Below are 50,569 nucleotides of genomic sequence, written 5' to 3' on the forward strand. Positions count from 1 at the left end.
GTACAGCGTGCCGCCACACGCACGGGCAGCCGCGCTCCTCTTGGCGCTCCGCTGAGCGAACTGCCGTCTACGGCAACCCCGTTGGTGGAAGGAGCGCCGGTACCGCGCCCCGCGTCAGGCACCGGATCCGCGCCCGGTCCGGCGCTTCCCGTCGTGCAGCGCCAGACGGAAGGCGGCGGCACGTCCGATGGTGGCGGGCGGGGAACGGCTCAGGAGAGCCCCGCCCCGCGCCGGACGTCCGACTCGGGTCGGTCCGGGGCGCGTGCGCGTGGTGGCCTGGGCGCGCCGCTTCCCGCGCTGCCCCCGAGCGCCGACGTGCCCGGTTCCACTTCGTCCGGCGCCCGCGCTTCCCGTCCGGCGCCCGCGCCCGGCCCGGACGTCCAGCGCGCTCCGGCCCGCCATGACGATCGCAGCTCCGCGACCGCGCCGGACCATGACCGGACGTCCGCCGAGACCGCACGACCCGCGCCCGGCCCGGACATCCAGCGCGCTCCGGCCCGCCCGGACGACCGCAGCCCCGCCACCGCCCCGGGCCGCGACGGCACGCCCACCGAGACCGCACCGCCCACCCGCGGGGAGAGCGGAACGGACGCGCCGCTGCTGGGGTCGGTCGACGTCCAGCGCCGCGTCACGAACCCCTCCGCCACCGGGGACTCCACGTCACCCGGCCACCCCACGAACGACGGCAACGGACTCGCCACGCCGCTGGTGACGCCGTCTCCGGCCACCGCAGCGGGGGGCGCCGTGGGCGCGGCAGCCCCGACAACTCCCGCCCCTCCGGCCGGGAACGCCCCACGCCCTGCTGTTCAACAGCCCTCAACTCCCGGCGCCCCGGGCCCGGTTGTGGTGGCGCGCGCCCTTGCCGAAGGCACTCCGGACGCCCGAACCCAGGCCGCCGACCGGCCCACTGCCCCGGCGGCCTCCCGGACCCCTGGCGCAGCCGACCCGCGCTCCCTCCCCGTGACCGGCTCCGCGGCACCCTCCGTCCAGGCGGCACCCGGCACCCACGGCACCGCAGGCGCCTCCCGGACCCCGGCGGCCTCGCGCGCCGCCCGGACCCCTGGCGCAGCCGACCCGCGCCCCCTCCCCGTGACCGGCTCTGCGGCGCCCCCCGCCTCCGCGGCACCCCTCACCCTCCAGCTGCTGCCCGCGCGCCCGCTCACCCTCAGCACCCGGGCCCCGGAAGGCGCCGCACAACCTGCCGCCACCCGCTCCGGCAACCGTCCCGTGGTGCCGATGCGCTGGCCGGGCGACCCGGCTGCCCCCCAGAGCCAGGCCGGCACCGGGACGCCCGCACACCCGACGCCGGGCCCGTCCTCGGCGACCCCGGCGACGCCGCACGTGCAGCGGTCAGCGACCCCGGGCCCGCAAGTCCAGCGAGCCGCAACCGGGCACCCCGGACCGGCGGCCCCACAGGTCCAGCGGGCCACTACGGCGCATCCCGGACCGGCGACACCGCAGGTCCAGCGGGCCGCGACCCCGCACCCCGGGCCACATAACTCGGGCGCACCAACGACCGGTTCCTCCGCCGCGGCCCAGCGCGTCCCCGTCGTACAGCTTGCGCCGCCCCACCGCGAGACCCCCGAAGGGCCCGCCCCGGCGCGGTCCCTGCCGGTGACGCCTCCGCAGGCGCCGCCGCTCGCGGACGGCCCGGCGCCTTCGCAAGCATCGGCATCGGCGGGGAACGTACCCGTGGTCCAACTCCGGGCCGCTGCTCCAGGCGGCGGCAACCGCGGCGCGGCACCCCCCGTCCAACGCGCCTACAGCGCGGACGACTCCGCACTTCCGGGGAGTATGGACAAGGCGCGCCCGACGCGCCCTCGGCAGCCGGCCTCCGCGGCCGGTGATCTCGCCGAACCGGCCAAGCCGCAGGCGGGGAACGGCCGTTCGCGGCCGGCTTCCGCCGGCTCCGCGAACCCCGCCACCGGCCATTCCGCCTCCGCCAAGCGCACGGCCCACCGTGCGGAGACACCGCAGGACCCCGGCATGGACCTGGACGAGCTGGCGCGCCGCCTGATCGACCCGGTGGCCCGGTTGCTGCGTACCGAGCTGCGGCGTGGACGGGAACGTACAGGCCGCCCCTACGACGGACGCCGCTGAGGGCCCCGGCACGGAACGGATGACGGACGAATGACGGACAACATCTTCGCGACGAGCGTGTTCTTCAAGCTCGTGATCGGCGGCAACGACCTGGGCGCCTTCCACACCTGCTCCGGCATGGGCGCCGAGGTCGAGATCGAGACCTACGCCGAGGGCGGCAACAACGGCTTCACCCACAATCTGCCCGGGCGGGTGACCTGGTCGAACATCACCCTCACCCGGCCGGTCACCAAGGACACGGCGAAGATCGCCCGCTGGCTCGACGAGACGCTGAAGCGGGTGGAGCCCAAGGACGGCGAGATCGTGGCGCTGAAACCGGACCTCACCCGGATCATCAGCTGGCAGGTGTTCGGAATCGTGCCGGTGCGCTGGCAGGGCCCGTCCTTCGACCCCAGCAATTCGGAGGCGGCGGTGGAGACGCTGGAGATCGCCCACGAAGGGCTGAGCCCTTCCTGACCCACCCTCATGAACAGCCCGCCGCCCGATTGATCGTCCCGGAAAGGAAGTCCCGGCATGGCCAAAGCGCCCCGCACCAGTCGGGTCAGGGCTCAGCTGACCCTGAAGGAGCCTCCTGCCTCGGTCGGCGCGAAGCCCGGCGGGACGCTCGCGCGGCTCAACCTCCAGTTCAACCCCTCCACCCTGGAGCTGAGCAAGACCACCGAGTGGCGGCGCACACCGTCCCGTATGGCGGCGGAGTCGGCGCTGCCCGAGTTCGTCGGCAGCGGCCCGCGCACGCTGAGCCTCGAGGTGTTCCTGGACGCCACCGCCAAGCACGACAACTCCGTGGAGCAGGCGGTGGAGAAGCTGATGAAGGCCTGCGTGCCGACCAAGGCCAGCCTGGGACGCAAGAAGCCGGCCAGCCCCTGGGTGCGGTTCGAGTGGGGCACCGCGCGGACGACCTCGTTCGACGGGGTGCTCTCCAGCCTGTCCGTGTCGTACACGCTGTTCGACGTGGACGGCAAGCCGCTGCGGGCCACCTGCCAGCTGTCCATCGAGGAGGCGAGCGTCGGCCCGGCGGGCCAGAACCCCACGTCCGGCGCGCGCACCGCCCGCAGCACGCACACCGTCGTGGCGGGCGACAGCCTGGCGCTGCTGGCCTGGCAGGAATACGGCGACGCGACGGCCTGGCGGGTCATCGCGGAGGCGAACGACATCGACGACCCGATGACGCTCACGCCCGGCACCGAACTCGTGGTGCCGGCACTGAGCGACGCGGGCGCTGAGGAGGAACAGTGACAGGCGGCGCACGGGACGGCCGGTCCTTCGCGGCGGACCCCATCGTGGAGGCGCCGAGTGAGCTTCCGCCGGTCTGGGCCGCCCAGTTGGTGAGCTGTGTGGTCGACGAGAACGTGGGCCTGCCGGACGCGGCGGTGCTCACCTTCCGCGACCCCGACCACGAGTTCCTGAAGAAGACCGGCATCACCATCGGCACCCCGCTCAAGGTCTCGGTGATGACCGTGACCGGACAGGCCAAGGAGCGGCTGTTCAACGGTGAGGTGACCGCGCTGGAGGTGGACCGGGACCGCACGGGCTCGTTCACGGTGGTGCGCGCCTATTCGAAGGCGCACCGACTGCAGCGGGGCCGGAAGGTGGTGGCGTACCGGAACATGACCGCTTCGGCGATCGTCCGCAAGGTGGCCGCCGGGGCGGGGCTGGCCTGCGGCACCGTGCAGGCCGCGCCGGTCATGTACAAGCAGCTCTCCCAGGCGAACGTGTCCGACTGGGACTTCCTGCAGTTCCTGGCCGCCGAGAGCGGCGCGCAGGTGCGCGTCGACGACAAGGGGCTGCTGCAGTTCACCAAGCCGACGAAGGCGTCCGGCGCGCCCGCGCCGTCGACCTCGGCCGCCAAGAACGCGATGGTGCTGGAGTACGGCCGCAACCTGCTGGCGCTACGGGCCTCCCTGTCGGCCGCCGACGGTGCGCAGCAGGTGGAGGTGCGCGGCTGGGACGTCACCACGAAGCGGCCGCTGGTGGCCAAGATGCCGTCGGTGAACAGCGACACGGTGGTGCCGGGGCTGAGCCCTGCGCTGGCCGCCCGGTTCGGCAAGTCGTCGAAGCTGACCGTCACCGACACCCCGTACCGCACCCAGGCCGAGACGAAGGCGGTCGCGGACGCGGTGGCCGACCAGGTCAGCGCGGGCTTCGGCGAGCTGGAGGTGGTGGCCGAGGGCAACCCCCTGCTGCGGGCCGGCAAGCCCGTGGCGCTCGGCAACGTCGGGCAGGCGTTCTCCGGCAAGTACACGGCGACCGCGGTGCAGCACATCCTCGAACCGGACGGCGGATACCGCACGACGGTGTGGGTCAGCGCCAGCCCCGACCGCTCCCTGACCGGCCTGGTGACCGGCGCCAACGCACCGTCCCGCGGCCCGCGCATGCCGGGACTCGCGATCGGCGTGGTGACGGACGTCCGCGAGCCGGGCGGCGCCCAGAACGGCGGGGTGAAGCTGAAGTTCCCCTGGCTGGACGACACGTACACCACCGACTGGGTGCGCACCGTGCAGTGGGGCGGCAAGGGCGGCGGAGGCGTCGTCAGCCCCGAGGTCAACGACGAGGTCCTGGTCGGCTTCGAACAGGGCCTGCTGGACAGCCCGTACGTCATCGGCGGGCTCTACAACGGCGTGGACAAGCCCTCGCCCCACAAGGACCCGCTGATCGACAAGACCACCGGCAAGGTCAACCGGCGCTCCATCGTGTCGCGTTCGGGGCACCGGCTGGAGCTGCTGGACGCGAGGGCACCGGGCCAGTCCGGGCTCAGGCTCGCATCCGGCGACGAGCGTCTCGAGATAAAGGTCGATCAACGGAAGGGATCGATCGAGCTGACGGTGTACGCCAGCAGGGGCGGCGTCCGCCCCCTCACCTCCGTCGTGCTGGACAAGAAGGGCATCACCCTGGACGCGATGCGGGGCAACGTGAGCGTGTCCGGCCGGAACGTGGACATCCAGGGCCGGGTCGGGGTGACGATCGGCGGCCGCAAGGTGGACGTCAGCGGCACGAGCGTGAACGTCACCGGCCGCACGGGGGTCACCGTCGACGGCGGCCTGCTCGGCGTCCTCAAGGCCAAGCTCATCCGGATCAACTGACCCCCGACCTTCACCTTCCCAAGGAGGACCGCATGCCACCCGCAGCCCGTACCGGTGACCCCACCAACCACGGCGGGGCGATCGCCCTGCCGACCGGCCCCGCTGCCCAGGCGGTGATGCGCGTGCTGATCGGCGGCAAACCCGCCGCCGTCGCCACCAGCCCCGTCGGCGGCGTGGGCAGCCTGGTCACCTGCCCGATACCGCCGCACGCCGCCCTGGGACCGGCCAACGTGATCAAGCCCGACCCGAGCGCCCTCGCCAAGGGCCAGGTCCTCATCGGCGGCTTGCCGGCCGCACGCATGCGGGACCAGACCACATGCGGCGCAATGATCATGATGGGCGCCCCGAACGTCCTGATCGGGGGCGTGTGATGAGCGGCGCTCCGACCCTGCCCGGCAGCCTGAACGTCGTGATCGGGGGCGTGCGATGAGCGAGCGCTTCATTCGGCGTGGCCCTCTGCTCCGGCTGCGGGGCGGGCATCCCGCGTGCGGCGGCGTGATGCTGCCCGGCGGCCCGAACTTCCCGACCGGAGGTGTGTGATGAGTGAGCGGTTCATCGGCCGTGGCTGGGGGTTTCCGCTGCGGGTCGGGCCGACCGGGGGGATCGCCATGGTCGAGCGGGAGCGGGAGATCGAGGAGGCGATCCGGCTGGTGCTCGGCACCGCGCCCGGTGAGCGGCCCATGCGCCCCGAGTTCGGGTGCGGCATCCACGACTACGTCTTCGCCCCCGGCGACGGCGCCACCGCCGGACGTATCGCGCAGCATGTGCGCGAGGCCCTGGAGCGGTGGGAGCCGCGCATCGCGGTGGAGGACGTGATCGTCGCCTTCGACGCCGTCGAGGACGGCACCCTCTACATCGACGTGCACTACACCCTGCGCTCCACCAACGACCGGCGCAACCTGGTCTTTCCCTTCTACACGATCCCCTCCGAGGAGGGGGCCGAGGAATTGGTCGCGGACTGATGGCCCTGCCCTCCCCCAACCTGGACGACCGACGGTTCCAGCAACTCGTCGACGAGGCGAAGCGGTATGTGCAGCAGCGCACGCCGGAGTGGACCGACCACAACGTCTCCGACCCGGGCGTCACCCTCATCGAGACGTTCGCCTACATGGTGGACCAGCTGCTGTACCGGCTGAACCGGGTCCCGGACAAGAACTACACCGCGTTCCTGGACCTGTTGGGCATCAGCCTGTTCCCGCCCGCCGCCGCCTCGGCCGACGTCGACTTCTGGCTGTCGGCGCCGCAGCCCGACACCGTCGCGCTGCCCGCCGGCACCGAGGTGACCACCGCGGGCGGCGAGAGCGACGAGCCCGTGGTGTTCGCGACCACGGACGAACTGCGTATCGTGCCCAGTGAGTTGACCCGCCTGGTGACCGCGCCCAGGACCGGTGAGCAGACCGACATGACCGGCACGCTCGCCGAAGGCCACGACATCCCCTGCTTCCAGGCCGCACCGGAGCCGGGCGACGCCCTGCTGTTCGGCCTGCCGACGGCGGTGCCGCGGTGCATCGTCGCGGTGCGCCTGGACAGCCGCGTGGAGGGCGTCGGCGTGGACCCGCGCCAGCCCCCGCTGGTGTGGGAGGCCTGGGACGGCGGCGGCTGGCAGCTGTGCGAGACCAGCACGGACACCACCGGCGGTCTGAACCGGCCCGGCGAGGTCATCGTGCACGTACCGGCCGGGCACACCGCGTCGGTGATCGGCGGGACCCGGGCCGGCTGGCTGCGCTGCCGGGTCACCGAGGCGGAGCCGGGCCAGCCGTTCTACTCGGAGTCCCCGACGGTGCGCGAGGCGGAGGTGTTCACCGTCGGCGGCACCATGTCCGTCGAGCACGCCGAGACCGTGACCGACGTACCGCTCGGCACCTCGGAGGGCGTCGCCGGGCAGACGTTCCGGCTCGGCCGCCCGCCGGTCCTCCTCGACGGCGAGCCCCCGGTGGTGGAGGTGTCCTCGGCCGAGGGCTGGCAACGCTGGGACGTGGTCGACCACTTCGGCCGCTCCGGCCCCGCCGACCGGCACGTCCGCGTGGACGCCACCAACGGCGAGTTCGCCTTCCCGCCGGTACTGCGCGAACCGGACGGCACGCTGCGCCAGTGCGGCGCCGTACCGCCCAAGGGCGCCCACATACGCGTCGCCCGCTACCGCACCGGCGGCGGCCCCGCGGGCAACGTCGCCCGCGGCGCGATCTCCGTGCTGCTCAGCTCCGTTCCGTACATCGCCCAGGTCACCAACCGGGAGGCGGCACGCGGCGGTGTCGCGGGCGAGACGGTGGAGAACGCCAAGCTGCGGGCGCCGGAAGTGCTGCGCATGCAGGAGCGCGCGGTGACCGCCGAGGACTACGAGATCATCAGCCGCCAGGTCGCGCCCTCGGTACGCCGGGTCCGCTGTCTGCCCGCGGCGGAGGAACCGGGCGCGGTACGGGTCCTCGTCGTCCCGGACGCCGTGGCCGACGAGGGCGACGACCGCCTCCGCTTCGAGCAGCTGATCCCCTCCGACCAGGTACTGGAGGCCATCACCGCGAGCCTCGACGAACGCCGCCTCATCGGCACCCGCCTCGTCGTCGAGCCGCCGGTCTACCAGGGCGTCACCGTGGTCGCCCGGCTCGCGACGGCCGCCGCCGACACCGACCGCGTCCGCGACGACGCCCTCGACGCCCTGTTCCGCCACCTCAACCCGCTGAGCGGCGGCCCGGACGGCACCGGCTGGCCCTTCGGCCGACCCGTCCAGTACGGCGAGATCTTCGGCATCCTCCAACGCGCCACCGGCAGCGCCCTCGTCGAGGAGATCCTCCTGTTCCCCGCCGACCCCATCACCGGCCGCCGCGGCGCCCCGGCGGACCGCATCGACGTGGCAGCGGGCGCGCTCGTCTTCTCCTACCAGCACCAGGTGGTCGTGACGGCGATGGACGAGGTACGGGGATGAGCCGTCGCGCCGCCGTACCCGGCCTGCCGAGCCGCTTCCCCATCGGTGAGCAACTGCCCGCGCTGTACGCCGACGACGACTTCGCGCAGCGCTTCACCGCCGGCCTCGACACCGTCCTCGCCCCGGTGTTCGCGACCCTCGACAACCTCACCGCCTACCTCGACCCCCGGGTCACCCCCGTCGACTTCCTGGCCTGGCTGGCGTCGTGGGTGGGCGCCGCCGACGACCCCCAGTGGCCCGTGGAACTGCGCCGCGAGGCGGTCGTCCGTGCGGTGGAGCTGCACCGGTGGCGCGGCACCAGACGCGGTCTGGCGGAGGCCCTGCAGCTCGCGCTCGGTGTGCACTGCGACGTGACCGGCGACGGCGGTTCGTGGTGGTCGAACACCGCCGGCACCGATCTGCCGCCCCCGCCCGCCGCCGAGATCCTGGTCCGGGTCTGGCCGGGCCGTGAGGCGCGGGTGGACCCGGCCAGGGTCCGCGAGATCGTCCGGGCCATGTACCCGGTGCACACGGCATTCCGGGTGGAGGTCCTCCCCGGCCCGCCCGCCGACGAAGGGAGGTGACGCCATGCGCGCATGTCCCGCGTGCGGGGCGTCCAACGGCTCGACGGACGACTTCTGCGGCAACTGTGGCGCGTACTTGGGCTGGTCGGAACCGGCTGCTCAGGCCCCGAGCACACCCTCGGCGACGCCACCGGAGTCAACCGCACCGCCGGAGCAGGCGCCGACCGCACCCCCGGAGCCTCCCGCACCCGCGCCCGCAGCACCCCCGGCGGACGAGCCCGAGTCCGCCCCACCTCCCCGCCCCTCGTCGTTCCGCGCCCGGCTGACCGGCCTCGGCCGCGGCGAGCCGAGGAGGCTGAGCACGACGCAGCCCGCGGACACCGGCTCCGGCGCCGACACGGCCCCCGCCGCCGACCCCGGCCAGGACGAGCCCACGAACTCCCCACCCCAGTCCGGGCCGGACGAGGTCCGCACCGGCGAAACGACCGGCGCCGACGAGCCCCGCCGTACCGAAGACGCTCCCCCCACCACGCCTGCCACACCCCCCGTGCCTACGGCGCCTCCCGCACCCTCAACCCCCACCACCCCACCCGTTCCTCCAACGGCACCCGCTCCACCCGCGCCATCCGCCCAGAGCATCCCCCGCCCCCGCACCCCCGCCGCCTCCGAGTCAGCGGACCCGGACGCCATCGTGCCCGTCCGGCCCGCGAAGCCGGTGGCCGCGCGTCCCGTCGTACGACCCGTGGCCGTGCCGGACGAAGGGGCGGGAGTGCCCTGTCCGGTGTGCGGGACGCCGAACCTGCCGGAGCGCCGGTTCTGCCGGCGCTGCGCGGCCGAGTTGAGGCCCACGGCGAAGGCCGCGCCGCTGCCGTGGTGGCGGACCGTGTGGCCGTTCCGGCGCCGGGTGCGGGCGAGTTCGGGCGGGATGACGCGGTTCCTGGTGATCTTGCTCGTGGTGCTGGCGCTGTGCGCGGGCGGCTTCCTGCTGATGCCGGCCGGACGCGCCCTGATCGAGGACACCCGGGACAAGCTGGGCAAGGCCAAGCCCGTGACGCCGGCGAGCACCGAGGCGAGCGCGTCGGTGCAGGGACACCCGGCGAAGAACACCACGGACGGGCTGAGCAACCGCTACTGGGGCGCGCCCGCGACGGGTGCCTCGGTGACGTACACCTTCCGCAAGCCGTTCCGGCTGGTCGACGTGATCATCACCAACGGCGCGTCCAAGGAGCCGCAGAAGTACGCCCTCCAGGCGCGCGCGCTCCAGGTGGACCTGGAGGTGACGGCGGAGGACGGCACCACGCACAAGAAGGAACTCACCCTCAGCGACAAGCCGGGCGACCAGACGATCGCCACCGGGTACAGCGATGTGCGGAAGGTACGGCTGGTGCTGCGTTCCGCCGTCGGACTCGCCCAGGGCCGTCATCTGGCCCTGGCGGAGGTGGAGTTCTTCCAGCGGAGCTGACGCGGGCAGGAGGGCCGGCGGTCCGGCGGGCGCGGGGCCCGCCGCCGGTCCGGCTACGGCCGTGTCTGCTTGGGTCCCTTCAGGGAGTCCGCGGCGTGCTTGGGTCCCCGGGACGAGAACTGGCCGACGAGTTCACGGAAACAGACCAGGGCGGTGATCGGCGGAATCCCGACGATGACCATCGCGAGCAGAGAATGCGGGGACTGGCCGATGCACAGGGCGACCGCCGTGCCGGAGGAGATCAGCATCACCACCCAGGACCGCCGGGCGGTGCGGTGCTGAACGGATGCCCGCAAGATCGATAAACCGGCCACCAGCCACGGTCCGTACACGGTGAGCGGCCACCATTGCGCCAAATTCTCGGACACCACCAGCAGTGCGATGGTGCGCAGTTGGTCATATGAATAAGAGATCGACCAGTACAGCATGGTCACCGCGCACATGGTGATTATGGCCACCAAGATCGCAACGGTGATCACCCGCGGATTTCCGGTGAAGAGCTGAATCCCCGGACGGGGCCGGCGTCGATTCACCGGGCGGCGTGGGCGCCGGTGGCTGTCCAGCGGGGGAGGGACGGGATCCACGCTGGGCGTCGTACTGAGCATCTGCGCCAGTTCTTGGTCCAGATCCCAGCCGTCCGACGGGATCCCGGGGTCGGAGAGCTGCCACAGGTGCTGGGCCTCGAGCGGCTGAGTGTCCTCAGGCTTCTGGGTCGTCACCGCATAGAGCAGGTTCTCGTCCTGAATCCTGTCCATTGATCACTCCTTCCTCCGGCTCAGGACGTTTCATCCAGAGTGTGAGCCTCGGGCTGGAGCGGGGACTGTGGTGGCGGTGTCAAGCCCGTCCAGCGTAGCCCGCAGATATTCACTTTTGATGCTGCTGATCGCTTCAAGGAAGTCCTCGAACAGGTCTGAGCAGTGCGGGTGAGCCTCTTCTGCATGCCTTTCCTCCCAAGTCACGTCCACCTAACGAGCGTCCCAGGGTGCAAGGCATCGGGCATTCGGGGGAATATTGGCCAGCGGCGATTATTTATGTATCGGACTAAGATTCAGAGTTACTGAAATTCTGAAGATCTACGCGTGGTAGTCCGAGATCATCGACGGAACCCGTCCCGCACGGCGTTGAAGACGGGGCGGTAGGTGTCCCATCGGGCGTCCGGGGCCGACACGTAGATGTCGTACTCCCGGCCGCCCGCCGAGCCGTAGCCGAGGTCGATGGCGCGGAAGGCGCGGGCGCGGCCGCGGAAGGTGAACTCCCACACCGCGGCCGGCTGGTCCCGGAACGTCGTCTTCTGCATGCGGAGCCTGCGGTACGACGTCGGGTAGTTGGCCTTGGTGTTCGCCTCGATGTCCTTGAAGTGCTCCACGGGGTGCGAGCCCGCGGGGTCGACCATGCCGATGGTGACGCCGGCCAGGCCGGTCGGGTCGACGTACGTGACCCCGTCGCCCGCTGCCTGCTTCTGCTTCCAGTCGTCCGGCACGGGGAAGGAGACGCCGAGTTGCTTGGCGTGGACCAGGCGGTAGCCGTCGGGGACCGGCGAGGGCGTGGCCGCCGGCGTGCTTGCCGCGGCACCGGTCCGCCGGGAGTCCGCCGTGCCGTCGTCGTTCGACGTGACGTAGAGGGCGCCGCCCACCGCGGCCACGGCCAGGACGGTCGCCACCGGCACGAGGACGCGCGAGGCCCGCTTGCGGTCCCGAGCGTTGCCTTCCGGCGGCGCGGGCGGCGTCGACGGGGTCGCGGACGTCGGGGATGTCGGGGACGTCCGTGCCGTGTCCGGGTCGCCGACCGGGCCCTCCTGGGCGACGGCGGTCGCCACCGTGGCCGTCGGCCCGCCGGACCAGGTGGCCCGCAGGGCTCGTTCCGTCTGTTCCGCCGTGGGCCGGTCCTCGGGGTTCCGGGACAGCAGGATCTCGATGAGCGGTTCGAGCGGACCGGCCTGCCGCATCGGCGCGAAGGGCTCGACGGCGATGGCGTACGCGGTCTCCATGGGGGTGTCGCGGCGGTACGGCGGACGCCCCTCCACCGCCTGGTACAGCGTCGCGCCCAGCGACCACAGGTCGGAGGACGGGCCGGGCTTCTGGCCGCGGATCCGCTCCGGGGCCATGAAGTCGATGGAGCCGACCATCTCCCCGGTCTGCGTGAGCGTCGACGTCCCGGCGGTCTGCGCGATGCCGAAGTCGGTCAGGACGACCCGGCCCCCGGCGCCGAGCAGGACGTTGCCGGGCTTGATGTCGCGGTGCAGGACACCGGCGGCGTGCGCGGCCCGTACGGCGGCGATCATGCCGAGGCCGATCCGCGCCGTCTCCTCGGGCGGCAGGGTCCGGCCGCCCTTGAGGATGTCGCCGAGGGTGGGCGCGGGGACGTACTCCATGACGATGCAGGGCCGGCCGTCGTCCTCGACGACGTCGTGCACGACGACCACGTTGGGATGGACGACCCGGGCGGCGCTGCGTGCCTCGCGGCGGGTGCGCTCGTACAGCGTGGCGACCTCGGCGTCGGACAGATGCGGCTGCGTGTGGAGCTGCTTGAGCGCGACCTGCCGGGCGAGCACCTCGTCCTCGGCCCGCCACACCGTGCCCATGCCGCCGCGGCCGACGCGCTCGACGAGCCGGTACCGCCCGGCGACGAGCCGCCCCTCGTCCGACACAGCCTTCTCCTCCGCCTTGCTCAGCCCCCCTCGCCACTTAGCCATGCACACTAACCGACCTTGTCAACATTCCTGCCGCCCTGGTCACCGGGGCGCGAGCGCCTCCACGCCCCGCACCGCCACACGGCGCGGCGGGCGTCGTCAGCGGTAGGCGCGGAGGAACGCGTCGACCCCGTCGGCGATGATCGCGAGGATCTCCGATTCCGCCGCCGCGCTCCCCTCGCCGTCGTCCCGCAGCGCGTCGACGGCGAGGAGGACGGTGAGGGCGGTGAAGTGCTGGACGGCGCGGTGGGGGTCGGCGGTCCGGATCGTGCCGTTCGCCGCGAGTTGCGCGAACCGCTCCTCCAGCAAACCGCTCCTCCAGCAACCGCTCCGGGCACCGGACGGCATACGGACCGTCCGCGCGCGTTACGTCGTGGCGGCGGGCGGCGGCAGGAGCGGCACCCTGGGACTCCCAGGGATCCCGCTGGTCGGCGAGACCTACGAGCGGCAGCGCTGGTATCTCGGTGATGTCACCGGACCTGACCTCGACCGCGAGCACATGCACATCTGGCCGTCCGAGCACGGCATGCTCGGCCTCACCCCGCTCCCCGGCAGCGAGCTGTGGCAGTTCCAGAGCACGATCCTGCCGGTACGGAACCGGGCATCCCGTCACTCGACTTCTGTCTGTCTCGGCCGCGTCAGACGGGGCGCCGCTGGTTCTCGATGTACTGGCGCACCACGGTCAGCGGTGCCCCTCCGCAGCTTCCGGCGAAGTACGACCGTGACCAGAACTGGCCGTGCATGATGGCCCGGTCGACCTGGCCGGTGTACTCCTGCCGCAGTCTGCGGGAGGAGACGCCCTTGAGGCTGTTGACCAGCTTGGAGAGCTGGATCTTCGGCGGGTAGTGCACCAGTAGGTGGACGTGATCCCGCTCGCCGTTGAACTCCTTCAGCTCCGCCTCGAAGTCCGCGCACACGTCGCTCATGATCCCTTCGCAGCGTTCCAGCATCTCCGGGGTGAAGACTCCGCGCCGGTACTTCGTGACGAACACCAAGTGTGCGTGAAGGTGGTAGACGACGTGCGCTGAGCGCCTGATGTCGGGTTCTGCTTCCCATCGCGGTGACATGCACCAACTGTAGTGTGATCAGGGAACCAGCCAACGGGCGGATCAGGGAGGGGAGTTGAAGCGTCAGCGCGGCCACAAGGCCCGGCTTTATCTCACCCCCGATCAGGTCGCCACGGTCGATGACCAGGGCCCAAGCGCCCGAGCCAGGTGGAATCTGCTGCACGAGCTGTGGCAGATGACCCCGAAATGCCAACGCTCGCTGTCCCGCATGGACGAGGTCATACGGCAGCCCCGCAAGGACATTCCCTGGCTCAAGGCCGTGCCCGCGCAGGCCGCGCAACAGGTGTTGAAGACGTATCACCGGGCGTGGGTGAACTGCTGGGAAGGCCGCGCCGAAGAGCCAGCGTTCAAGAAGCGCACCGCACGCCGGGCCGTCGACATCCCCCAGGGACGTGACCTTCGCATCACCCGCCTGTCCCGCCACTGGGGTCAGTGCTGGGTGCCCATGGTCGGCCTGGTCCGCTTCCGGTGGGCCAAAGACCTCCCGTACGGCAAGCGTGCCGACAAGAACAATCGGGTCACCGGGGCGCGACTGGTCAAGGAAGTGAACGGCTGGCACATCGTCTTCCGCGTCCAGACCGAGGCGGACGAGCCCAAGCCGCATGAAGGTCCGGTCGTCGGCATCGACCGGGGTATCGCCAAGCCCCTCGCCCTCTCGGACGGAACCTTCCGCGAACACGGGTCGTGGCTCACCCCTGGTGAGGCCAAGCGGCTCAAGAGGTTAGAACAGCAGCGGGAACGCCAGCGCGCCCACCACAAGCCCGGCGAGCGCACCAGCAACCGCCTGCGCCACACGTACGACCAGATTGCCCAGCTCCGCGCAAGAGCCACGCGCCGAGCGGTCGACTGGCAGCACAAGACCACCACCGAGATTTCCGACATCTTCGGCGTCATCGGGGTGGAAGACCTTGCCATTGTCAACATGGTCAAGTCCGCCAGGGGGACCGTGGAAGCCCCCGGCAAGAACGTCCGACAGAAGGCCGGACTGAACAGGTCGATCAGCGGTGAGGCATGGGGCCGGACGGTCACTTTCCTCCAATACAAGCTGGCCGACCGGGGCGGACACCTGGTCAAGGTCCCCGCCCCGAACACCTCGCGCCGCTGCTCGGCCTGCGGATTCATCACCCCTGGCAGTCGTGAAAGCCAGTCCCGTTTCGTCACCAAGCCGCACGCGGCCTGAGATGGGATTCCGCCCCGTTCACGGGGCGGAGGAGTTCAACAGAGCATGCTCCAACTGCTGCTCGCTGCTCACTGCTCAGCCTGATCGCCGACATCGCCCCCCGCCGACGGACTCGGCTACGGACTCGCCGAACAGGGCACGCTGGGCCTGCTGTTCGCCCTGCCGTCGATCGGCATCATGGCCGGCGGCACCCTGGCCGGCTGGCTGGTCAGCCGCGTCGGACCGGCCTCGACCCTGGCCGGCGGGGTGGTGATCGGCATGCTGGCCACCTTCGGGATGTACCTGTCGATCTCCCACTTCCCCGCCGCTGTCGTCTTCGCCGGCCTCCTGGGCTTCACCGCCGGAGCGATCGTGACCTCCGCCTTCAACATGGCCACCAGCACGGCACCGCCCGCATCACAGGGCGTCGTGACCGGCCTGGTCCAGGTCATGCCGGCGATCGGCTCCGTGCTGATGAACATGGTGGGCGCGGCCGTCCTCACCTCCACCACCGTGGTCGTGGACGGAGCCGAGGAGAACTCGGCCGCGGGCGTGCATGGCTACATCGCCCTCGCGGCGGGGTCGTTCGTGGTCGCCACGGTGGTGGCGATCGTCCTGGCACGCCGGCAACGCCGCAGGCCGAGGGTCGGTTCCGGTTCGCCCAGGTAGTGCCGCGCCCTGCCTCGGACTACTCCGCCCCGGTGGTGGCCAGCCGCCAGATCCGCTCCGCGGTCCGCTCGGCGGACTCGGTCGGCGGCGGATCGTTCGGGAGCTGGGCGGGGACGGTCGTGTTCTTCTTCTCGCCGGGTTGGTCGGCGAAGAGGGCGACCGTCAGGGCGAGCCGGGAGTCCAGCGCGGTGGACCATACGGTCCGGCGGGTGATCCCGCCGCCCGCTCCGGCCGTGAAGAAGACCGGCGAAATGCTCCGGGCGGCGGGATCGAAGGGTGGCATGACCCCTTGGGCCGCCTCTGCCGCTCGGGAATCCTCCTTGTTCCCGTACATCTGAGCCTTCACCATGAACGCATCCCCCTCGTTCAGCGCGGGCCGTGTGTCAGGGCGTGCGGTGTAGACGTCCCGCCCGTCCCGGGTGATCTTCGTGATCGTGTACGGGGCCGCGTACACCCCGTTCGCCGCCACGGTCGCGTACGCCGAGGCCAGCTTCAGCGGGGTGGGCGCCGGGGTCTTCGGCAGCGTGGTCAGCGGGGTGCCGAACAGGACCTTGCCGAAGGGCTCCAGCGCCGCCCCCGCCTCCACCGCGCCGCCCACCGCGTCGTTGAACGGCTGCCGGGCGTAGTCCGACCCCCCGTACAGCAGCCGCACCGCCCCGTCGCCGGGCTCGATCGCCACGACGGCGGTGTGCAGCCGGGTTCCCTTGCGGCCCTTGAGGTCCTTCACCAGCTCGGTGGTGGCGTCCTGGAGCGCCAGGTCGAAGGTGGTGTGCACGGTGTAGCCGCCGCGCGCCAACTGGTCCTCGGTGATGCCGAGCTGGTCGGCGGCCTCCTCCGCGGCCACGTCGATCATGTACTGCCGCTGCCCCTCGGTCGTACCCGGCGGATAGAAGCGGAACGCCGGGAAGGCGGCCTCGGCGCGCTGCTTCGCCGTGATGCTGCCGCTCGCCGCCATCGCGTCGAGCACCCACTCCCAGCGGTCCCTGAGCTTCGCGGTCACCTTGGGATCGGAGCCGGCCTTCTCGTAGTACGAGGGGATGTTGACGATCGATGCCAGGGCGGCGCCCTGCGAGACGGTCAGGTCCCGGGTGTCCACATCGAAGTAGTTGCGCGCGGCGGCCTGGATGCCGGCGGCGCCCCGGCCGAAGTACACCGTGTTGAGATAGCCCTCCAGGATCTCGTCCTTGGAGCGGGTGCGGTCGAGCTTGATCGCGATCAGCGCCTCGCGTGCCTTGCGCGACAGGGTCTGCTCCGGGCTCAGCAGCGCGTTCTTCACGTACTGCTGGGTGATGGTGGAGCCGCCCTGCGGCGCTCCGCCGGTCAGCGAGGACACCACCGCGCGGGCGACGGCGCGCGGCGAGACGCCGTTGTCCGTACGGAAGGAGCGGTTCTCGGCCGCGATCACCGCGTCCTGGACATAGCGCGGGATCTGCGGCAGAGGCACCTCCTGGCGGTCGACGGGACCGCGCCGGCCCAGATAGGAGCCCTTGTCGTCGATGAACACCGTGCTCTGCGTGACGGTCTCCGGGTGCGGCTCGGGAATCTCCGTCAGCTGGTACGCGACCACCGCGGCCGTGCACAGCGCCGTGGTCAGCGCCAGGAAGGCGATGCTCAGCCGGCGCAGCAGACGGCCCCGCGTGCGGCGGAGGCGGAGGCGGAGCGGGATGCGCAGACGCAGACGGTGCGAGCCCGCCGGGCGTTTCCCACGCCGGGCCCGGCCGCTGGGACGGGGCCGCAGCGGGGGCTTCACCCGTCGCCGCCGGACCGCGCGACGACCTTGCCGGCCGCGTCGTACACCGTGACCATCGGACCTCCTTCGACATAACTCGCCTTCAGCTCCGCCGTCGACAGCGGTGCGGGCGCGTACCAGACGCCCCAGCCCGGGTTGCCCGCCAGCGTGAGGACGCTGCCCGTGACTTCACTGCCGTCGACGGTCACCTCGACACGAGCCGGGTCGGCGGACAAGCCGTAGTAGAGGCCCGACAGGAAGTACGCGCCCTTCACCGGCTCCGGCTGCACCAAGACGCCCGGCTGCCGGTTCTCGGAGCCGTCCCCGGGAAGACGCTGGAACTGGTTGGGCCCCTGCGCCGTCGACCAGTGCCGGCCGTCGGTGGTCAGCCAGACCTGCACCCCCGGCATGGCCTCCACCCGCTCGCCGGGCGCGACGATCCGTATCGGACTCGACGCCATGCCGACCACGGTGGCGGCGGACCCGTCCGCGGCGCCGGAGCCCACGATCCGGTCGGTCGCGAACACGGCCGCCGGGGCGAGCAGCAGCGCGCAGACGGCCGCGACCACGCCGACGCGGCGGCGGCGCAAGGTCCGGCCCCGCTCCTCGATCGCACCGAGCTGCACGGCGAACGGGGCGAGCCCGTCGGCGACTTGGGCAGTCTCAGCGATTTCGGCGAAGACACCGCGCAGCCGCTCCGCGTCGCCCCCGATGACCGCCAGCCCGCGCCGGGCATGGCTCCTGACCGCGCCGGCCGAACAGCCCAGCGTCTGGGCGACCTCCGTCTCGCCCAGTCCCTCCCAGTGCAGCATCACCAGCACGGCCCGCTGCCGCGCGGACAGGGCCCCCAACCCCTCCTGGGCCGGGGCCTTGCGGCGGCGCGCCCGGCGCAGATGCTCCCGGACGAGGGAGCGCCGTACATAGAAGTCCACGTCGTCCCGCGGTATCCGGCGCCACCGGGCACACACCCCCACCAGCGTGTTCCGGACCAGCTCCGCCGCTTCGCGGGGATCGCCGCAGAGCAGCCGCGCGGTGGTGACCAGCCGGGGTCTGCCGGCACGCGCGTATGTGGCGAAGTCAATGTGGGGGCCGGGAGCGGGCCAGTGGATCCGGAGACTCGAGTTCATCGTCTTTCCTGTGGGGCGTGTTCCGATGTACGCGACCTACGGGACCTGTACGCACCACTGGGGCGGCCAGGTTGCACGGAATCCAAAACTCCGGTGGGGGTATGACCGAGGACGAGTTCGACGCCTTCTACGCGGCCACGTTTCCCCGGCTGGCCGGCCAGCTCAGCGCGTTCACCGGGGATCGCGAGGAGGCGCAGGAAGTGGTCCAGGAGGCGTTCGTACGGGCCTGGAGCAGACGCAAGAGCTTCCTCGCGGACGAGGCGCCCGAGGCGTGGATACGCACGGTGGCCATGCGTCTGGCGGTCAGCCGCTGGCGTCGGGCCAAGCGCTGGCTGGAACTGGTGCGCCGTACGCCGCCGCCCGAGTTCACGCCGGGACCCGGCCCCGATCGCACGGCGCTCGTCGCCGCGCTGCGCCAACTGCCCAAGGCCCAGCGGATGGCGATCGTCCTGCACCATCTGTGTGACCTGAGTGTCGAGCAGGTAGCCTCCGAGACGGGTGCGCCCGTGGGGACGGTCAAGGCCAGACTGGCCCGGGGGAGGGCGGCGCTGGCGAAGCATTTGACTGTGGACGAGGCTGCCGAACCGGTTCGGAAGGAGAGCGGCCGTGTCGGGTGAACGCTCCGAACTCTCCACCGCGCTCCACGAGTTCGCCGAGGAACACGAGACTCCTCCGGTCCTGACCGGCGCCGAGGTCCGCGGTCATGCCGTCCGCCGGGCGCGCCGCCGCATGGCGGGCACGCTGGCCGCGGGTACGGCCGCCCTCGCCCTGGTGGCCTTCGCGCTGACCCTGGGCTCCGCGGAGGAGGGGAACCACCGCCAGGTCCCGGCCGCCACGCCCGCGGTCCCGTCACCACCCCCTGCCACCTCCGGTGAGGCGACCCCTGCCCTGCCCACCTCCGGCACGGTCGACCTCGACCGGGGCACCCTGACCGTCGGGGACCGGGTCATGACGATGACGGCGGGTGTCGCCGACAGCCGCAAGCTGATGGGGCCGCTGACGGTGTACAGGAAGCTCGACAGCGAGGTTCTGCCCGTCACCAACGCGACCGACGGAACCCGCTACAACGCTGACGTCTCGCTCGCCGTCGAACTGCGCGATGCCGACAACCAGCCGTTCTACGTCGGCGCCGCCTTGTCCTACGAAGCGAAGAACATGGGCAAGTACGACACCACCAGCGGTTGGATCAGTCTGGACGTGGCCGACGCCAAGTGGTTCTACACGAGCGTGAAGACCGGCGGCGTCCTCTCGGTCACCGGCCCCGCGTCCGCGGCCGAGCCGACCGCCACGACGACACTCACGCCCGCCAGTCCCGCCCGGCCCAGTCTCGCCCGGCCCGACAGGACGTCCCCGACAGGGAGTTGAACATGGACGCATCGGACGCACCGGAGGCACAGGACTCGCAGCACACGGCCAAGCTGCTGCGGGCGATCAGCGACGAGCTGTCCGACCGTTTCTACGAGCGAGCCGATGTGGTGCGGACCCTGGTGGTGACCCTGCTGGCCGGACAGCACTCGCTGGTGCTCGGCCCGCCCGGAACGGCGAAGTCGGAGATGGCCCGGGAGCTGACCGGCAGGGTCGAGGGAGCGTCGTACTGGGAGATCCTCCTGTCGAAGTTCACCGCGCCGACCAGGATGTTCGGCCCCATCGACGTCGCCGCGCTGGCCCGGGGTGAGTACCGCCAGGTCTACGACGGCCGCGCCACGACCGCGCACATCGCGTTCATCGACGAGATCTTCAAGTGCTCCACAGCGGCGCTGAACGAGACGCTGGGCTATCTCAACGAGCGGATCTACCACCCCGAGAGCGGCGGCGAGCCGATCCGCTGCCCCCTGATCGGAGCCATCACGGCCAGCAACGAACTGCCCAGCGCGGAGGATTCCGCCGCGATCTACGACCGGCTGCTGGTCCGGATCGAGGTCGGCTACCTGGAAGACCCCTCCAACTTCGCCGCGCTGGTCCGCTCCGCCGTCAGCCGCCCGGCCGCGCCGACCCGGACCACCGTCGAACTGGCGGCGTTGCAGCACGCCGTGACCGAGGCCGTCCCCGCCGTGGACGTCCCCGACGTGATCGTGGACGCCGTATGCACGCTGCGGGCCGCCCTGCGCCGCAGGGAACTTGTCGTCTCCGACCGCCGCTGGCGGCAGGCGGTGGGCCTGCTCCAGGCGTCCGCGTACCTCGACGGGCGCCCGGCGGTCGCCGAGAACGACCTGTCGGTGCTGACCCACGTGCTGTGGGACTCCCCGGCGCAGCGCCCCACCGTCGAGCGCGAGGTGCTGCACCTGGTCAACCCCGACGCCAAGGAGGCGCTCGACCTGGCCGACGTCGTCGACGAGTTGGAGGCCCAGCTCGACGCCATGGCCGGGCAGTCCCGCGAGGCGCTGAGCGACTGGGTCATCAAGAAGGCCCACAACCAGCTCGCCACCGCGGGCAAACGGCTGGAGAAGCTGCGCGAGGAGGCGGTGACCGCCGGCCGCTCCACGACCGCCATCGACCGGGTCACCGCCCGCCAGCGCGCCGTCCGCACCCGCGTCCTCACCGAGGCCCTCGGCGTGGACGCGAGCATGGTGCAGGCCCAGCTCTGAGCACCCGGGGGTTCGGGACCATGGCCAACACACCTCGCACGGTCGACGAGTTGGCGAGCCGAGCCGGGCGGTGGCGGAGCGGCCCACCCGCCGCCGCTCCCGAGCGGCACACCGCGGCCGTGGTAGCGGACCGTTTCGACCGGTTCACCTGGCGCGACACCTACGACCAGTCGGCCGGGCTGCGCGATCTGGCCGAGGAACTGGTCCAGCGCTACGACGACACCGCCACGGACCTCCTGACCGACGTGTTCCTGGCCGCGTACAAGGTCGGGCCCCGTGTGCGCGAGCGGGCGGAGATGGACCCCTCCCGGATGGTCAACCACCAGGTCATCACCGCACTGGTGGAGTCACCGGAGTTCGCCGAGCTGCACCGGGAGACGGCCGGCGACCCCTACGCCGCCGCCATGGCCGTACTCGCCCAGGCCGCCGCGCTGCGCGGGATGCTGGAGCGCTCCCGGGACGCCCGGGAACGGGCCGAGCAGGCCAAGAAGGCCCAGCAGGCCGCCGTGGACGCGGCGACCGCCGTGGAGGAGGCGCTCCAGCAGGCCGCGGACGGGGCCGACGAGGACGGCACGGTGTCGCCCGCGGACGCCGACGCCGTACAACAGGCGATCGAGGCCGCGGAGTCCGCCGCGCGGGAAGCCGCGCAAGCTCTCGGGGCGGCGGCGGTCCCCGGCATCCGTGCCGCCGCGCGAAGCGCCGCGGCGCAGTCGGTCGAGGCCGTGCGGGGGGAGGCGACGCTGATGCGGGCGTGGGGCGTCGGCCCCGGTGAGCTGGAGCGGATGCCGTTCGAGCAGCGCGCCCGGCTCGCCGAGCGGCTGCGCACCGGCCGTCTCGCCCAGTGGGCCGAACTGATCGGCCGTTTCCGGCAGATGGCGAGCGGCGAGCGCGCCCGCAAGGTGGAGAACACCGCCGGTGAACTGATCGGCGTCACGCTCGGCAACGACCTCTCCCGCGTCATCCCCTCCGAGCTGGCGAGCCTCGGCCTCCCCGAGCTGCGTGCGGTGTTCGCCGCGCGCTACGCCGCCGGGGAGCTGATGCTCTACGACAGCCAGGGCGAGCAGACCACCGGCCAGGGCGCCGTCATCGCCTGCGTGGACACCTCGCACTCCATGTACGAGGCAGGGCCCGGCGGCATCACCCGGGAGGCGTGGGCCAAGGCGTGCGCCCTGGCCCTGCTGGACCAGGCCCGCCAGGCGGGGCGCGACTTCGTCGGCATCCTGTTCTCCGCCGCCGACAAGCTCCAGGTCTTCCGCTTCCCGGCCGACCGGCCCGCCGACATCACCCGGACCCTCGATTTCGCGGAGACCTTCCTGGGCGGCGGCACCAGCTACCAGCGCCCCCTGACAGCCGCCTCCGAACTCCTGCGGGACGAGTTCAACGACGCCACCCGCACACGCGGCGACATCGTGATCCTCACCGACGACGACTGCGGCGTCACCGAGCAGTGGACGCGCGACTGGAACGACGCCAAGCGCCTCCTGGACTTCCGCCTCTTCGGCATCGCCGTCGGCACTCCGCGCGTCGCCGCATCGGACTCCGTCCTGCACGCCCTCTGCGACAACCTCCGCTCCATCGACGACCTCACCGACGTCCACGCCGCCGCGGATCTCTTCCGCGTGATCTGACGTTCCTCAGCCGGAACTGCCGGGTGCTTCGTGCCCGGCACGGCGGCGGTACTCGGCATTGATGCGCTGCGCTTCCTCGAGCTGGTCCTCAAGGATGACGATGCGGCACGCAGCCTCGATCGGGGTGCCCTTGTCGACGAGTTCGCGGGCGCGCGCGGCGATCCGCAGTTGGTAGCGGGAGTACCGGCGGTGTCCGCCCTCCGAGCGCAGCGGAGTGATCAGACGAGCCTCGCCGATGGCTCGTAGGAATGCCGGGGTGGTGCCGAGCATCTCGGCGGCCCGCCCCATCGTGTAGGCGGGGTAGTCGTCGTCGTCCAGACGACCACTGAGAGGGGTATCTGCTGTCATGTCACCTCGTAGTGCAACGCGTCGAGGGGCCCCGATGCCGTACGGCACCAGGGCCCCGAAGGAAATTCAACACCATCTGTCGGCCCTCATGCTCTGCCGACCTTCTGTTTCCGCTACCAGCCCTGCAGAAGGGGGTGCGGGGATCGCGGCTGCGTGACCGGGGACCACCTTCCCATCCGGTGTCGTCCTTCTCCGAACAACCCCTTACAACCCGCCAGTTCGTGTCTGCCGGGCCTCACTTGACCTTGTCTACGAGAAAAAGGCTAACCGTGCCAGAGCCCAATGTCTACTCTGACGAGAGTAGATTTCGGCTGTCCGGGGGACCAGATCTCCCGGAGAACGGACGGCAAGACAGCGGTGAGGGCCCTGCCGACGCGCGTCGGCAGGGCCCTCACCGGGGATCCTGATGGCGGTTTCCCGCCCGTTCTCATCCGTCCAGGGATGCGGAGCCGAGCAGTGCCGACGCGGTCTGGACCGCGGTGGGCACACGCACGGGCGCGGCCTCCAGGCGGGCGTGGCAGGTGAAGCCGAGGCCGGTCATGGCCCGGACGACTTCGTCGGCGGTGAAGTCGCGGCGGTCCTGTCGGGTGATGACCTGGCCCACCTGCTTGACCGGGTAGCGACGGCGGCCGATGGTCACGGACTCACCCGTGATGAGCTCGGGCGTGACGCCCTTCATGGAGTCCAGCACTCCGCTCTTGGTCAGGTCGAACGGGTACCGGGCGATGACACAGCGCATGAAGCCCCACAGGGAGAAGGAGAACGGACGGATCGCGGCACTACGCCGCCGGGCCGAAGGAGGACGGCCGCGGCGTCCTGCGCCGTCCCGCTTCACCGGCGGTGCGCCCCCGGGCGGGACGGCCGCGGCGGCCTCGGGACGAGGCAGCGGCGGAAGAGGCGCCGCGGGCGGGACGTGCCGCAGGCGGTGCGGTGATGACGACCGGGACACCGGACGGGGCCTGGGCGCCGGTGATGCGGCTCAGTTCCGCTTCACCCGAACGTACCGAGGTGATCTGCGGGGTGATGGCGGCCGAAGCCATCAGCCGGCTCATGCCGCGGCGCTGGCTGGGCGTCACGAGGGTGACGACGCTGCCGGACTCGCCGGCGCGGGCGGTACGGCCGCCGCGGTGCAGGTAGTCCTTGTGGTCGCTCGGCGGATCCACGTTGACGACCAGGTCGAGGTTGTCGACGTGGATGCCGCGGGCCGCGACGTTGGTCGCCACCAGGACCGTCACATGTCCGGTCTTGAACTGGGCGAGGGTCCGGGTGCGCTGGGGCTGGGACTTGCCACCGTGCAGAGCCGCGGCGCGGACGCCGCTGTTCAGCAGGTGCTTCGTCAGCCGGTCCACGGCGTGCTTGGTGTCCAGGAACATGATCACCCGGCCGTCTCGCGCCGCGATCTCGGTGGTCGTCTGGTACTTGTCCGCTTCGTGCACGTGGAGCAGGTGGTGCTCCATCGTGGTGACCGCACCCGCCGACGGGTCGACGGAGTGGACCACCGGGTCGGCCAGGTAACGGCGGACCAGCCGGTCGACGTTGCGGTCCAGGGTGGCGGAGAAGAGCATCCGCTGCCCTTCGGGGCGCACCTGGTCGAGCAGGGCGGTGACCTGGGGCATGAAGCCCATGTCGGCCATCTGGTCCGCCTCGTCGAGGACGGTGATGGCGACGCTGTCCAGTCGGCAGTCGCCCCGGTCGATGAGGTCCTTGAGCCGCCCCGGCGTCGCCACGACGACCTCCGCCCCGGCCCGCAGCGCACCGGCCTGCCGGCCGATGGACATCCCGCCGACCACGGTCGCCAGCCGCAGCTGTACAGAGCGGGCGTACGGGGTGAGCGCGTCGGTCACCTGCTGGGCCAGCTCGCGGGTGGGGACGAGGACCAGGGCGAGTGGCTGCCGTGGCTGCGCGCGCCGGCCCGCGGTACGGGCCAGCAGGGCCAGGCCGAAGGCGAGGGTCTTGCCGGACCCGGTGCGGCCGCGGCCGAGCACATCACGTCCGGCGAGGGAGTTCGGCAGGGTCGCCCCCTGGATCGGGAACGGTATGGTCACGCCCTCGTGGCCGAGCGCGGCCAGCAGCGGCGCCGGCAGGGCGAGGTCGGCGAACGACTCGACGGCGGGCAGCGCGGGCGTGATCGTCACCGGCAGTGCGAACTCGCCCTGGAGGGCGGGCTGTCGGCGTTCGTAGCCGGTGGAACGCCGCGACGCTCCCGAGCGGGTGGCGGCGGAACCCCGGGAGCGGTCGTAGGTACGGGTCGTGCGGTTGGTGCGTGCGTGGTTCAAGCGGAACCTTCCTCGATGTGAGCACGTAGGCACGTAGCAAGGAATTTCCGCAGCAAAATGAACGGCGCAGAGAATCACGAGAACGGGCCGGAGATGATGGGCGCCGAGTCGGATCGACGGGGAATGCATCACCGTGCGGTGATGTGGTGGGGTCTTCCCGTCGCGCGCCCTGAAAAGCAGCGAGCCGGGGCCCGCACCCCAAGGTGCGGGCCCCAGCTGCGAAGTATGCGTTGCTGCGGGTGTCAGGCGGGAACGATGTTCTCGGCCGTCGGGCCCTTCTGGCCCTGCGCGATGTCGAAGGACACCTTCTGGCCTTCCTGCAGCTCGCGGAAGCCCTGGGCGGCGATGTTCGAGTAGTGGGCGAAGACGTCGGCGCCGCCGCCGTCCTGCTCGATGAAGCCGAAGCCCTTTTCCGCGTTGAACCACTTCACGGTGCCAGTAGCCATGTCAATTCTCCTTCGGAGACGATGTCCGGAATCCGCACTGTGCGAATTCCGCGTCGCCGTGCTGATTACCCCGTCGGAAAATGAACCTTCTGGCAACCACACCTGCAACTGAGATCGACATTAGCATGGTGCGACCGGCCCTGCGCTGTCGACAAATTCCGCTGTGGCCGGCGTTCGAGGAATAATCGTCGTGCGCCGCAGCTATTTCTTACTTCACGGCTACAGATATTGCTCCGCGGGGAAGCAGTGTTCCTGCCGGGTACTGCCGGCCACAGCGCTGTGACCTCGGACGATGAGCCGTGCGCCGCTGCCGTCGTCGTCAACGGCACGGACAGCGGCGAACGCGCCGGAACCCCACTATCGCAATAAAGGTCACATCGGCCGGACGCCGGTTGTTCGCGCGGCGGTCCAGGTGATGTACGGCGGCTCGACGCGTGCGCACAGGGGACCGCCCTGTGCGTCGGTCAGGCCGAGTCGTCCGACCAGCAGCCCGTCGCGTGCGGCGGCGGTGAGTACGTCGGCGGGGACGACGTCGAGCATGAGCTTGGCGCGGCGGAACATCGTAAAAGTGCCCGACTCGTCGACCGTGCCCCACGACAGGTAGATGAACCGTCGGCCCAGACGATGCTGCACGTAAGGACCCTTGACCTCGGTGCCGGTCGGCGAGGCGCTCGTGGTGCACTCCAGAGTCCAGGTCGCGGACGGCGCGTCACCGGGCTGCGGCTCCAGCAGCTCGGCCGGACGGTCGCGGCGCTGCACGGCGACGTGGATGTTGCCGTACGCGGGGGTTTTCCCGTCGACGGACGCGGGCCGGGTGAGGCCGGGCAGGTCGACAGCGTCGATGCGGACGTACATGGCGGCCATCATCCCGCCATCGTCCCCGCAGCGGTCGGCCGGCCTCGAACTGGGGTGGGTCCGGGCAGCGGTGATCGCGTCGGCCGGCGTCAGCGGATGGGACGCCGCCTGGCATGCCGGAACCCTCGCACCGAGAAGAAGGCCACATCGGCCACGAAGAGCACGATGCCGATGGCCAGCAGATAGCCCAGTCCGTCCGCTGCCGCGCCGATGATTCCCAGTACGACGGCCACGAGGACGAGCAGCAGGAAGAGCACCATCACCCGAACGCCTCCTTTTGCCGCGTGTGGGTGGTCAACGGCGCGCGAGTCGGCGTTCGCCGGTGGCACCCGGTTGGTACGTCATGTCGTAGTGCCGGAAGATCGCTTCCTCCTGTTCGGCGGGCAGTACGTCGTCCGTCCCGATCGAAGGGGCCTTGCGTACCTGCCCCTTGGCGTACGGAACCTGGACGTAGCCCGGCCCGAGGACTGCCTCGTCGACGGGGACGAAGACCAGCCGCTGGCGGCTGAGCAGCCCGGTCCGGACCGTGGCCATGGCGGGTTGGTCCGTGGCGGTGTCCACATAGATCGCTTCGAGCATGCCGATCTTGCGCCGCTTCAGGTCGACCACGTCATGGTTGCGCCACTCACGGATGTCGGCTGAACGGATCATGCTGCTCCCTGTCTCGTGAGAGCACCGGCCCACTTGCCATCGTAGGACTGCAGCGCAGATGCTCGATCCCGGTGTCGAGCGCTGCCTTGAGGTGGGACGAGTCGCCCGTGGACATCATGATGGTCACGCCTCCCTGGATGCCTGCCAGCAGCGCGGCTGCCGTCCGGTCGACATCGAGGTCCGACGACACCAGGCCGTTTGCCTGAAGGGCGCGCATCCCGCGGGCGAGCTGCTCCTGCCACTGCCGCATCAGTCCCGTCACGATCGCCCGGGGAACGGGGGGCACAGGTCGTCGCAGGGATCCGCGCATCCGGCGGCCGGGCCGATTTCCTGGCGGCGGACCTCGACGGCAGCGCGGAGAACTCCCAGGGCTTGGCCGACCGGGCCCGGAAGACCTTGGGCGGGCGGATCGACATCCTCGTGAACAACGCCGGCATCTACCCGGCTCCCGCCACCACCGCCACGGACGAGAAGACGTTCCACGAGGTCTACGGGGTGAACGTGAAGGCCCCGTTCTTCCTCACCGCTGCCGTAGCGCCGGCCATGGCGGAGTCAGGTGGCGGGGTGATCATCAACCTCGGTTCGTGGATCGCGCGCTTGGGTGTTCCTCTCGGCGCGCTCTACAGCTCCACCAAGGGAGCCATGGAGACACTCACCCGCGCATGGGCCGCGGAGTTCGGCCCGCTGGGCATCCGTGTGAACGCCGTCTCCCCGGGCGTCGTCCTGCCCCCGGCCCCGGAAGGCAGCGAGCCCCATCCGGGCGAGATCATGATGAAGGGCACCCCGGCTGGGGAGGTCGGCACGCCGGACGCCATCGCGCATGCCGTGGTCTGGCTGGCCAGTGACGAAGCGACCTTCGTGCACGGGACCGTGGTGGACGTCGACGGGGGCAGGACAGCGGTCGCCGTCATCGCCGCGTAGCGCACGGATCCCGAGCTTCGTCGTGCCGCTGCATGCTGGTCCTCCTCGCCTTGACGAAGCGAGGTCCCTCAACCCCTCAGCCCAAAGCGGGGCCGCAGGCTGTTGTGCCTGCGGCCCCGTCATGGCGCCTGGGTCAGGACGGGTCGCCGTACTGGAGGCCGCGTCCATTGGTGCCGACGTAGACGCGACCGTAGGTGTCGGGGTCGCCGGAGATGACGCCGGTGCCGCCGATGCTGCCCCACTGGTGGGCGTCGTCGTTGACGCGGAGCCAGGTGGCGCCCTTGTCGGTGGAGCGGAAGACTCCGGTGACGTCCTTGACGGTGCCGATCAGGTAGAGGGCCTGGTAGGAGGCGCCCGGCGCCGCCTTGCCGAAGCCGAGGGCGGAGGCGGACTTCACTGTTCCGAGCGTGGTGAAGGTGCGGCCGCCGTCGGTGGAGTGCAGCAGCCCCTTGCCGCCGTCGGCGATCCACAGGTCCCCGGCGATGCCGGGGACGGCCGTGAGCTTGCCGCTGGGCAGGTTGGTGGCGCGGGCGGTGAAGGTCGCGCCGCCGTCAGTGCTGGCGTAGAGCGTGCCGCCCGACAGGGAGTAGAAGGTCTTGGCCGCGGAGCGGTCGGCGACGACCACGGCGCCGTTGCCCAGGCCGCCGACCTTCGACCAGCTCGCCCCCTTGTCGGTCGAGCGGTACGGGGCCTGACCCTCCTCGGTCCAGACGATGGCGGAGCCGTCCGCCGCGAGCGCGACCTGGCCGCTGTCGGCGCTGCCCACCGGCTCAGCCTTGAAGCCGCTCCAGCTGCTGCCGCCGTCGGTGGAGTAGGCGCCGTCCTGATCGCCGCCACGGCCGACGCGGACCATCAACGACGGGTTGGACTGGGCGAAGTCGATGTCCGTGCTGGTGATCATCATCGGGTTCTTCAGCCGGCCGGCGGGCACCCTGGTCAGGGAGCTGGGGGAGCCGTAGTGGAAACCGCCGAGGTCACCCATGGAGGAGATGACGGTGGCACCGCCGGGCGGGGCGGCCACGTCCAGTACCGCGGTCTCCTCCAGCCCTCGGGCCCCCACGGTCCAGTGACTGGTGCCGCCGCTGTCGGAGGCATTGGCGTCCTTGCTGCGCCAGATGCCGCTGCCGGTGCCGTACAGCACGTGCCCGGAGTCGAAGGGGTCGATGGCCAGGGCGGTCATCCAGTGCCCGGTGCCGGTACCGACGTAGGGAGCGGCGGAGGCGTCCCGCACCGACTTGTCGGCCAGTGCCTTCCAGGTCGTACCGCCGTCGGTGCTCCGGTAGATCTCGTCCTCGGGCCACCAGCGGTCGAGGGTGGTGACCATCACCGTGGACGGCTTCCGCGGGTCGACGGCCAGACCGGAGAACCCGTAACTTCCCTGGGACGGCGAAACGTTCTTCCATGCCCCGCCGGCCGGCGTGTACTTCCACACCGAGCCCGCGGTCACGCCGTTGGGTCCGACGACGTCGGTGTACGTCAGGTACAGCGAGCCGTCACCGGAGAGCACGCCGTGCTGCGGCATCTGGCCGGTGGGCTGCCCGGAGACGGCCTGCCAGGTGCTGCCGCCGTCGGTGGAGCGGTACAGGGAGGTGGACTTGTCGGCGACGCCGACGTAGACCGTCTTGCTGTCCTTCGGGTCGTACGTCACGAAGGAGATGCCCGCGCCGCTGCTCGCCCCGTCCTTGACGGGGAACGAGGAGACCTGGCTCCATGTCGCGCCGTGGTCGGTGCTGCGCCACAGACCGTTCTTGCGGGTGCCAAGGAGCAGGGTGCCGTTGTCGGCGGGGTTGATCACCAGCCGTTCGCCCGCCCCGCGGCCGTCCTCGTTGGCGCCCAGCTTGAAGGGCAGAGCGGTGCGCTGGAAGGTGCGGCCCCGGTCCTTGGAGCGCAGGATCTCGCCGTTGCCCGCCCAGCCGTTGGTGTAGGTGCCCGCCCCGAGATAGAGCCGGTCGGGGTCGACGGGGTCGGTAGCCACCGAGTCGATGCCCAGCAGGTTCCAGTCCTTCTCGCCGGCCCAGTCGGTCAGCGGGATCCACTGCTCGGCCGCGACGTCCCAGCGGTAGGCGCCGCCCATGTCGGTGCGCGCGTACAGCAGGCCCTTCTCTCGCTGGTTGAACACCAGCCCGGTGACGTAACCGCCGCCCACCACCTGGGCGTTCTTCCAGGCATACGGTCCGGCCGCGGCGGTCGTGGTCTGCGCCCCGCCGGTCTCGGCCGCGGGCGTCCCGGCCGCCTGGGTCTCGGCCGTCTTCAGCAGCTTCCACTGCTGGTTGGTGCTGCCCTTGCCGGGATACTGGATGACTGCCCCGCCCTCGGCCTTGGAGGCTCCGGAGACGTCCAGGACCTGACCGCTCCTGCGGGAGGTGAGGGTGACGGCGTCGGAACCGCTCACCTCGTCGATCCGCCACTCCTGGGACGTGGAGGAGCTGTCGGTCTGCTGCTCGGCGGCAGCTGCCTGGGCGGTTGAATTGCCCGCTATGCCCAGCACTTTGCCGCTGTTGCGGTTCACCAGCTCGTAGTAGCCGTCCCCGGCGGGTCTCAGCTTCCACTGCTGGTTGGCGGTGCTCTGGTCGGTCCACTGCTGGATGCGGGTGCCGTCGGCGGTGGAGAAGGCGTTGACGTCCAGCACCTTGCCGCTGCGTACGGAAACCAGCCGGTAGTAGGCGTTGCTGTCGACCGTCGCGGCCTGCGAGTCCTCCTGTGCGAACAGCAGATACGGCACGACGATGGCGGGCACGCCGAGCAGCAGACCGGTCGCGGTCCAGCGACGGCGGTGCCGCCCGCGGCGCCCGTCGTTCGTGGGGTTGTTCATGGGGAAGTGCTCTCCTTGCATGCCGTTCACCGGAGGAAGATGGATCCAGCTACCGATTGGCCGGATCCGACTCCTTGTGGTCACAGGCCACTCAAAGGGTTGCCCTGAGCCGGGAACTTTCTTGCCCGGCCCCCGCCGATCGGCGGGGTGGCGGGGGCCGACCGGCGGGGTAACTCCCGTAACCCGTCGGATGGTTGACGGCGCCCCCGCTTCGCCAACGTTGTCCCGGTGACCGAGATCGAAAGCGCCGAGAAGGCGCCTCCGCGTTCCTTATCCGCTCCCGAGACCGCACCCAAGTCCACACCCGAGTCCGCACCCGAATCCGCCACGGCGACGGAACGGCCGACCCCGATGGCGCGGCTGGTCGGGGTGGACTTCGCCCGTGCACTGGCCGTGTTCGGGATGTTCGCCGTGCACGTCGGCCCCTTCCCCACGCCCGGCGGCGTCGGCGACTGGTTCCTGGGCCTGGCGAGCGGCCGGGCCTCGGCGCTGTTCGCCACCCTCGCCGGGTTCTCGTTGATGTTGATCGCCGGCCGCCGTGAGCCGAAGACCGGACTGGCCGGCCGGCAGGCGAGGGCCCGGATCGTGATCCGGGCCGTGATCCTGCTGGTGCTGGGCAGCGCGCTGGCGACGACCAACTTCGGTGGCGCCGGAATCCTGAACTTCTACGCGCTGTACTTCCTGCTGGCCCTTCCCCTGCTGAGGCTGCGGGCCAGGACGCTCGCGATCATCGCGGTCGCGCTCGCGGTCGTCACGCCACAGCTGGCGTACGGCCTCAGGGCGCTGCTCACCGAGTCGATCGTGAACAGCATCGACTCGTACGACCCGCTCGCGCGACTCTCCGGCGTGGGCGTGCTCGACCTCCTGCTCACCGGCCTCTATCCGGCGCTCACCTGGATGACGTTCGTGGTCACCGGCATGGCATTGGGCCGGCTGGATCTGACGTCCGGCGCGGTGCGGCGGCGGCTGGCCGTGGTCGGTCCCGCGCTGATCGGGTTCGGATACGGCGTCTCGTGGCTGGCGCTCCGGCTGTCCGGCGGCGATCAGAAGATCACGGCCGGGATGCCTGACATGAAGGACCCCGGCGCGATGAAAGACCCCGGTGCCATGAAGGAGTTCGGCATGGAACCGGGAGCCTTCGACATGCCGGTCGGCGGTGAGCTGTGGGGCGCCGACGCATGGGGGTTGCTGGCAGCCGAGCCGCACACCGGCTCGACGTTCGACCTCATCGGCAGCATCGGGATCGCGATCACCGTGATCCTGTGCCTGACGGTGGCGATGGAGCGACTGCCGTGGCTGCGGCGGGCGGCAGCTCCGATCATCGCCGTCGGCACCATGTCCCTTACCCTCTACGTCGGCCACATCCTGGCCATCCTCGCCCTCCCCGGCGAAGCGGCCACCCCGCCGCGGTCCGCCTCCGCCGCGCTGCTGCTCTGGTTCATCCTCGGCGCCACCCTGTTCGCGGCGATCTGGTCCCGCTTCTTCCGCCGCGGACCGCTGGAGTACCTGCTCAACGGCGCCACCACACTGGCGCATCGCGTCCGGTGAGCCGACGGGCCCCGCGCTGCGGTGCTGTCCGCGCTGGGTGAGGACCTCGTGAACTCCAGCTCGGTGACGGGCACGTTGCGATCAGCCGGCCCGGCAGCGGGCGCCATGAGGTCGACGTCCGTCAGCCGACGGCCTTGTACCCCTGCCGGCCCGTCGCGATCTTCGTACGGCCGCCGAACGACCCCTTGCCGTCACCGCTGTCGCGGTACAGGTTGCCGGCCGACCTGGGTGAGCGGTCGGATCACGGCCGTGTCGGGCGGGATGCTGCCTACGTGGAAGACTCGGGGCCGTCGTCGCCGTACGGCCGGTGTCGGGTCATCGAGCGGTGAGGACGTGCGCCCATGGCTCGTCGATGTCGGCCAGACCCAGCACGGCGACCACGTTGTCGAGCATTCCCGCGCCGAACCAGCGCCGCACGGCCTCGTCGTCGCCCAGCAGCTGCCGAACGGTGTCAACCTGCTTGGCGTAGCACCGGCGCACGGCCTGCTCCACCAGCGGCTCGCCGACGGCACAGTTCGCGTGCATGAGGAAACGCAGGATGTTCCGGTCCGCGACGAGCGCGGCGTAGGCGCCGCGGGCGGCATCCAACGCCGCCTCGGGCGCCCGCCCGGCCCCACCCGACGCCGGCGAGTGAGCGACCAGCGTTTCGGTCATGACGACGGACACGTGGTCGACCACCGCCGCGAACAGCGCTTCCTTGTTCGGGTACAGGCGATAGAGATACGGCTGAGAGACGCCGACCCACTCTGCGATCTCGTGCGTCGTCGTACCGTAAAAACCCTTCTGCGCGAAGCAGTCGACCGCGGCGGCCACGATGGCCCGACGTCGTTCGTCGCTCTTCGTGCTGGTACCGGCGGCAGGCATGGGCGTCAGTCAAACACGGCTTCCCTCAGCCGCCAAAGGTCACGCTGCGGTCAGAGCCGGACGGCACGTCGTGGGGCGTGAGCGCCTCGATCGCCACCAGCGGGTTCCAGTAGTCCAGGTAGTGGGTGATGAGCGCGTCGTCATCGATCCGGACGACGGAGATGCACGTCTGCTCGTACGGCTTGCCGGTCGGCAGTGCCGTGCCCTTCGAGCGGAATTCGGCGATCACCAGACTCGGATCGACCGTGTCGTGGAACACCAGATCGCCGAACTCGACGTCAAAGGTCTCGGGGAAGCCCCTCATGTGGGCGAGCAGGGCGTCTCGTCCCGTGACCTGCTTCGGCACGCCGTCCGGGGCGTACGGGAACTCGAGCACCGCGTCCGGGGCGAACAGCTTCACCCATTCGTCGGTGCTTCCTGCGGCGGTGAGGCGCAGGTGCTCGGCCACGGCGTGCTGGGCAGCGGCACGGCGGTTGGCGTGGTCTTCCTCGGCGGTCATCTTCACTCCTACGTTAGTGGTCGACCTATAACCTACCGCATCGTCAACAGGTGACGCGTGCGCAGCGGCGACCAGCGGGCAAGATGGCCTCATGACAAAGCTGTCCGTGCGGTCGGTCCGTCGTACCTCCTCTGGTTCGGTGCTGTCGTTGTGGTCACAGCACTCCGTGTTGTCGATCGGCTCAGTGGGATCGGTGCTGTCCGTGGGTTCCGTCGGCTCGGCCTTGTCGGTCGGCTCGATCGGAAGTGCCCTGTCGGTCGGCTCGATCGGTTCCTCCCTGTCGCTGATCTCGACCGGGTCGTGGCTGAGTACGGGATCGTTGTTTTCCGCGCAGTCGCGGTGGTCGGTGCTGTCCTGGCGCTCCTCCCGGAGTTTCCTGGCGGCGGGAGCGGTAGGGGCAGCGACCGGAGGTGTCCTGCTGTTGGTCCAGATGCTGCACAAGGCCGAGACCGGCACCGAACAGCCCTGATCAGGTCGGGGCCGGCCGGCGGCTGGGGTGCGGTCATGCCGAGCAGGTGCCGTCCCCGCGGACTCAGTCCGAGGTGATGTTGACCGTGACCGAGCCATAGGCGTAGGCGTGCCGCGCGTCGCCGTAGTACTGGACGGTGTACTGGACATCGCCCTTGGCCTTCGGCCGGTCGGTGTAGTTGAACGTGCCGTCCGCGGAGCCGATCATCGTGCCTTCACCCGCGATGGGATCGTCGATCCGCCAGATGTCGACGGTGGTCCCCGCGCCGAATCCCACGGGCGCCACGAGCTTTCCGGTGAGCGGACAGTGCGAATCCCCAGGCGCCGTCCGCACCGCTGATCTGCTTGACGACCTGGCCCGTGTAGTCCGTCACCAGAATGCTGTCACCGAAGGGGTCACTGAGAAAGACCTGCTGATGAGCTGCGCGGAAAGTGCCGCTCTTCCTGCGAACTGTCTTATGCGCACGTGGTGGGTCGCTTCCTTCAGACGTCACACCGGTGGATCACGCGGCGCGACATCGCCCCGGCTCACCGCAGCACCGGGACCGGCGGCCGGGTGTCGGCTGCCGGTCCGTCCGTGCGCCTACTTGGTGAGGTGCTCCTCCAGATCGGCGAGGACCTCGTCGGCGGCCATCACGCCGAGGCCGAGGTACCAGGTCTCGTCCGGAACGTCGTACGCGCGCCCGGCCTTGACGGCGTCGAGGTTCTTCCACAGCGGGTTGCCCTGCGCCGCGGACTTGTCCGTGGCCTTCGGCTCGCCGTAGACGCCGGTGAAGATGTAGTCGGCGTCTGCCTGGTCGATGTTCTCGGCGCTGATCTCGGCGGCGAGGTCCTCGATGTCCTGGTTCTTCGGGCGGGGGATCTCGAGGTCCTTGAGGATCGTGCCGATGAACGAGGCGTTCGCGTAGAGGCGGATCACGCCGTCGGGCAGGTAACGGACCATCGAGACGGTCGGCTTGTCGGCGCCGAGCTTCGTCTTCAGCGCCTCCACCTTCTCGTCGTACTCCGCGAGCCGCGCCTTCGCCTCGGCGGTCTTGTCCAGGGCGGCCGCGTTGAGGAGGTAGTTCTCCTTCCAGGTGAAGCCCGGGCGCAGGGAGAAGACGGTCGGCGCGATCTGCGACAGCTCGTCGTACTTGTCGGCGGCGCGCAGCTGGCTGCCGAGGATCAGATCGGGCTTGAGGGCGGCGATGGCCTCAAGGTTCAGGTTGTTGATGGTGCCGATGTTCGCCGGGCTGCCCGCGTCCTTCTTCAGGTACGACGGCAGCTCGGGGGAGCCCTCGGTGGGGGCGAGGCCGACCGGCTTGATGCCGAGCGACACCACGTTGTCGAGCTCGCCGACATCGAGGACGACGACGCGCTTGGGCTGGGCCTTGAGCTCGGTCTCGCCCATGGCGTGCTCGACGGTCCGCGGCCACTCACCCGCCTTGGCGTCGGTGCCCATCGCCGCGGTCTGCTCCGCCGCCTTCGAGAAGTCCTCGCCGCCCTGGGCGACCGCCTTCTTGTCGCCGGACCCGGCGGAGGTGCCCGCGGACGACTCCTCGCCGCTTCCGGAGGAACCGCCGCAGGCCGTCAGCGAGAGCGCGGCGGCGAGGGCGAGGGCTGCGGCGGCGGCACCGCGGCGGCTGGCAGACATGGGAAGGCTCCCGTCGTACGAATGAAACTTAGGCGAGCCTTACTTTATGAGAAGCCTGTGCATCCGGAACATCCGGAGCATGTGGATCCGATCACGTTCCCGGTACGGCCTGCTCAGGCACGGCGGGACGCGTCGAACGCGGCGGTCCCGGCACCACCAGCGGATCGCCCGTCACCGGATCCGGTACGACGACCGACGCGAGTCCGAAGACCTCCTCGACCAGCTCGGCGGTGACGACGTCGGCCGGCGCGCCCTGCGCCACGATCCGGCCCGCCTTCATGGCGACGATGTGGTCCGCGTAGCGGGCCGCCTGGTTCAGGTCGTGCAGCACGGCGACCACGGTCCGGCCCCGCTCCCGGTTCAACTGCCGTACCAGGTCCAGGACTTCCACCTGGTGGGCGATGTCGAGATAGGTCGTCGGCTCGTCGAGCAGCAGGACGTCGGTGTCCTGGGCGAGGGCCATCGCGATCCACACGCGCTGACGCTGACCGCCCGACAGCTCGTCGACCGGCCGCTCCGCGAGCTCGGCGGTCCCGGTGCGCTCCATCGCCTCGGCGACGGCCGTCTCGTCCGCCTCCGACCACTGCTGCCACCACTTCTGGTGCGGCTGCCGGCCGCGCGAGACCAGGTCGGCGACGGTGATGCCCTCCGGCGGCACGGGCGTCTGCGGCAGCAGGCCGACGGCCCGGGCGATCCGCCGGGTCGGGATGCGGGACAGCTCGGTACCGTCGAGCAGCACCGCGCCGCGCTTCGGCTTCAGCAGCCGTCCCAGGGCGCGCAACAGGGTGGACTTTCCGCAGGCGTTGGGCCCGACGATGACGGTGACCTTCCCGTCCTGGACCTGAAGGTCCAGGCCGTCCACGACCGTACGGTCCTCGTAGGCGAGGGTGAGCCCCTGGGCGGTGAGACGGTTGCCGGTCACGCGGTTCCTCCGGAACGGCTGCTACGGGAGCTGACGATCAGCCACATCAGATACGGGGCGCCCACCACGGCGGTGAACACGCCGACCGGCAGCTCGGTCGGCGAGAAGAGCCGGCGGGCCAGCAGGTCGGCGACGGTCACGATCAGTGCGCCCATGAGCGCCGAGCACAGCAGCGGGATGTGCGGGGTGCGGGTGAGCCGGCGGGCGATCTGCGGGGCGAGCAGCGCCACGAAGTCCACCGGTCCGGCGGCGCCGGTCGCCACGGACGCCAGCACCACACCGAGCGCGCCGAGCCCGAGCCGGTCCCGGTCGAGCCGGGTGCCGAGGGCGGTGGCGGTGTCGTCGTCGAGGCCCGCGCCGCGCTGGGCGCGGGCCGCCCACAGCAGGAACGGTACGAGCAGCAGGAGTACGGTCGCGAGCGGTGCGGCCTGGTCGTAGCCGCGGCCGTTGAGGGAGCCGGTGAGCCAGACCTTGGCCTGCTGGGCGACCAGGTAGTCGCCCTTGGTCACGAACAGCCGGGTCAGGGAGCCGAGGGCCACGGAGATGCCGATGCCGATGAGGACGAACCGGGTGGCGTGCAGCCCGCGCCGCCAGGCGAGCAGATAGACGAGCAGCGCCGCCGCGAGACCGCCGACGACGGAGACGTAGGGGAGTACGGCGTACGAGGTGACGCCGAACGTCATCGCCGCGACCGTCGCCGCGCCCGCCCCGTGCGTCACGCCGATGACATCGGGGCTGGCCAGCGGATTGCGGGCGACGGTCTGGATCAACGCGCCGGAGATCCCGAAGGCGGCGCCCACCAGCAGCCCGGTCACCAGGCGCGGCAACCTGAGCGTGCCGACGACCAGTTCGTCGGAGCTGGGCAGACCCAGCAGCACGCGGACGACCTCGCCCGGCGCGACGAACGACTCCCCGACGCACAGGGACGCGACGACCGTGGCAGCGAGCAGCGCGGTGAGGACGGCGGCGACGAGGAGGCTCCTGCGGTGGAGCAGGAAGCTGCTCTTCCTGGCGCGCAGGACGGCGTGCCCCGGAGGTCGGAGGGTGCCCGGGGCCTTGCGGGGAGTGTCCTGGATCTTCCCGAGAGTGTCCTGGGTCATGCCGCCACCAGCTTCCTCCGCCGTACCAGCACCACCAGGAACGGCACCCCGGCCAGCGCGGTCATCACAGCCACCGGCACCTCCGAGGGCCGTACGACGACCCGCCCGAGGACGTCCGCGAGGAGCAGCATCACCGGCCCCAGCACGGCGGCCATGGGCAGCAGCCAGCGGTGCCCCGGGCCGACGAGGGCGCGGGCGATGTGCGGGACGGCGAGCCCGGTGAAGGCGATCGGTCCGGCCGCGGCGACCGCGACCCCGGTCAGCACGGTCGCGCCCACGGCCCCGGTCGCGCGCAGCAGCGCCACGTTGCGGCCCAGCCCCCGCGCGACGTCCTCGCCGAGCGCGAGCGCGTCCAGCCCGCGGGCCATGGCCAGCACCAGCACCAGCCCCGCGACCAGGAAAGGCCAGGTCTGTCCGACGATCGAGGCGTCCCGGCCGGCGATCGAGCCGACGTCCCAGAACCGGAACTCGTCCAGGGCACGGGCGTCGGTGGTGAGGATGCCGGTGACGACGGAGGCGAGGAAGGCGTTCATGGCGGCACCGGCGAGCGCGAGCTTGACCGGCGAGGCGCCCCCGCGTCCGCTGCCGGCGACGACGTAGATGCACACCGCCGCGACGGCCGCGCCCGCGAAGGCGTACCAGACGTATCCGTTCAGCGTGTGCACCCCGAAGAAGGTGATGGCACACACGACGCCGAGCGAGGCGCCCTGGCTGATGCCGAGGATGCCGGGCTCGGCGATGGGATTGCGGGTGATGCCCTGAAGAACCGTTCCCGCAACGCCGAGGGCGACCCCGACCAGCACACCGACGACCGTCCGCGGCACCCGCAGCGCCCGTACGACCTGAGCGTCGTCGCTCGTGCCGCCGTACAGCAGCGCGTCCCAGACCGCCGAGGGGGCGATCGTGCGGCTGCCGACCGCGAGGCTCAGCACCACGGCCAGCAGCAAGAGAAGAAGGGCGACGGCCATCCAGCCGACACGTCGGCTCGCGACTCCTGACATGCGCCCTTCCCGTATCCACTGTCCCTTGGCTAAGGATTGCCTAAGCGTACGTGGTGAGGAGAGCGGGGCCTGACTGGCGCCGAACGTGGCGCTGGCCGCGGACTACGACACCGACGCGATCCTCACCCTCGACCGACGCGACTTCCGCGCCGTGCGACCTTTGGGTCGGCACAAGGCGTTCCGGGTCCTGCCCGACGACCTGCCGCTGTGACGAACGTGGAGGGCGCGCCCGCCGGACGGGCCGGAATGCGCCGTTGTTGACCGGCATCGCGGCAGCACATGTATGGCCTGGTGCACGGCCTCACATCCGGGATCTCAGGACGTCGACCTCACAGCCCGGGGCGAAGGGGTCGAAGCCGTGCTCGAGCAGCCAGCGAACTGCCAGCAGGCTTCGCAACGACCACCACGCGTGGATCACGTCGAGGTCGATGTCGGTGCCGTAGCCGGCGATGACGTCGTCGAGGTGCTCCTCGTGTCCGAGCGTGAAGGTGGCGAGGTCGTACAGGGCATCACCCTGGCCCGCCTCGGACCAGTCGATGATGCCGGTGACCTCGTCGCCGTCGACGAAGACGTGCGCGATCTGCAGGTCGCCGTGGGTGAACGCCGGAGTCCACGGCCGAAGCGCGGCCTCGGCGACCTGGCGGTTGCGGGTGACCAGGTCGGCGGGCAGGACGCCGTTCGTCACGAGCAACTCGCACTCGTCGTCGAGTTCCGCCGCCAGCGCGACGATGCTCCGGCCGGCCCGGCCCTGCTGGGGCGGCAGGGGCGCCTCGTGCAGCTTCCGGATGGCGGCGCCCGCCGCGGCCCACGCCGCCGGCGACCCGGTCGACGGCCCGCCGAGACGCCCAAGCGTTGTCCCCGGGAGTGCGGCGATCGCGAGCACGGGCGGCTTGCGCCACAGGACCTCCGGGGTCGGGACCGGCGCGAGGGACATCGCCTCGACCTCGACGTCGATGCGCGCCTGATCGGCGTCCACCTTCAAGAACACGTCACCGACGCGCAGAGTCGCGCGCTCGGAATGGGCGACGACGACTTTGACCTCATCCATGGGCGGCCAGTATCCCGGGGATGTTCGCCGACGTCGCCGGGTTTATCGAGTGCGATTACGCGGCTGACCGCTGCTGAGGCACTGTCAGCCCACCCTCACCTCAGCCAGCTGCTCTTCGATCAGATCCGCGGCCCTGCGGGTGCCGCCCTCGGCGCGCGCCTCGGACCACAGCCATGCCGAGCGCGTGGCGACCTGCGGGTCGCCGATGAGTTCCATCAGGGCGGTACGCAGGGTCTCCGCCGTGATGTCCACGGTGTCGATCCGTCGGGCGACGCCCAGTTCGACGAGCCGGTCGGCGTGGAGGCCCTGGTCGGGCCCGTTCGGTACCGCGATCATCGGCACACCGGCGTACAGGCCCTCACCGCTGCTGCCCACACCGGTGTGCGTCACCCATACGTCCGCCTGCTCGAGAATCGTCAACGGCATCCCCCACGGCCGCACTTCGAAGTTGCGGGGAACCCGCTCGGCGGCATCACTGCCACTGTCCCTCTGCAGCACCACATGCCACCCCGGGAGATCCGCGAACGCCGCCGCACACTGGTGGTAGATCTCCTGCGGCCCGGGGTACGCCGAGCCGGCCAGCGAGACCAGCAGCACCTTCCGCGCACCGGCCGGCCGCAGCCAGCCGTCCTGCTTCTGGCCGGTGCCGAAGCACGGGCCGACAAACGTCACCGCCTCGGTGTCGACCCGTTCCGCATGTGGCTGCAGGGCGCGCGGGATCATGGCCAGCACTCGCCGTGGGCGGCCGGTGAACTCCTCCACGTCCGTGGTCATCGCACCGCACCGGGCCAGCCAGGCAGCGAACCGCGCCCGGTATGCGAGTCCTCCCGGCAGTTGGGCGAATGCCCTGCCGATCTCCTCCTGGGCACCCTCCCAGGCCACATGCGTCGGTGACAGCTGGACGTGGCCGCGGCCCTGCGCCTCGGCCAGCGCGCGGCCCGCGTAGCCGCCGACATCGTAGAGGTACAGGTCAGCGGGATCGTCGTCGTACGCAGCGTGCAGCTGTGGCAGGACGGCCATCGCCTCGTCAAGGAAGAGAGAGGCGGAGGCGATGGGATCCAGCGGCCACTCGCGGTCGGCGACCGGAAGAGTGGACGTGATGCCGACCAGCTGGGCGCCGGTCGGGGTGATCAGCTCGGTGACCGGAGCGGCGGTCGCGTACGTCACGCGATGACCGCGGGCCACCAGCTCACGGATGATCTCCAGGCTCGGCAGCACATGGCCGACCAGAGGCGTTCCAACCATGGCGATATGTGCAGGACGGGGCATAACCGGACTTCCTTGGATAGACGTCTACGGCAGAGAGAACGCCAAGGAGCCCGACGGGGAAACGCAGCCCTTGAACCGAACTGGCGGCTTCGGCCCCGCATCGGCAGGCGCGACGACTGGTGCGCCGTTACAGGAGCAATGGGAGTCGGTCGGTCACACCGGTCCGGTGAAGGCCCATGTGCCGTGCCCGACACGGAAGACGACGAACTCGGGATCGCTGCGCAGGAACTCCGCGCCCTTCGGCGCGGCCACCTGCCTAGGCGCCTGTGCCGGCACGTGCACCTCGGCCGTCGAGCCCACCGGCACCCGCACCGACAGCCGCAGCTCCCGGTCGAGACGCGACCAGGACACGGCGGCCTCGCCCCGCACGGTACGGATCGACGTACGGGCCCAGCTGACTACCGTGCGGGCGTCGGGGCGCACCGAGAAGGTGCGGTAGCCGGCGTCCCCGGGGCGCAGCCCGGCCACGTTCTCGTACAGCCACTGCGCGGCCGTGCCCAGGAAGTAGTGGTCGCGGGAGCGGGAGTCCAGCGGCCACATCTCCCACATGGTGTCGGCGCCGTTGGCCTGCCAGTACCCCCAGCTGGGATAGGTGCGCTGCGTCGCGACGGCGTGTGCCACGTCCGGACGGCCGTGGGCGCACAGCACCTTCAGCAGCACACTCGTGCCCAGACAGCCGGTGTTCAGATGGTTGCCGCGCGCCTCGATGTCCGCCACCAGGCTGTCCAGCACGGAGGCGCGGGCACCGGGCGGCACCAGGCCGAAGGCCAGCGGAATCGCGTTGGACGTCTGCCGGTACCCAGGGTCCTTGGCCGTGCGGTAGTGGCCCTCCGGACTCAGGAACGCCTCGTTGAACGCGGTCTTCAGGCCCTCGGCCGCCTCCCGGTACCGCTTCACGACCTCGCCGTCACCCAGCACTTCGCCCAGTTCGGCTGTGTGCAGCAGCGCCCGGTGCAGGTACGCGGTCGCGGTCAGCCGGGTGTCCTCCGGGGGAATCTCGTAGCCGGGCGCCACCCAGTCGCCGAGTGCCGTGACCGCCAGCCCGTCCCGCAGCCGGGACAGCTCCCAGTCCAGGTACCGGGTCAAGGTCGCCCAGTGCTCGCGGGCGACGCGCTCGTCCCCGTACACCCGGTACAACTCCCGGACCACGAACGGGTAGACGGTCGTCCACTCCGGGGAGGGGGCCAGCTCCTGGTATCCCCAGCCGCCGCTCGGCACGATCACCGGCAGCTGCCCCTCGCCGTTCTGGCTGTCCGCCAGATCGCCCAGCCACTTGGACAGAAAGCGGTGGATGCCGAAGGCGTACGCCATCACCGGCGTGCCGAGTTGGGCGTCGCCGGTCCAGCCGTTCTTCTCGTACATGGGGGTGTCGGTCGGGATGCCGTGCAGGTTGTTCAGGAGTGTGCGGCGCATGGCACCGTCCAGCCACTCGTAGAACGGCTCCGAGCAGCCGAAGGAGCTGACCTCCTCGACACGGGTGTGCACCAGCCGCCCCAGTACCTGTTCCGGGGACGGCCGCCCGGGCAGCCCGTGGATCTCCACGTAACGGAAGCCCTTGTACGAGAACTTCGGCTCCCAGACCTCATCCGCGTCGCCGCCCGCGCAGAGGTACTCGTCGGTCTGGAAGCGGCCCGGGACATGACCGGTCTCGGCGTGCACGCTTCCGTCGGCCTTCAACTTCTCGCCGTGCACCAGGCGGACGAGCGTGCCCGCCTCGGCGCCGCGGACGGTGAGACGGGTCCAGCCCGCCATGGTGCGGCCCATGTCCACCACGTAGACCCCGGGGCGGAGTTCGGAGATCTCCGTCGGCCGTACCGTCTCGATGATCTCGATCGGGTCGTGCGGCTGTGCCCTGAGCGCGCCCCGGGGTGCCTGCTGTTCTCCCGCCGTACGCCAGCCGCTGTCGTCGAAGCGGGGGCGGGTCCAGCCGTGCGGGACCCGGCGCGCGTCGTACGTCTCGCCCGCGTAGAGGGAGTTGGACAGGGTCGGCCCTTCGGTGATCCGCCACTCGCCGTCCGAGGCGACGGTGGTGCGGGAGCCGTCCGGGTGGTCGATCTCCAGCTGGGCCAGCAGGCGGGGCTCGCCGTGCCACGGCGGGCGGTGCCAGTTCCAGACGTTGGGCGTGGTCATGCCGTAGAAGCCGCGGCCGAGGGTGACGCCGATGGCGTTCTCGCCGCGCCGCAGCAGCCCGGTGACGTCGTGGACGGCGTACAGCACGGTCTCGTCGTAGTCAGTGAAGCCGGGGTCGAGGACCTGTCGGCCGACCCTGCGGCCGTTGATCTCGGCCTCGTAGTAGGCGAGTCCGCTGATGTAGAGGCGGGCCCGGGAGATCTGCCGCCGGACGGTGAAGCCTCGGCGCAGCAGCGGCGCGGGCCGCTCCGGTACGGCGACGCCCACCCCGTCGCCCCAGGGGCCCTGCCCGTACGGGGCGAGTACGGCGGCCCCGGCCCAGGACGTGTCGTCGAACTCCGGGCGCTGCCAGCCTTCCTGGGGCTCGGTCATGGTGACACGCCAGCCGGGACCGGTGACCAGTTCGTGCGTACCGCCGTCCTCCGTCTCGACGACCAGCCGGACCAGCAGGCCGCCGGGGTTGACCGAGGCGCCGGGGCGGTTGGTGGCGTGGACAGCGACCACGATCGGCCGGCCGGCGGCGCGGGCCTCCTCGGCGGCCTCGGTGACGTCGGCCGCATGGCCGGTGCGCCAGCCGTCCTGCTGCTCCGGCGCGTGCAGCACCCGCCTGCCGTCGAGATGGAGCGTGAAGTCGTCGTCGGCGGTGGCGACCACAGTGGCCCGTCGCACCCGGGTGCCGCCGGGCAGTGGCAGCGGCGCCCGGAACCAGCACGGCCCCGCCGGGGCGTCGGAGGCCGTGGCACCCGGCGACCAGATCCACGAGGCGGCGGCGAGGGAGGGTGGCTGCGGGGCCGGGTCGGCGCCGATCCAGCGGGCCTTCCAGGCCGCTTCCGACAACGTTGTCTCCCACCAGCGGACCTCGCTCCATCGGGACGGCCGCCCGGCGCCGTCCCAGACCCGTACCCGCCAGTGGTAGCGCGTACGGGGGTGCAGCTCGGGTCCCCCGTAGGGGACGCCCACGCTGCGGTCGGACGCCACCTTCCCCGAGTCCCAGACCGGCTCGGCCCCGGACGTCAGGGGGTCGAGGGCCACCTGGACCTGGTACGCGCTCTGCCGGGCGCCGCGCCCCGGAGCGGACAACTCCCAGCTGAGGCGGGGGCGTTCGATGCCGGTGCCGAGGAGCCGCTCGGCGTACTCGACGGTCGTGCGCTCGATGCGGAGTGCCCCGGTGCGGTCGTCGTCCGGGCCCCGCGCCGGTGTGCCGGCGGCCGCCGCCGGGTCGGCGGAGAACGCGGTGACCCCGGCGCCCACGCCTGCCGTCGTGCCTTTGAGGAAGAGTCTTCGGTCCCAGCTCTGGCTCATGCGCGTTCCTCGCTCGATGTGTCGCCTCGGATGACGGACCGTGCTTGGAGTGCTTGGCGGTGCTCGGCGTGCTCGAAACAGTGGTGTCGGGCGGTTGAAACGATTCAAAACCTCTCTTGCCGGAGCATGCTACGTAGCCGCGTCCGCCCCAACAAGGTGTGTGACAGCCGTGATTCAGTCGGAGTGGGGTGCCCCGGCCCGCTATCGCTCGCATGGCAGGCGGTACCGGACCGGGCTTGCGCGCGCCCTCACACCACAGCGCCTGAATCCCGCGCCCGCCCGCGTCGCTCCAGCGGACTGCGCGCCCCGCTGTCCTCGTTGCCCCCGCTGCGCTTGGGGCGCACTGGCGGCGCCGGGCGGCTGCCCTCGAGCTGCACGGCGATCGGCACGGCAGTGAACACCGTCGACGCCATACCGATCACCACGCCGGCGATCAGGGCCGTGGAGAAGTCCGCGAGCGAGTCACCGCCGAGCACGGCCAGGGCCGCCAGGATGAACAGCGCGCCCATACCGGTGTTCACCGTGCGCGGCAGCGTCTGGATGACGGCCTTGTTCGCGGTGGTTTCCAGGTCCGCCGCCGGATCGCGCCGGCGCGCCTCGCGCACCCGGTCGAAGACGACGACGGTGTCATTGACGGAGTACCCGATGACCGTGAGCAGGGCCGCCAGGAAGATGCTGTCGACGGGCTTGCCGAGCCAGGCGAACAGGCCCACCACGAGCAGCACGTCGTGCACCATGGCCGATACCGCCGCGGCGGCGAACGTCCACCGGAACCGCACGCTGAGGTAGATCAGTTGGGCCGCGACGGCGATGCCGAGCGCGATGAGCGCGTGCCGGCGCAGTTCGTCGCCGAGGCTCGGGCCGATCAGCTCGTCCCGCTCGACGGTGACCTCGCCGCCCTCCTTCGCCAGCGCCGTTTTGATCGTGTGCTGCTGGTCGTTGCTCAGCTCACCGGTGCGTACCGAGATGTCCCCGTCCCCCGACTCCTGCACCACCGCGCGCGGGAACCCGGCGTCCGTGACCGCCGTGCGCGCCGCATCCACGTCCACGGGCCTGCTGGTGCTGTACTCCACCAGGCGCCCGCCGGTGAACTCCACCCCGAAGTCCAGGCCGCGCAGGCCGATTCCGGCGACGGCAACCACGATCAGCAGCCCGCTGACGCCGAACCAGCGGCGCCGGTGGTGCACCAGGCGGGGTTTGCGGTGCGCGAGCCAGGCACGCACCCGGCCGGTGGAGGTGATCCCGGTCAGGCCGGGCCGGTTGCGCACGAAGCGGCGCCGGATCGCGAAGTCGGCGAGGACCCGGGTGATCACCAGGGCCGAGATCATCGAGACGAGGACACCGATGGAGAGCGTGACGCCGAAGCCCTTGACGGGTCCGGTGGCGAAGAAGAAGAGCAGCCCGGACGCGAGCAGCGTGGTCACATTCGAGTCGACGACCGCGCTCCAGGTCTTGCCGAAGCCGGTGCGCAGCGGCTTGTCCAGGCGCGCCGAGGCCGACTTCAGGGCGCGGGCTCCCAGATACTCCTCGCGGGCACGCTCGAAGACCAGCACGTTCGCGTCCACCGCCATGCCGATCGCCAGGACGAAACCGGCGAGTCCGGGCAGGGTCAGGGTCGCGCCCAGGGCGACCAGTGCGGCGTAGGAGATCAGCCCGTACAGCGCGAGCGCGATGGTGGCCAGGGCGCCGAGCAGCCGGTAGACGACGAGGATGAACAGCCCCGTCAGGGCGAGCCCGATGATCGCGGCCTGGGTGCTGGCGGCGATGGCGTCGGCACCGAGCGTGGGGCCTACGGTGCGCTGCTCCACGACCTCCACGGGCACGGGCAGCGCACCGCCCTTGACGAGCGCGGCCAGCTCACGGGCCTCTTCCCGGCCGAAGCCGCCGGTGATCTGCGTGGAGCCGCCGGAGATGCCGACCTTGCACGCCACATCCGCGTTGACGCCGGGCGCCGAGAGGACCTTGCCGTCCAGGACGATGGCGACGCGCCGCTCGGGGGCGCCCTGCGGGGCACAGGCCGCCGCCCCGGTGACCCGTGCCCAGTCCTTGCCTGCCTGGCCGCGGAAGGTGAGGTCGACCATCCAGCCCGACATCTTCTGCTGGTCGAGCACCGCGTCGGCGTCCTTGACGCCCTCGCCGGTGAGGGCGGTGGGCCCGAGCTTGAGGAACGCCCCGTTCTGGTCGGGGTCGGCCAGGGTGCGCGAGCCGTCCTTCGCCGGCTTCCCCTTGTTCTCGTCCTGCTTGTCCGTCGCGCCCTGTACCGGGTGGACGGTCAACTGCGCGGTGCGGCCGATGACTTCGGCGGCCTCGCGCGGGTCCTGCAGGCCGGGCAGTTCGACGAAGATCCGCTGCTGTCCGGACCGGTACAGGCTCGGCTCGGACACGCCGAGCGCGTCGACCCGCTGGCGGAGCACCTCCAGGGCACGCTGGGTCGATTCGGCATCGGCCGTGACGACGGGTGAGTCCTTGGTCTCCAGGACGATCTGGGTGCCGCCGCGCAGGTCGAGGCCGAGGCGGGCGGACTGGGTGAGAGCGAAGAAGAGCGAGGCGGCGATCACACCTAGGGCGACGATCGCCCGCCACATGGGCGCGCGAGACATGAGTTCTCCACGATGGGCAGGCAGACGGAGTCGACGTCTGCGCCGCGCGCGGAGGCGAACGGTCAGGCGTCGATACGGACTTCGGTGCTCCATCGGGACGGCGGGCCGCGCGGGCGATACGCCTGGGCGCCCCGGCTCGCTCCGGCGGCCGCGGCCGCCACGGCCACGGCGGGGCCGCCGACAGCGCGGTGCGGGGCTGCGTCCCCGGCGCCAGGGACCAGGAAGCCGTGGAACGGGAACGGCACGGCTTCGGCGTGGCCGGGCACGGGGTGCGCCACGGTGACGGGTCGCTGCGCGTCGGCGGTCGCGGACGCCTGCGCGATCGCCGTCGCGGCCGTGCCCGTCGAGGACGGGCGGGACGCCGTCGCCGACTTGGCCGACACCGGCAGGAGGAGGGTCAGGACCGCGAGCAGCGCGGAGAGCACGACGGCGGCTGGGCGCGTGGGGTGTGCGCGGATGTGCTGCACGCTTCTTGCCCCCCCGGTCAAGTCGTCGTACCGAATCCGCAGTTGGGCACTGGGAGCCGACGGCTCGGCTCGTTCGGCCGTCAGTGACACGAACGCCGTCGGGCCTCCTGAGGTTCCCGAATCACCGCAGGAATGTTGCTGCCTGCGGGGTGCGCTGGTGCGGCGGCACGGAAGTGCGGGGAAGGGGCGGGACGAGGCGGCGGCATGGACCCACTTCAGGACCGAGTCCCGCAGCGGGGCGGGTGATGGCGCGATCACCGCCAGGTGATCGAGGAACCCCAGCCGACGCGCGGCTGGGGTTCCTTGAGGCGGTGAGTATCGGGGGTCGGGCGGGTCAGCGCTGCAGGGTGAGCACGCCCGGCCGGTACGGCAGTTCCAGGTAGGGGGCGCCGTCCGATGCGGGGTTCCTGCCCTGGTAGAGGAACTGCAGGTTGCAGGGGTCGATGGTCATGGTCTGGTCGGGGTTGTTGCGGACCAGGTCACCGTGGCTGATGTCGTTGGTCCAGGTGGCACCGCTGTTGGCCTTGCCCGCGAAGGGGCTGCTCTCGCTGCCGGCCTGGACGGTCCACGCACCGTTCAGGCCGGAGGCGGTGAACGAGCGGAAGTAGCGCCCGTTCGTGCCCATCGCCTCAACGATCATGAGGTACTGGTTCTGCCCCTGGACCTTGTAGACCTCCGGCGCCTCGAACAGTCTCTCCTTCGTGTCGCTCATGATCGTCGTGTACGAGGAGCCGAAGCTGCTGGGGAAGTTCCCGAGCGGCATGGTGGACCGGTAGATCTTGCCGTTGTCGCCGGCGAAGAACAGGTACATGTTCTGGTCGTCGGCGATCATGGTCGGGTCGATCGGGACGCCACCCTCGCCGGCGGGGAAGCTGCCGGTGAACAGCGCCTGCGGGGCGGACCAGCCGTTGGGGTCGGTGGGGTCGCTGGACGTGCGGTAGGAGAAGGTCCAGTTGGTACCCCACCCATTGCAGACCAGCACCCAGATGTTCTTGGTTGAGAGGTAGAACAGTTTGGGCGCCACCGCGATCTGGTTCATCCCGGTCTGGGTGGCCGACGCCATGTCCGACCAGTTCGTGAAGGGACTGAACCCCATCGAGCCCCACGATGATCCGTTGGAGGTGGTCCCGTAGACCAGGTGCCTGCCGTTGTACGTCACGGTGGTGAAGTCCTTCAGCGCGACGCCCCCGTTCGCCGGCTGCGCCAGCGCACCCGTCGACGTCCACCGGTAGGTCGACGGAAGAGCACACGAGCTGCCCGTCCCGGACAGGCCGGTCCACTTCTGGTTGTTGCCGCCGTGGCACGACCAGAGCTGCACCGCCGTGCCGTTGGCCGTACCGCCGCCCGAGACGTCCAGGCACAGCCCGGACTCCACGCCGACGATCGTGCCGTCGGAGTTCACCCGCCACTGCTGGTTCGCACCGCCGTTACAGGTGTAGATCTGCACCCGGGTCCCGGACGTGTCGGCGTGGCCCGGGACATCCAGGCACTTGTTGCCGTACACGGTGAGCTGGTTGCTGTCCGTCAACGTCCACTGCTGGTTGGCTGCGCCGTTGCAGTCCCAGGTCTGCAGATTCGTGCCGTCGGTCTGGCTGGCGCCCGGCACATCGAGACACCGGCCGGAAGCGACACCGCGCAAGGCGCCGCTGGTGGCCGCCTGAGCCGGGGTGGCGACGAGCATCGCCGCCAACGCGGCCAGGGCCGCAACCGCGGCGGCGAGCACCGCAGACGGACCTCTGCGTCTGAAACTCAGTCTGTGCATGGGGACCTCGTCATCCTTGAGCGAGCGGTTCTGGTTGGCCCCGTCGGTGGCCGTGCGGACTGCCGATGCGGTGCGACTCCGGCTGATGCGTTCGCTATACCGAACAAGGGTCGAAGTATCGAGCGGACTGGATCCTATGGATCCGGTGAACGGCGTCAATACCTCTCGCAGAATTCGCGAGCCGGAACATCGCAGGCTGAAACCGGGCGGCTTCAAGTTCCGTGGTTGTGCGGGTCTTTGGTGTGAGGGGCAGGCAGCAGTGCGGGCACCGACGTCCGTGAGTGGCGGGCCGACCGGCTGCGGACCACGGGGGCGAAGACGATGACTGCCAAGGCGTACCGGCTCAAGTCGACGCGCCGGACAACGCCATGGGGATGCGGTGGCATCTCATGGTCTACCTCGGCACCTACAGTTGATGTGTCCGGAGAAGCTGGCCGGCCTCCGTCGCCGGGATGTCGATCTCGACAACCTGCGCATCTGTGTCCGCCTTGCCGAGCCGAAGCGGATGATCGGGCGGCGCGTCCAGGGCCCCACCAAGTCTGAGGCGGGCACCCGAACTGTGCTCGTTCCCGCGTTCCTCCGCCGGGAGTGGCGCAAGGCGCGAGAGAGCGTCGGCATGCCTGAGGGCTTCTGGCACGAATCTGGCACGCGACGACTGAGCGCGATGGACAGCAAAAAGGCCCGGGTCAATGACCTGGGCCTTAGTCGTGGAGCGGGTGACGAGAATCGAACTCGCGCTCTCAGCTTGGGAAGCGACGGTGCTTGGGCGGGTTCTGTGGCTCTGGCCTGCGCAATTACCGTCTGTCGGTAACGGCTGAATCGTGGACCACGGGCAGCAGATGAAAAGTGGACCTCGTGTTCTCAGTTGATGTTGGTCATTCCCCGGTGTTGGCGGCGGGAACCCGTCCGAGGTCGCGGCCGCGCATGCG

At 70.9% G+C, this 50,569-nt stretch carries 46 protein-coding genes and 1 pseudogene; 19 read left to right on the plus strand and 28 right to left on the minus strand.

Translation table 11 applies throughout. The features are described from left to right. The first annotated feature begins 153 nt into the window (after window positions 1-153). The 9 genes from ACTWQO_RS42045 to ACTWQO_RS42085 all read left to right on the plus strand — a co-directional run bounded on the left by ACTWQO_RS42045 (window position 154) and on the right by ACTWQO_RS42085 (window position 10,065). Entirely contained in the window at window positions 154-2,100 is a 1,947-nt protein-coding gene (locus ACTWQO_RS42045; protein WP_443242647.1) for a hypothetical protein, read from the plus strand. Between the two features lie 30 nt (window positions 2,101-2,130). Beyond that, on the plus strand, window positions 2,131-2,556 hold the full coding sequence (locus ACTWQO_RS42050) for a phage tail protein (protein ID WP_443242648.1): 426 nt from the start codon (window positions 2,131-2,133) through the stop codon (window positions 2,554-2,556). Window positions 2,557-2,613: 57 nt separating this feature from the next. Beyond that, entirely contained in the window at window positions 2,614-3,336 is a 723-nt protein-coding gene (locus ACTWQO_RS42055; RefSeq protein WP_443242649.1) for a CIS tube protein, read from the plus strand. Next, window positions 3,333-5,180 (plus strand): VgrG-related protein, encoded by a 1,848-nt coding sequence (locus tag ACTWQO_RS42060; RefSeq protein WP_443242650.1) that lies wholly within the window; start codon window positions 3,333-3,335, stop codon window positions 5,178-5,180. Before ACTWQO_RS42055 ends, ACTWQO_RS42060 begins: the two co-directional genes overlap by 4 nt. A 32-nt stretch (window positions 5,181-5,212) precedes the next feature. Further along, window positions 5,213-5,551: a PAAR domain-containing protein gene (locus ACTWQO_RS42065; RefSeq protein WP_443242651.1), complete on the plus strand. Its 339-nt coding sequence runs from the start codon at window positions 5,213-5,215 to the stop codon at window positions 5,549-5,551. A gap of 168 nt (window positions 5,552-5,719) precedes the next feature. After that, window positions 5,720-6,142 carry a GPW/gp25 family protein gene (locus tag ACTWQO_RS42070; protein WP_443242652.1) on the plus strand — a complete coding sequence of 141 codons (423 nt, stop codon included), beginning with the start codon at window positions 5,720-5,722 and terminating at the stop codon, window positions 6,140-6,142. After that, on the plus strand, window positions 6,142-8,100 hold the full coding sequence (locus ACTWQO_RS42075; RefSeq protein WP_443242653.1) for a putative baseplate assembly protein: 1,959 nt from the start codon (window positions 6,142-6,144) through the stop codon (window positions 8,098-8,100). The genes ACTWQO_RS42070 and ACTWQO_RS42075 overlap by 1 nt, the downstream gene beginning before the upstream one ends. Further along, window positions 8,097-8,663: a phage tail protein gene (locus ACTWQO_RS42080; protein ID WP_443242654.1), complete on the plus strand. Its 567-nt coding sequence runs from the start codon at window positions 8,097-8,099 to the stop codon at window positions 8,661-8,663. Before ACTWQO_RS42075 ends, ACTWQO_RS42080 begins: the two co-directional genes overlap by 4 nt. Before the next feature lie 4 nt (window positions 8,664-8,667). Continuing rightward, a complete protein-coding gene (locus tag ACTWQO_RS42085; RefSeq protein WP_443242655.1) occupies window positions 8,668-10,065 on the plus strand; it encodes an NADase-type glycan-binding domain-containing protein in 1,398 nt (465 codons plus the stop codon). Window positions 10,066-10,118: 53 nt separating this feature from the next. On the opposite strand, the gene ACTWQO_RS42090 is transcribed toward ACTWQO_RS42085, so the two are convergent. The 4 genes from ACTWQO_RS42090 to tnpA form a co-directional block, all read right to left on the minus strand. Beyond that, window positions 10,119-10,820 (minus strand): DUF2637 domain-containing protein, encoded by a 702-nt coding sequence (locus ACTWQO_RS42090; RefSeq protein ID WP_443242656.1) that lies wholly within the window; start codon window positions 10,818-10,820, stop codon window positions 10,119-10,121. 338 nt (window positions 10,821-11,158) lie between these two features. Then, on the minus strand, window positions 11,159-12,757 hold the full coding sequence (locus ACTWQO_RS42095; RefSeq protein ID WP_443242657.1) for a serine/threonine-protein kinase: 1,599 nt from the start codon (window positions 12,755-12,757) through the stop codon (window positions 11,159-11,161). 96 nt (window positions 12,758-12,853) lie between these two features. Further along, complete coding sequence (locus ACTWQO_RS42100; RefSeq protein ID WP_443242658.1) at window positions 12,854-13,063, minus strand: TetR/AcrR family transcriptional regulator C-terminal domain-containing protein; 210 nt, start codon at window positions 13,061-13,063, stop codon at window positions 12,854-12,856. Window positions 13,064-13,392: 329 nt separating this feature from the next. After that, entirely contained in the window at window positions 13,393-13,821 is a 429-nt protein-coding gene (gene tnpA, locus ACTWQO_RS42105; RefSeq protein ID WP_443242659.1) for an IS200/IS605 family transposase, read from the minus strand. Window positions 13,822-13,876: 55 nt separating this feature from the next. On the opposite strand from tnpA, the gene ACTWQO_RS42110 reads away from it, so the two are divergent. Both ACTWQO_RS42110 and ACTWQO_RS42115 read left to right on the plus strand, forming a co-directional pair. After that, window positions 13,877-15,001, plus strand: a complete 1,125-nt coding sequence (locus ACTWQO_RS42110) for an RNA-guided endonuclease InsQ/TnpB family protein (protein WP_443242660.1) — start codon at window positions 13,877-13,879, stop codon at window positions 14,999-15,001. Window positions 15,002-15,142: 141 nt separating this feature from the next. Beyond that, a complete protein-coding gene (locus ACTWQO_RS42115) occupies window positions 15,143-15,649 on the plus strand; it encodes an MFS transporter (RefSeq protein ID WP_443242689.1) in 507 nt (168 codons plus the stop codon). A 19-nt stretch (window positions 15,650-15,668) separates the two neighbouring features. Here the strand turns inward: ACTWQO_RS42115 and ACTWQO_RS42120 are convergent, their stop codons facing one another. Continuing rightward, complete coding sequence (locus ACTWQO_RS42120; RefSeq protein ID WP_443242661.1) at window positions 15,669-17,399, minus strand: transglycosylase domain-containing protein; 1,731 nt, start codon at window positions 17,397-17,399, stop codon at window positions 15,669-15,671. Next, window positions 17,396-18,505: a sigma factor-like helix-turn-helix DNA-binding protein gene (locus ACTWQO_RS42125; protein ID WP_443242662.1), complete on the minus strand. Its 1,110-nt coding sequence runs from the start codon at window positions 18,503-18,505 to the stop codon at window positions 17,396-17,398. The genes ACTWQO_RS42120 and ACTWQO_RS42125 overlap by 4 nt, the downstream gene beginning before the upstream one ends. Before the next feature lie 101 nt (window positions 18,506-18,606). Between ACTWQO_RS42125 and ACTWQO_RS42130 the strand changes: the two genes are divergently transcribed. From ACTWQO_RS42130 to ACTWQO_RS42145, 4 genes are read left to right on the plus strand one after another with little or no spacing between them, the layout of a single operon-like run. Then, entirely contained in the window at window positions 18,607-19,122 is a 516-nt protein-coding gene (locus ACTWQO_RS42130) for a SigE family RNA polymerase sigma factor (protein WP_443242663.1), read from the plus strand. Further along, window positions 19,112-19,870, plus strand: coding sequence for a hypothetical protein (locus ACTWQO_RS42135; RefSeq protein ID WP_443242664.1), 759 nt, complete (start codon window positions 19,112-19,114; stop codon window positions 19,868-19,870). The genes ACTWQO_RS42130 and ACTWQO_RS42135 overlap by 11 nt, the downstream gene beginning before the upstream one ends. Before the next feature lie 2 nt (window positions 19,871-19,872). Then, the gene (locus ACTWQO_RS42140; protein ID WP_443242665.1) at window positions 19,873-21,090 is read left to right on the plus strand and encodes an AAA family ATPase; all 1,218 of its coding nucleotides are present in this window, start codon (window positions 19,873-19,875) and stop codon (window positions 21,088-21,090) included. Window positions 21,091-21,110: 20 nt separating this feature from the next. Further along, window positions 21,111-22,718 carry a VWA domain-containing protein gene (locus ACTWQO_RS42145; protein ID WP_443242666.1) on the plus strand — a complete coding sequence of 536 codons (1,608 nt, stop codon included), beginning with the start codon at window positions 21,111-21,113 and terminating at the stop codon, window positions 22,716-22,718. A 6-nt stretch (window positions 22,719-22,724) separates the two neighbouring features. Here ACTWQO_RS42145 and ACTWQO_RS42150 read toward each other — a convergent pair whose 3' ends face one another. The 8 genes from ACTWQO_RS42150 to ACTWQO_RS42185 all read right to left on the minus strand — a co-directional run bounded on the left by ACTWQO_RS42150 (window position 22,725) and on the right by ACTWQO_RS42185 (window position 27,556). After that, the gene (locus tag ACTWQO_RS42150; protein ID WP_443242667.1) at window positions 22,725-23,066 is read right to left on the minus strand and encodes a MerR family transcriptional regulator; all 342 of its coding nucleotides are present in this window, start codon (window positions 23,064-23,066) and stop codon (window positions 22,725-22,727) included. 427 nt (window positions 23,067-23,493) lie between these two features. Next, window positions 23,494-23,805: an SCO5918 family protein gene (locus tag ACTWQO_RS42155; RefSeq protein WP_443242668.1), complete on the minus strand. Its 312-nt coding sequence runs from the start codon at window positions 23,803-23,805 to the stop codon at window positions 23,494-23,496. A 40-nt stretch (window positions 23,806-23,845) separates the two neighbouring features. Then, window positions 23,846-25,342, minus strand: a complete 1,497-nt coding sequence (locus tag ACTWQO_RS42160) for a DEAD/DEAH box helicase (protein WP_443242669.1) — start codon at window positions 25,340-25,342, stop codon at window positions 23,846-23,848. 242 nt (window positions 25,343-25,584) lie between these two features. Then, window positions 25,585-25,788: a cold-shock protein gene (locus tag ACTWQO_RS42165; RefSeq protein WP_030224351.1), complete on the minus strand. Its 204-nt coding sequence runs from the start codon at window positions 25,786-25,788 to the stop codon at window positions 25,585-25,587. Between the two features lie 372 nt (window positions 25,789-26,160). Beyond that, window positions 26,161-26,655 (minus strand): DUF5990 family protein, encoded by a 495-nt coding sequence (locus ACTWQO_RS42170; RefSeq protein ID WP_443242670.1) that lies wholly within the window; start codon window positions 26,653-26,655, stop codon window positions 26,161-26,163. A 77-nt stretch (window positions 26,656-26,732) separates the two neighbouring features. Beyond that, entirely contained in the window at window positions 26,733-26,906 is a 174-nt protein-coding gene (locus ACTWQO_RS42175; RefSeq protein ID WP_443242691.1) for a hypothetical protein, read from the minus strand. Window positions 26,907-26,937: 31 nt separating this feature from the next. Next, window positions 26,938-27,294, minus strand: a complete 357-nt coding sequence (locus tag ACTWQO_RS42180) for a PRC-barrel domain-containing protein (RefSeq protein WP_443242671.1) — start codon at window positions 27,292-27,294, stop codon at window positions 26,938-26,940. After that, complete coding sequence (locus ACTWQO_RS42185; protein WP_443242672.1) at window positions 27,269-27,556, minus strand: TetR family transcriptional regulator C-terminal domain-containing protein; 288 nt, start codon at window positions 27,554-27,556, stop codon at window positions 27,269-27,271. Before ACTWQO_RS42185 ends, ACTWQO_RS42180 begins: the two co-directional genes overlap by 26 nt. Between ACTWQO_RS42185 and ACTWQO_RS42190 the strand changes: the two genes are divergently transcribed. Beyond that, window positions 27,451-28,215 (plus strand): SDR family NAD(P)-dependent oxidoreductase, encoded by a 765-nt coding sequence (locus ACTWQO_RS42190; RefSeq protein WP_443242690.1) that lies wholly within the window; start codon window positions 27,451-27,453, stop codon window positions 28,213-28,215. The two genes, ACTWQO_RS42185 and ACTWQO_RS42190, sit on opposite strands and share 106 nt — an antisense overlap. A gap of 133 nt (window positions 28,216-28,348) precedes the next feature. Here the strand turns inward: ACTWQO_RS42190 and ACTWQO_RS42195 are convergent, their stop codons facing one another. After that, window positions 28,349-31,027: an RICIN domain-containing protein gene (locus tag ACTWQO_RS42195; protein WP_443242673.1), complete on the minus strand. Its 2,679-nt coding sequence runs from the start codon at window positions 31,025-31,027 to the stop codon at window positions 28,349-28,351. Between the two features lie 228 nt (window positions 31,028-31,255). Here ACTWQO_RS42195 and ACTWQO_RS42200 point away from each other — a divergent pair, with 228 nt between their 5' ends. Continuing rightward, window positions 31,256-32,575 carry a DUF418 domain-containing protein gene (locus ACTWQO_RS42200; protein WP_443242674.1) on the plus strand — a complete coding sequence of 440 codons (1,320 nt, stop codon included), beginning with the start codon at window positions 31,256-31,258 and terminating at the stop codon, window positions 32,573-32,575. A gap of 315 nt (window positions 32,576-32,890) precedes the next feature. Here the strand turns inward: ACTWQO_RS42200 and ACTWQO_RS42205 are convergent, their stop codons facing one another. Together ACTWQO_RS42205 and ACTWQO_RS42210 are read right to left on the minus strand one after the other, a co-directional pair. Next, window positions 32,891-33,439, minus strand: coding sequence for a TetR/AcrR family transcriptional regulator (locus ACTWQO_RS42205; RefSeq protein ID WP_443242675.1), 549 nt, complete (start codon window positions 33,437-33,439; stop codon window positions 32,891-32,893). Between the two features lie 25 nt (window positions 33,440-33,464). After that, window positions 33,465-33,938, minus strand: a complete 474-nt coding sequence (locus tag ACTWQO_RS42210) for a nuclear transport factor 2 family protein (protein WP_443242676.1) — start codon at window positions 33,936-33,938, stop codon at window positions 33,465-33,467. A gap of 91 nt (window positions 33,939-34,029) precedes the next feature. On the opposite strand from ACTWQO_RS42210, the gene ACTWQO_RS42215 reads away from it, so the two are divergent. Beyond that, window positions 34,030-34,407 carry a hypothetical protein gene (locus tag ACTWQO_RS42215; RefSeq protein WP_443242677.1) on the plus strand — a complete coding sequence of 126 codons (378 nt, stop codon included), beginning with the start codon at window positions 34,030-34,032 and terminating at the stop codon, window positions 34,405-34,407. A gap of 63 nt (window positions 34,408-34,470) precedes the next feature. Here ACTWQO_RS42215 and ACTWQO_RS42220 read toward each other — a convergent pair whose 3' ends face one another. The 5 genes from ACTWQO_RS42220 to ACTWQO_RS42240 form a co-directional block, all read right to left on the minus strand. Further along, complete coding sequence (locus ACTWQO_RS42220; protein ID WP_443242678.1) at window positions 34,471-34,692, minus strand: hypothetical protein; 222 nt, start codon at window positions 34,690-34,692, stop codon at window positions 34,471-34,473. A 297-nt stretch (window positions 34,693-34,989) separates the two neighbouring features. Further along, window positions 34,990-36,039 carry an ABC transporter substrate-binding protein gene (locus tag ACTWQO_RS42225; protein WP_443242679.1) on the minus strand — a complete coding sequence of 350 codons (1,050 nt, stop codon included), beginning with the start codon at window positions 36,037-36,039 and terminating at the stop codon, window positions 34,990-34,992. A gap of 91 nt (window positions 36,040-36,130) precedes the next feature. Next, window positions 36,131-36,961 carry an ABC transporter ATP-binding protein gene (locus ACTWQO_RS42230; RefSeq protein ID WP_443242680.1) on the minus strand — a complete coding sequence of 277 codons (831 nt, stop codon included), beginning with the start codon at window positions 36,959-36,961 and terminating at the stop codon, window positions 36,131-36,133. Further along, the gene (locus tag ACTWQO_RS42235; RefSeq protein WP_443242681.1) at window positions 36,958-38,061 is read right to left on the minus strand and encodes a FecCD family ABC transporter permease; all 1,104 of its coding nucleotides are present in this window, start codon (window positions 38,059-38,061) and stop codon (window positions 36,958-36,960) included. Before ACTWQO_RS42235 ends, ACTWQO_RS42230 begins: the two co-directional genes overlap by 4 nt. Further along, a complete protein-coding gene (locus ACTWQO_RS42240) occupies window positions 38,058-39,062 on the minus strand; it encodes a FecCD family ABC transporter permease (protein ID WP_443242682.1) in 1,005 nt (334 codons plus the stop codon). Before ACTWQO_RS42240 ends, ACTWQO_RS42235 begins: the two co-directional genes overlap by 4 nt. 76 nt (window positions 39,063-39,138) lie before the next feature. Between ACTWQO_RS42240 and ACTWQO_RS42245 the strand changes: the two are divergent. Then, window positions 39,139-39,273 (plus strand): annotated as a pseudogene (locus ACTWQO_RS42245) (VapC toxin family PIN domain ribonuclease); the annotation flags it as partial. A gap of 90 nt (window positions 39,274-39,363) precedes the next feature. Here the strand turns inward: ACTWQO_RS42245 and ACTWQO_RS42250 are convergent. The 6 genes from ACTWQO_RS42250 to ACTWQO_RS42275 all read right to left on the minus strand — a co-directional run bounded on the left by ACTWQO_RS42250 (window position 39,364) and on the right by ACTWQO_RS42275 (window position 49,640). Then, window positions 39,364-40,110, minus strand: coding sequence for a phosphotransferase family protein (locus tag ACTWQO_RS42250; RefSeq protein WP_443242683.1), 747 nt, complete (start codon window positions 40,108-40,110; stop codon window positions 39,364-39,366). A gap of 84 nt (window positions 40,111-40,194) precedes the next feature. After that, window positions 40,195-41,355 (minus strand): macrolide family glycosyltransferase, encoded by a 1,161-nt coding sequence (locus tag ACTWQO_RS42255; RefSeq protein WP_443242684.1) that lies wholly within the window; start codon window positions 41,353-41,355, stop codon window positions 40,195-40,197. Window positions 41,356-41,532: 177 nt separating this feature from the next. Then, window positions 41,533-44,811, minus strand: a complete 3,279-nt coding sequence (locus tag ACTWQO_RS42260; protein ID WP_443242685.1) for a family 78 glycoside hydrolase catalytic domain — start codon at window positions 44,809-44,811, stop codon at window positions 41,533-41,535. Between the two features lie 248 nt (window positions 44,812-45,059). Then, window positions 45,060-47,411, minus strand: coding sequence for a protein translocase subunit SecD (secD, locus tag ACTWQO_RS42265; RefSeq protein ID WP_443242686.1), 2,352 nt, complete (start codon window positions 47,409-47,411; stop codon window positions 45,060-45,062). 62 nt (window positions 47,412-47,473) lie between these two features. Further along, a complete protein-coding gene (locus ACTWQO_RS42270) occupies window positions 47,474-47,878 on the minus strand; it encodes a hypothetical protein (RefSeq protein WP_443242687.1) in 405 nt (134 codons plus the stop codon). A gap of 334 nt (window positions 47,879-48,212) precedes the next feature. Next, complete coding sequence (locus ACTWQO_RS42275; RefSeq protein WP_443242688.1) at window positions 48,213-49,640, minus strand: non-reducing end alpha-L-arabinofuranosidase family hydrolase; 1,428 nt, start codon at window positions 49,638-49,640, stop codon at window positions 48,213-48,215. Window positions 49,641-50,569 lie beyond the last annotated feature (929 nt).

The organism is Streptomyces sp. 4N124, from assembly GCF_052245395.1.
Classification (GTDB): domain Bacteria; phylum Actinomycetota; class Actinomycetes; order Streptomycetales; family Streptomycetaceae; genus Streptomyces.

What these genes read in the sequence shown, in the direction of transcription:
- ACTWQO_RS42130 (WP_443242663.1), top strand. Translation starts at nt 18,607, where the DNA reads ATGACCGAGGACGAGTTCGACGCCTTCTACGCGGCCACGTTTCCCCGG.
- ACTWQO_RS42125 (WP_443242662.1), bottom strand. Translation starts at nt 18,505, where the DNA reads ATGAACTCGAGTCTCCGGATCCACTGGCCCGCTCCCGGCCCCCACATT.
- ACTWQO_RS42180 (WP_443242671.1), bottom strand. Translation starts at nt 27,294, where the DNA reads ATGATCCGTTCAGCCGACATCCGTGAGTGGCGCAACCATGACGTGGTC.
- ACTWQO_RS42250 (WP_443242683.1), bottom strand. Translation starts at nt 40,110, where the DNA reads ATGGATGAGGTCAAAGTCGTCGTCGCCCATTCCGAGCGCGCGACTCTG.
- ACTWQO_RS42065 (WP_443242651.1), top strand. Translation starts at nt 5,213, where the DNA reads ATGCCACCCGCAGCCCGTACCGGTGACCCCACCAACCACGGCGGGGCG.
- ACTWQO_RS42055 (WP_443242649.1), top strand. Translation starts at nt 2,614, where the DNA reads ATGGCCAAAGCGCCCCGCACCAGTCGGGTCAGGGCTCAGCTGACCCTG.
- ACTWQO_RS42225 (WP_443242679.1), bottom strand. Translation starts at nt 36,039, where the DNA reads ATGTCTGCCAGCCGCCGCGGTGCCGCCGCCGCAGCCCTCGCCCTCGCC.
- ACTWQO_RS42070 (WP_443242652.1), top strand. Translation starts at nt 5,720, where the DNA reads ATGAGTGAGCGGTTCATCGGCCGTGGCTGGGGGTTTCCGCTGCGGGTC.
- ACTWQO_RS42165 (WP_030224351.1), bottom strand. Translation starts at nt 25,788, where the DNA reads ATGGCTACTGGCACCGTGAAGTGGTTCAACGCGGAAAAGGGCTTCGGC.
- ACTWQO_RS42195 (WP_443242673.1), bottom strand. Translation starts at nt 31,027, where the DNA reads ATGAACAACCCCACGAACGACGGGCGCCGCGGGCGGCACCGCCGTCGC.
- ACTWQO_RS42140 (WP_443242665.1), top strand. Translation starts at nt 19,873, where the DNA reads ATGGACGCATCGGACGCACCGGAGGCACAGGACTCGCAGCACACGGCC.
- ACTWQO_RS42275 (WP_443242688.1), bottom strand. Translation starts at nt 49,640, where the DNA reads ATGCACAGACTGAGTTTCAGACGCAGAGGTCCGTCTGCGGTGCTCGCC.
- ACTWQO_RS42170 (WP_443242670.1), bottom strand. Translation starts at nt 26,655, where the DNA reads ATGATGGCCGCCATGTACGTCCGCATCGACGCTGTCGACCTGCCCGGC.
- ACTWQO_RS42260 (WP_443242685.1), bottom strand. Translation starts at nt 44,811, where the DNA reads ATGAGCCAGAGCTGGGACCGAAGACTCTTCCTCAAAGGCACGACGGCA.
- ACTWQO_RS42240 (WP_443242682.1), bottom strand. Translation starts at nt 39,062, where the DNA reads ATGTCAGGAGTCGCGAGCCGACGTGTCGGCTGGATGGCCGTCGCCCTT.
- ACTWQO_RS42095 (WP_443242657.1), bottom strand. Translation starts at nt 12,757, where the DNA reads ATGGCTAAGTGGCGAGGGGGGCTGAGCAAGGCGGAGGAGAAGGCTGTG.
- ACTWQO_RS42155 (WP_443242668.1), bottom strand. Translation starts at nt 23,805, where the DNA reads ATGCGCTGTGTCATCGCCCGGTACCCGTTCGACCTGACCAAGAGCGGA.
- ACTWQO_RS42090 (WP_443242656.1), bottom strand. Translation starts at nt 10,820, where the DNA reads ATGGACAGGATTCAGGACGAGAACCTGCTCTATGCGGTGACGACCCAG.
- ACTWQO_RS42255 (WP_443242684.1), bottom strand. Translation starts at nt 41,355, where the DNA reads ATGGTTGGAACGCCTCTGGTCGGCCATGTGCTGCCGAGCCTGGAGATC.
- secD (WP_443242686.1), bottom strand. Translation starts at nt 47,411, where the DNA reads ATGTCTCGCGCGCCCATGTGGCGGGCGATCGTCGCCCTAGGTGTGATC.
- ACTWQO_RS42075 (WP_443242653.1), top strand. Translation starts at nt 6,142, where the DNA reads ATGGCCCTGCCCTCCCCCAACCTGGACGACCGACGGTTCCAGCAACTC.
- ACTWQO_RS42080 (WP_443242654.1), top strand. Translation starts at nt 8,097, where the DNA reads ATGAGCCGTCGCGCCGCCGTACCCGGCCTGCCGAGCCGCTTCCCCATC.
- ACTWQO_RS42150 (WP_443242667.1), bottom strand. Translation starts at nt 23,066, where the DNA reads ATGACAGCAGATACCCCTCTCAGTGGTCGTCTGGACGACGACGACTAC.
- ACTWQO_RS42085 (WP_443242655.1), top strand. Translation starts at nt 8,668, where the DNA reads ATGCGCGCATGTCCCGCGTGCGGGGCGTCCAACGGCTCGACGGACGAC.
- ACTWQO_RS42050 (WP_443242648.1), top strand. Translation starts at nt 2,131, where the DNA reads ATGACGGACAACATCTTCGCGACGAGCGTGTTCTTCAAGCTCGTGATC.
- ACTWQO_RS42205 (WP_443242675.1), bottom strand. Translation starts at nt 33,439, where the DNA reads ATGCCTGCCGCCGGTACCAGCACGAAGAGCGACGAACGACGTCGGGCC.
- ACTWQO_RS42145 (WP_443242666.1), top strand. Translation starts at nt 21,111, where the DNA reads ATGGCCAACACACCTCGCACGGTCGACGAGTTGGCGAGCCGAGCCGGG.
- ACTWQO_RS42215 (WP_443242677.1), top strand. Translation starts at nt 34,030, where the DNA reads ATGACAAAGCTGTCCGTGCGGTCGGTCCGTCGTACCTCCTCTGGTTCG.
- ACTWQO_RS42210 (WP_443242676.1), bottom strand. Translation starts at nt 33,938, where the DNA reads ATGACCGCCGAGGAAGACCACGCCAACCGCCGTGCCGCTGCCCAGCAC.
- ACTWQO_RS42235 (WP_443242681.1), bottom strand. Translation starts at nt 38,061, where the DNA reads ATGACCCAGGACACTCTCGGGAAGATCCAGGACACTCCCCGCAAGGCC.
- tnpA (WP_443242659.1), bottom strand. Translation starts at nt 13,821, where the DNA reads ATGTCACCGCGATGGGAAGCAGAACCCGACATCAGGCGCTCAGCGCAC.